58 protein-coding genes (1 of these 58 cut by a window edge) are annotated in these 56,251 nt (G+C 65.2%); 51 read left to right on the top strand and 7 right to left on the bottom strand.

Annotated elements, in window-relative coordinates:
- The 7 genes from HZZ13_RS31900 to HZZ13_RS37450 all read left to right on the top strand — a co-directional run.
- On the top strand, positions 1–1,359 hold the 3' portion of the coding sequence (locus HZZ13_RS31900) for a glucan biosynthesis protein G (RefSeq protein WP_197963445.1). Its footprint begins 114 nt before the window's first position; the window shows 1,359 of its 1,473 coding nt (coding positions 115–1,473); the start codon falls outside the window, past its left edge; the stop codon is at positions 1,357–1,359.
- A complete protein-coding gene (mdoH, locus tag HZZ13_RS31895) occupies positions 1,347–3,467 on the top strand; it encodes a glucans biosynthesis glucosyltransferase MdoH (RefSeq protein WP_197963416.1) in 2,121 nt (706 codons plus the stop codon). Before HZZ13_RS31900 ends, mdoH begins: the two co-directional genes overlap by 13 nt.
- Positions 3,468–3,653: 186 nt before the next feature.
- Entirely contained in the window at positions 3,654–4,709 is a 1,056-nt protein-coding gene (locus tag HZZ13_RS31890; RefSeq protein ID WP_197963415.1) for a sugar phosphate isomerase/epimerase family protein, read from the top strand.
- A 14-nt stretch (positions 4,710–4,723) separates the two neighbouring features.
- Positions 4,724–5,899 (top strand): Gfo/Idh/MocA family protein, encoded by a 1,176-nt coding sequence (locus tag HZZ13_RS31885; RefSeq protein ID WP_197963414.1) that lies wholly within the window; start codon positions 4,724–4,726, stop codon positions 5,897–5,899.
- Between the two features lie 224 nt (positions 5,900–6,123).
- A complete protein-coding gene (locus tag HZZ13_RS31880; RefSeq protein WP_197963413.1) occupies positions 6,124–6,285 on the top strand; it encodes a DUF2934 domain-containing protein in 162 nt (53 codons plus the stop codon).
- Positions 6,282–6,467, top strand: a complete 186-nt coding sequence (locus HZZ13_RS31875) for a hypothetical protein (RefSeq protein WP_197963412.1) — start codon at positions 6,282–6,284, stop codon at positions 6,465–6,467. Before HZZ13_RS31880 ends, HZZ13_RS31875 begins: the two co-directional genes overlap by 4 nt.
- Before the next feature lie 145 nt (positions 6,468–6,612).
- Positions 6,613–6,891, top strand: coding sequence for a DUF2934 domain-containing protein (locus HZZ13_RS37450; protein ID WP_197948330.1), 279 nt, complete (start codon positions 6,613–6,615; stop codon positions 6,889–6,891).
- A gap of 324 nt (positions 6,892–7,215) precedes the next feature.
- On the opposite strand, the gene HZZ13_RS31865 is transcribed toward HZZ13_RS37450, so the two are convergent.
- Positions 7,216–9,003 (bottom strand): peptide ABC transporter substrate-binding protein, encoded by a 1,788-nt coding sequence (locus HZZ13_RS31865; protein WP_197963411.1) that lies wholly within the window; start codon positions 9,001–9,003, stop codon positions 7,216–7,218.
- A gap of 652 nt (positions 9,004–9,655) precedes the next feature.
- Here HZZ13_RS31865 and HZZ13_RS31860 point away from each other — a divergent pair.
- From HZZ13_RS31860 to HZZ13_RS31830, 7 genes are all read left to right on the top strand, one after another.
- Positions 9,656–10,693 (top strand): putative FMN-dependent luciferase-like monooxygenase, encoded by a 1,038-nt coding sequence (locus tag HZZ13_RS31860; protein WP_197963410.1) that lies wholly within the window; start codon positions 9,656–9,658, stop codon positions 10,691–10,693.
- A gap of 37 nt (positions 10,694–10,730) precedes the next feature.
- Complete coding sequence (locus tag HZZ13_RS31855; protein WP_197963444.1) at positions 10,731–11,345, top strand: CMD domain protein; 615 nt, start codon at positions 10,731–10,733, stop codon at positions 11,343–11,345.
- Positions 11,342–11,917: an alkylhydroperoxidase domain protein gene (locus tag HZZ13_RS31850; RefSeq protein WP_197963409.1), complete on the top strand. Its 576-nt coding sequence runs from the start codon at positions 11,342–11,344 to the stop codon at positions 11,915–11,917. Before HZZ13_RS31855 ends, HZZ13_RS31850 begins: the two co-directional genes overlap by 4 nt.
- Before the next feature lie 72 nt (positions 11,918–11,989).
- A complete protein-coding gene (locus tag HZZ13_RS31845; RefSeq protein ID WP_197963408.1) occupies positions 11,990–13,147 on the top strand; it encodes an ABC transporter substrate-binding protein in 1,158 nt (385 codons plus the stop codon).
- 56 nt (positions 13,148–13,203) lie between these two features.
- Positions 13,204–15,027: an ABC transporter permease gene (locus HZZ13_RS31840; RefSeq protein WP_197963407.1), complete on the top strand. Its 1,824-nt coding sequence runs from the start codon at positions 13,204–13,206 to the stop codon at positions 15,025–15,027.
- Positions 15,027–15,875 (top strand): ABC transporter ATP-binding protein, encoded by an 849-nt coding sequence (locus HZZ13_RS31835; protein WP_197963406.1) that lies wholly within the window; start codon positions 15,027–15,029, stop codon positions 15,873–15,875. Before HZZ13_RS31840 ends, HZZ13_RS31835 begins: the two co-directional genes overlap by 1 nt.
- The gene (locus tag HZZ13_RS31830; protein ID WP_197963405.1) at positions 15,872–16,609 is read left to right on the top strand and encodes an ABC transporter ATP-binding protein; all 738 of its coding nucleotides are present in this window, start codon (positions 15,872–15,874) and stop codon (positions 16,607–16,609) included. The genes HZZ13_RS31835 and HZZ13_RS31830 overlap by 4 nt, the downstream gene beginning before the upstream one ends.
- A gap of 157 nt (positions 16,610–16,766) precedes the next feature.
- On the opposite strand, the gene HZZ13_RS31825 is transcribed toward HZZ13_RS31830, so the two are convergent.
- The 6 genes from HZZ13_RS31825 to HZZ13_RS31800 all read right to left on the bottom strand — a co-directional run bounded on the left by HZZ13_RS31825 (position 16,767) and on the right by HZZ13_RS31800 (position 25,029).
- Complete coding sequence (locus tag HZZ13_RS31825; RefSeq protein ID WP_197963404.1) at positions 16,767–18,281, bottom strand: helicase HerA domain-containing protein; 1,515 nt, start codon at positions 18,279–18,281, stop codon at positions 16,767–16,769.
- 164 nt (positions 18,282–18,445) lie between these two features.
- Positions 18,446–19,510 carry a 2-dehydropantoate 2-reductase N-terminal domain-containing protein gene (locus HZZ13_RS31820; RefSeq protein WP_197963403.1) on the bottom strand — a complete coding sequence of 355 codons (1,065 nt, stop codon included), beginning with the start codon at positions 19,508–19,510 and terminating at the stop codon, positions 18,446–18,448.
- 1,143 nt (positions 19,511–20,653) lie between these two features.
- A complete protein-coding gene (locus HZZ13_RS31815; RefSeq protein ID WP_197963402.1) occupies positions 20,654–21,289 on the bottom strand; it encodes a MarR family winged helix-turn-helix transcriptional regulator in 636 nt (211 codons plus the stop codon).
- 791 nt (positions 21,290–22,080) lie between these two features.
- A complete protein-coding gene (fliI, locus tag HZZ13_RS31810) occupies positions 22,081–23,406 on the bottom strand; it encodes a flagellar protein export ATPase FliI (protein ID WP_197963401.1) in 1,326 nt (441 codons plus the stop codon).
- Positions 23,407–23,508: 102 nt separating this feature from the next.
- A complete protein-coding gene (gene flgF, locus HZZ13_RS31805; RefSeq protein WP_197963400.1) occupies positions 23,509–24,237 on the bottom strand; it encodes a flagellar basal-body rod protein FlgF in 729 nt (242 codons plus the stop codon).
- Positions 24,238–24,240: 3 nt separating this feature from the next.
- Positions 24,241–25,029 (bottom strand): DUF1217 domain-containing protein, encoded by a 789-nt coding sequence (locus HZZ13_RS31800; protein ID WP_197963399.1) that lies wholly within the window; start codon positions 25,027–25,029, stop codon positions 24,241–24,243.
- Positions 25,030–25,172: 143 nt separating this feature from the next.
- On the opposite strand from HZZ13_RS31800, the gene motA reads away from it, so the two are divergent.
- The 37 genes from motA (at position 25,173) to HZZ13_RS31615 (ending at position 55,858) form a co-directional block, all read left to right on the top strand.
- Positions 25,173–26,069 carry a flagellar motor stator protein MotA gene (gene motA, locus HZZ13_RS31795; protein WP_197963398.1) on the top strand — a complete coding sequence of 299 codons (897 nt, stop codon included), beginning with the start codon at positions 25,173–25,175 and terminating at the stop codon, positions 26,067–26,069.
- Entirely contained in the window at positions 26,066–27,007 is a 942-nt protein-coding gene (locus tag HZZ13_RS31790) for a flagellar motor switch protein FliM (protein WP_197948346.1), read from the top strand. Before motA ends, HZZ13_RS31790 begins: the two co-directional genes overlap by 4 nt.
- Positions 26,988–27,293, top strand: a complete 306-nt coding sequence (locus HZZ13_RS31785) for a hypothetical protein (protein WP_197963397.1) — start codon at positions 26,988–26,990, stop codon at positions 27,291–27,293. The genes HZZ13_RS31790 and HZZ13_RS31785 overlap by 20 nt, the downstream gene beginning before the upstream one ends.
- Before the next feature lie 76 nt (positions 27,294–27,369).
- On the top strand, positions 27,370–27,744 hold the full coding sequence (gene fliN, locus HZZ13_RS31780; RefSeq protein WP_027572802.1) for a flagellar motor switch protein FliN: 375 nt from the start codon (positions 27,370–27,372) through the stop codon (positions 27,742–27,744).
- 2 nt (positions 27,745–27,746) lie between these two features.
- Complete coding sequence (locus HZZ13_RS31775) at positions 27,747–28,787, top strand: flagellar motor switch protein FliG (RefSeq protein WP_197963396.1); 1,041 nt, start codon at positions 27,747–27,749, stop codon at positions 28,785–28,787.
- A gap of 13 nt (positions 28,788–28,800) precedes the next feature.
- Positions 28,801–29,886, top strand: coding sequence for a flagellar biosynthesis protein FlhB (flhB, locus tag HZZ13_RS31770; protein WP_197963395.1), 1,086 nt, complete (start codon positions 28,801–28,803; stop codon positions 29,884–29,886).
- Positions 29,887–29,950: 64 nt separating this feature from the next.
- On the top strand, positions 29,951–30,352 hold the full coding sequence (gene flgB, locus HZZ13_RS31765; RefSeq protein ID WP_157281919.1) for a flagellar basal body rod protein FlgB: 402 nt from the start codon (positions 29,951–29,953) through the stop codon (positions 30,350–30,352).
- A gap of 11 nt (positions 30,353–30,363) precedes the next feature.
- A complete protein-coding gene (flgC, locus tag HZZ13_RS31760; RefSeq protein ID WP_197963394.1) occupies positions 30,364–30,780 on the top strand; it encodes a flagellar basal body rod protein FlgC in 417 nt (138 codons plus the stop codon).
- 2 nt (positions 30,781–30,782) lie between these two features.
- Positions 30,783–31,112, top strand: a complete 330-nt coding sequence (gene fliE, locus HZZ13_RS31755; protein ID WP_197963393.1) for a flagellar hook-basal body complex protein FliE — start codon at positions 30,783–30,785, stop codon at positions 31,110–31,112.
- A gap of 18 nt (positions 31,113–31,130) precedes the next feature.
- Positions 31,131–31,919, top strand: a complete 789-nt coding sequence (gene flgG, locus HZZ13_RS31750; RefSeq protein WP_197963392.1) for a flagellar basal-body rod protein FlgG — start codon at positions 31,131–31,133, stop codon at positions 31,917–31,919.
- A gap of 13 nt (positions 31,920–31,932) precedes the next feature.
- Complete coding sequence (gene flgA / locus HZZ13_RS31745; RefSeq protein ID WP_197963391.1) at positions 31,933–32,409, top strand: flagellar basal body P-ring formation chaperone FlgA; 477 nt, start codon at positions 31,933–31,935, stop codon at positions 32,407–32,409.
- Positions 32,406–33,536: a flagellar basal body P-ring protein FlgI gene (flgI, locus tag HZZ13_RS31740; RefSeq protein ID WP_197963390.1), complete on the top strand. Its 1,131-nt coding sequence runs from the start codon at positions 32,406–32,408 to the stop codon at positions 33,534–33,536. Before flgA ends, flgI begins: the two co-directional genes overlap by 4 nt.
- A gap of 67 nt (positions 33,537–33,603) precedes the next feature.
- Complete coding sequence (locus HZZ13_RS31735) at positions 33,604–34,362, top strand: MotE family protein (RefSeq protein WP_197963389.1); 759 nt, start codon at positions 33,604–33,606, stop codon at positions 34,360–34,362.
- On the top strand, positions 34,363–35,070 hold the full coding sequence (gene flgH, locus HZZ13_RS31730) for a flagellar basal body L-ring protein FlgH (protein ID WP_197963388.1): 708 nt from the start codon (positions 34,363–34,365) through the stop codon (positions 35,068–35,070).
- Between the two features lie 42 nt (positions 35,071–35,112).
- Positions 35,113–35,556 (top strand): flagellar basal body-associated FliL family protein, encoded by a 444-nt coding sequence (locus tag HZZ13_RS31725; protein ID WP_197963387.1) that lies wholly within the window; start codon positions 35,113–35,115, stop codon positions 35,554–35,556.
- Positions 35,553–36,293, top strand: a complete 741-nt coding sequence (gene fliP / locus HZZ13_RS31720) for a flagellar type III secretion system pore protein FliP (protein WP_197963386.1) — start codon at positions 35,553–35,555, stop codon at positions 36,291–36,293. Before HZZ13_RS31725 ends, fliP begins: the two co-directional genes overlap by 4 nt.
- A 264-nt stretch (positions 36,294–36,557) precedes the next feature.
- Positions 36,558–37,466, top strand: a complete 909-nt coding sequence (locus HZZ13_RS31715; protein WP_197963385.1) for a flagellin N-terminal helical domain-containing protein — start codon at positions 36,558–36,560, stop codon at positions 37,464–37,466.
- 275 nt (positions 37,467–37,741) lie between these two features.
- Positions 37,742–38,656, top strand: a complete 915-nt coding sequence (locus HZZ13_RS31710) for a flagellin N-terminal helical domain-containing protein (RefSeq protein ID WP_197963384.1) — start codon at positions 37,742–37,744, stop codon at positions 38,654–38,656.
- Positions 38,657–38,955: 299 nt separating this feature from the next.
- Positions 38,956–40,581, top strand: a complete 1,626-nt coding sequence (gene fliF / locus HZZ13_RS31705; protein WP_197963383.1) for a flagellar basal-body MS-ring/collar protein FliF — start codon at positions 38,956–38,958, stop codon at positions 40,579–40,581.
- The gene (locus tag HZZ13_RS31700; RefSeq protein ID WP_197963382.1) at positions 40,578–41,270 is read left to right on the top strand and encodes a hypothetical protein; all 693 of its coding nucleotides are present in this window, start codon (positions 40,578–40,580) and stop codon (positions 41,268–41,270) included. The genes fliF and HZZ13_RS31700 overlap by 4 nt, the downstream gene beginning before the upstream one ends.
- 6 nt (positions 41,271–41,276) lie before the next feature.
- Positions 41,277–42,590 carry a MotB family protein gene (locus tag HZZ13_RS31695; RefSeq protein ID WP_197963381.1) on the top strand — a complete coding sequence of 438 codons (1,314 nt, stop codon included), beginning with the start codon at positions 41,277–41,279 and terminating at the stop codon, positions 42,588–42,590.
- Complete coding sequence (locus tag HZZ13_RS31690) at positions 42,587–43,765, top strand: chemotaxis protein (RefSeq protein ID WP_197963380.1); 1,179 nt, start codon at positions 42,587–42,589, stop codon at positions 43,763–43,765. Before HZZ13_RS31695 ends, HZZ13_RS31690 begins: the two co-directional genes overlap by 4 nt.
- Positions 43,762–45,105 (top strand): flagellar hook-length control protein FliK, encoded by a 1,344-nt coding sequence (fliK, locus tag HZZ13_RS31685; protein ID WP_197963379.1) that lies wholly within the window; start codon positions 43,762–43,764, stop codon positions 45,103–45,105. The genes HZZ13_RS31690 and fliK overlap by 4 nt, the downstream gene beginning before the upstream one ends.
- Complete coding sequence (locus HZZ13_RS31680) at positions 45,056–45,637, top strand: transglycosylase SLT domain-containing protein (RefSeq protein ID WP_197963378.1); 582 nt, start codon at positions 45,056–45,058, stop codon at positions 45,635–45,637. The genes fliK and HZZ13_RS31680 overlap by 50 nt, the downstream gene beginning before the upstream one ends.
- An 89-nt stretch (positions 45,638–45,726) precedes the next feature.
- Positions 45,727–46,956 (top strand): flagellar hook protein FlgE, encoded by a 1,230-nt coding sequence (locus tag HZZ13_RS31675; RefSeq protein ID WP_197963377.1) that lies wholly within the window; start codon positions 45,727–45,729, stop codon positions 46,954–46,956.
- A 34-nt stretch (positions 46,957–46,990) separates the two neighbouring features.
- Positions 46,991–48,466 carry a flagellar hook-associated protein FlgK gene (flgK, locus tag HZZ13_RS31670; protein ID WP_197963376.1) on the top strand — a complete coding sequence of 492 codons (1,476 nt, stop codon included), beginning with the start codon at positions 46,991–46,993 and terminating at the stop codon, positions 48,464–48,466.
- Between the two features lie 3 nt (positions 48,467–48,469).
- Positions 48,470–49,516 (top strand): flagellar hook-associated family protein, encoded by a 1,047-nt coding sequence (locus HZZ13_RS31665; RefSeq protein WP_197963375.1) that lies wholly within the window; start codon positions 48,470–48,472, stop codon positions 49,514–49,516.
- A 68-nt stretch (positions 49,517–49,584) separates the two neighbouring features.
- Positions 49,585–49,929, top strand: coding sequence for a flagellar biosynthesis regulator FlaF (gene flaF, locus HZZ13_RS31660; RefSeq protein WP_197963374.1), 345 nt, complete (start codon positions 49,585–49,587; stop codon positions 49,927–49,929).
- Positions 49,929–50,339 (top strand): flagellar biosynthesis repressor FlbT, encoded by a 411-nt coding sequence (gene flbT / locus HZZ13_RS31655; RefSeq protein WP_157281885.1) that lies wholly within the window; start codon positions 49,929–49,931, stop codon positions 50,337–50,339. The genes flaF and flbT overlap by 1 nt, the downstream gene beginning before the upstream one ends.
- Before the next feature lie 15 nt (positions 50,340–50,354).
- Positions 50,355–50,777 carry a flagellar hook assembly protein FlgD gene (gene flgD / locus HZZ13_RS31650; RefSeq protein WP_197963373.1) on the top strand — a complete coding sequence of 141 codons (423 nt, stop codon included), beginning with the start codon at positions 50,355–50,357 and terminating at the stop codon, positions 50,775–50,777.
- On the top strand, positions 50,774–51,040 hold the full coding sequence (gene fliQ / locus HZZ13_RS31645) for a flagellar biosynthesis protein FliQ (RefSeq protein ID WP_025034323.1): 267 nt from the start codon (positions 50,774–50,776) through the stop codon (positions 51,038–51,040). The genes flgD and fliQ overlap by 4 nt, the downstream gene beginning before the upstream one ends.
- Before the next feature lie 74 nt (positions 51,041–51,114).
- Positions 51,115–53,196 (top strand): flagellar biosynthesis protein FlhA, encoded by a 2,082-nt coding sequence (flhA, locus tag HZZ13_RS31640; RefSeq protein ID WP_197963372.1) that lies wholly within the window; start codon positions 51,115–51,117, stop codon positions 53,194–53,196.
- A complete protein-coding gene (fliR, locus tag HZZ13_RS31635) occupies positions 53,193–53,945 on the top strand; it encodes a flagellar biosynthesis protein FliR (RefSeq protein WP_197963371.1) in 753 nt (250 codons plus the stop codon). Before flhA ends, fliR begins: the two co-directional genes overlap by 4 nt.
- 7 nt (positions 53,946–53,952) lie before the next feature.
- A complete protein-coding gene (locus HZZ13_RS31630; protein ID WP_197963370.1) occupies positions 53,953–54,372 on the top strand; it encodes a hypothetical protein in 420 nt (139 codons plus the stop codon).
- Positions 54,369–54,851 carry a rod-binding protein gene (locus HZZ13_RS31625; protein ID WP_197963369.1) on the top strand — a complete coding sequence of 161 codons (483 nt, stop codon included), beginning with the start codon at positions 54,369–54,371 and terminating at the stop codon, positions 54,849–54,851. Before HZZ13_RS31630 ends, HZZ13_RS31625 begins: the two co-directional genes overlap by 4 nt.
- A gap of 39 nt (positions 54,852–54,890) precedes the next feature.
- Complete coding sequence (locus HZZ13_RS31620) at positions 54,891–55,403, top strand: flagellar biosynthesis protein FlgN (RefSeq protein ID WP_197963368.1); 513 nt, start codon at positions 54,891–54,893, stop codon at positions 55,401–55,403.
- Positions 55,400–55,858, top strand: a complete 459-nt coding sequence (locus HZZ13_RS31615; protein WP_197963367.1) for a hypothetical protein — start codon at positions 55,400–55,402, stop codon at positions 55,856–55,858. Before HZZ13_RS31620 ends, HZZ13_RS31615 begins: the two co-directional genes overlap by 4 nt.
- Positions 55,859–56,251 lie beyond the last annotated feature (393 nt).

The raw sequence follows: 56,251 nt of genomic DNA, 5'->3' as shown, positions 1-56,251 counted from the left end.
GAGGCGCCGGACGAGAAGCTGCCGAGCGGATTGAAGGACCTCGACTACGATCAGTACCGTTCGATCCGCTTCCTGCCCGAGCGGGCGCTCTGGCGCGGCAAGAATCTGCCGTTCGAGGCGCAGTTCTTCCACCGCGGCTTCTACTACAAGAACAGGGTGAACGTCTTCGAGGTCGCGGACGGCAAGGCATCCGAGCTCAAGTACCGCAAGGCGGACTTCTCCTTCGGCGAGAAGGTCCCGGCGTTCGAGGACAGCGATGTCGGGTTCGCAGGCTTCCGCATCCATGCGCCGATGAACCGTCCCGACTATTACGACGAGGTCTGCGTCTTCCTGGGCGCGAGCTATTTCCGCGCCGTGGCCAAGGGACAGACATACGGGCTTTCCGCGCGGGGGCTGTCGATCGATACGGGCGAAGCCAAGGGCGAGGAATTTCCGCGCTTCAAGACGTTCTGGCTCGAGCGGCCGGCATCCGGTGCGACCTCGTTGGTGATTCATGCCCTGCTCGACAGCAAGAGCTGCGCAGCGAGCTATCGATTCACGGTGCGCCCCGGGGAGACGACGGTGTTCGACGTCGAAATGTCGGTCTACCCACGCGTCGAGATGCCGCGGGCCGGCCTCGCGCCCATGACCAGCATGTTCTTCTACGGCCCGAACGACCGCAACGACATCGACGATTTCCGCCCCTCAGTCCACGATTCCGATGGCCTTGCCATCTTCAATGGGAAGGGCGAGAGCCTGTGGCGGCCGCTCAGCAATCCTCGCGATCTCCAGATCAGCACCTTCCAGGATCTCAATCCGCGCGGGTTCGGGCTGATGCAGCGGGAAAGAAACTTCTTCGCCTATCAGGACATCGAATCCGGCTTCGAAAAGCGCCCAAGTCTCTGGATGGAGCCGATCGGGGATTGGGGCGAGGGCGGCGTCGTGCTGTTCGAGATCCCGACCAAGGAGGAGATCCACGACAACATCGCCGCATTCTGGCGACCGAAAAACCCGCTGCAGGCCAAGGGCGAGCACAACTACACCTATCGGCTGCATTGGGGGCCGGATAGCCCGAAGCCGCATTCGCTCGCCCGATTCACGCGAAGCGGGATCGGGGCGAGGGGCGAGTACGCGCGCCTGTTCGTGCTCGATCTGTTCGGCGACAATCTCAAGGGCGTCGATCCTGCCGGTGTCAAAGGCGTGGTGACGGCGGAGAAGTCCGAGGTGAAGAACATCGTCACGCAGCCTAATCCCTACACCGGTGGCTGGCGGCTCAGCTTCCAGTGCCAGGTGAAAGGCGAGCCGATCGAGCTGCGGGCGTTCCTGGCCGAAGGCGACAAGCCCTTGTCGGAAACCTGGGTGTACCGATGGGCGCCCTGAGCACGGCACCGCGGCCGATTGCCGGCGAGATCGCGACCCAGCGCCTGCTGCCGGGCGAGTCCCCTCTTCCAATGGCTCCCGGCGACCTCGGCAAGAACCGGGTACCCGACCGCAGTCCTGCGCCGGTTGCCTCCGCGATGGCCTGGCGGCGCGGCCTCATCCTGCTCTCGACGGCGGCGCTCACGGCCGGCGGCGGATATGAGATGTATCGCGTGCTGGAGGTCGGGGGCGTCACCGTCCTCGAAGCGATGGTGCTGGCGCTCTTTCTGGTCCTGCTCGCCTGGGTCGCCTTCTCGTTCGCCTCCGCGCTGGCCGGCTTCTTTGTGCTGCTCGCCCATCGTCCGGACGCCTTCGCGGCAGACGCGGAGCTGCCTGCGATCACAGGCCGCACCGCCATGCTGCTTCCCACCTACAACGAAGATCCGCACCGATTGACGGCGCGACTTCGGGCGGTCATCGAATCCCTGGAGACGACCTCGCAAGGAAAGCTGTTCGACTGGTACGTTCTGAGCGACAGCACCGATCCCGACATCTGGGTTGCCGAGGAAAAAGCGCTCCTCGCGCTGCGACAGGCGGTGGGGACGCCACGGTTGTACTATCGCCACCGAGCCGAGAATACGGCGCGCAAAGCCGGGAACATCTCCGAGTGGATCACGCGGTTCGGCGGCGCCTACGACTTCATGATCGTGCTCGACGCCGATAGCCTCATGAGCGGGCAGACCATCGTCCGCCTGGTCCATGCCATGGAGAGCAATCCGAGCGCCGGCCTCGTCCAGACGCTGCCCATGGTCGTCAACGCGCGCAGCCTGTTCAGCCGGGTCCAGCAATTCGCGGGCCGCCTGTACGGGCCGATGATCGCCGCCGGCGTCGCCTGGTGGCACGGCTCCGAAGGCAATTACTGGGGTCACAATGCGATCATCCGGGTGAGGGCGTTTGCTGAAGAGGCGGCGCTGCCGCAGCTTCGGGGACGGAAGCCGTTCTGCGGGCACATCCTCAGCCACGATTTCGTCGAGGCTGCGTTGATGCGGCGCGCCGGGTGGGGCATCTACATGCTGCCGACGCTCGGCGGAAGCTACGAAGAGGTGCCGCCTTCGCTGCTCGATTTCGCAGCGCGCGACCGGCGCTGGTGTCAGGGCAATCTTCAGCATCTCGCCGTGGTGCCTGCACGGGGTCTCCATTGGGTGTCGCGCCTGCATTTCATGGTGGGGATAGGGGCATATCTGACGGCACCCCTCTGGCTGCTGTTCCTCCTGCTGGGGATGCTGATCTCGTTGCAGGCCCGCTTCGTGCGCCCGGAGTATTTTCCGAAGGGGTTCTCGTTGTTTCCGACCTGGCCGGCCCAGGATCCCGTGCTCGCGATCTGGGTGTTCGTCGCCACGATGGGGTTGCTGCTGTTGCCGAAGCTGCTCAGCCTCGTGCTCGTCTGGATGCGAGGCCCGGTGAGACGCCAGTTCGGCGGCGCGTTGCGTGCTTCGGCCGGCGTTCTCGCAGAGATCGTCGTATCCGCGCTGATGGCGCCGGTGATGATGATCTTTCAGACGATCGCGGTGGTCGAGATTCTGGCCGGCCGCGATGCCGGGTGGCAGACGCAAAGGCGCGACGAGGGCACGGTGGAGCGGCGCGAGCTCTATTGGAAATACGGCATTCCGACCTTGTGCGGCGTTGCGATGGCCGCAAGCGCCTACGCCGTTTCGCTGCCCCTTCTGCTCTGGATGTCGCCGGTCATCCTTGGGCTGCTGTTCGCCGTTCCCATCGGCGCGCTGACCGCCATGCCCGTCTTCGGAAGATTGTTTGTCACTCCGGAAGAACGAGAGCCGCCTCCCGTCCTGCGCCGAGCGAACGAACTCAGCGCGTCCGTGGACGCAGGGGACAGCCCCGCCTTGCTGGAGCTGCGCCAAGACCCCGCGCTCCTCGCCTTCCACCTCGCGCAGCTGCCGCCTCCTCGTCCCATCAGACCCGACACCGTCGACGCCAATCTGGCGGTCGGCCGTGCCAAGGTCGATGCGAGCGAGACTTTCGCGGAGGCCGCGGAGCATCTATCGTCGCGCGAGATCTTCTCGATCTTGAACGACGGTTCGGCGCTCTCGACCGTGTTGCAGAAGCGATGAGGTTTCGGCCTGGATCTGACCTGTGGCCGTTTGAAGCTTTTTCTCGTTGCGTAGACCGGTATTGCTCTCCCTTAATGGCCGGCATCCTCGAACCCATCGTGCGGAGAAGCGATCCTGACGATGGTCCGGAGCATGGGTGTCGGCAACGCATTCGCCCAAAACGTCCAAGGCAGAAGGAAGCACGCGATGAAGATGATCAAAGGGCCTGCGATATTCCTCGCTCAGTTCGCTGCTGACGTGGCGCCGTTCAATTCCCTCGATGCGATATGCGGATGGGCGGCATCGCTGGGCTACAAGGGGATTCAGATTCCGAGTTGGGATGGACGGCTCTTCGACTTGAACAAGGCCTCGGAGTCTCAAACCTATGCCGACGAGGCGAAGGGTATTGCGGCTCGCCACGGCCTTTCCATCACCGAGCTTTCGACTCATCTGCAAGGCCAGCTCGTCGCCGTTCACCCGGCCTATGATGCGGCGTTCGACGGCTTCGCCGCGCCGGAGGTGCGTGGCAACGCCAAGGCCCGCACGGAATGGGCCGTCGATCAGGTCAAGCGCGCCATCCTGGCGTCCAGGCGGCTCGGGCTTGGTGCCCAGGCGACGTTCTCCGGCGCGCTTGCCTGGCCCTATGTCTATCCCTGGCCGCAGCGTCCCGCCGGCCTGATCGAGACCGCCTTCGACGAGCTCGCCAGGCGTTGGCGGCCCATTCTCGACTATGCCGACGAGCATGGCGTCGATCTCGCCTATGAGATCCACCCGGGCGAGGACCTCCACGACGGTGTCTCCTACGAAATGTTCCTCGATCGCGTGAACCACCATCCGCGCGCGAACCTGCTCTACGACCCCTCGCACTTCGTGCTGCAACAGCTCGACTATCTCGATTACATCGACATCTACCATCAGCGCATCAAGGCGTTTCACGTCAAGGACGCCGAATTCAATCCGACCGGCCGCCAGGGTGTCTATGGCGGGTTCCAAAGCTGGGTCGACCGAGCCGGCCGCTTCCGCTCGCTCGGCGATGGCCAGGTCGATTTCGGCGCCATCTTCTCCAAGCTCACGCAATACGATTACGACAGCTGGGCGGTGCTCGAATGGGAGTGCGCCCTGAAACATCCCGAGCAAGGCGCGCGCGAGGGCGCCGAGTTCATCCGAAACCATATCATCCAGGTGACAGAGAAAGCCTTCGACGATTTCGCCGGCAGCGGCACCGACGCGGCTGCCAATCGCAGGATGCTCGGCATCTCCTGAACTGAGGGTGCAACATGGCGATCGAAGCAAGCAATGAAACCGGCGGCCATCGCCGTATCCGTCTCGGGATGGTCGGCGGCGGCCAGGGTGCCTTCATCGGTGCCGTCCACCGCATTGCCGCGCGCATCGACGACCAGTTCGAACTGGTGGCCGGCGCGCTCGCGTCGGATCCGGTTCGTGCCAAAGCCTCCGCTAAGGAGCTCGGCATCGCTGGCGACCGTGCCTATGGCTCTTTCGAGGAGATGGCGCGGGCTGAAGCTGCGAGAGCGGATGGCATCGAGGCGGTCGCGATCGTGACGCCCAATCATATGCACAGCCCGGTCGCGAAAGCCTTCCTCGAAGCCGGCATCCACGTCATCTGCGACAAGCCGCTGACCACGACCGTTGCCGAGGCCGAGGAACTGGCGGCGCTGGTCAGGAAAACGGGCAGGATCTTCGTCGTCACTTACAATTACACCGGCTATCCCATGGTCCGGCAGGCGCGCGCCATGATCGCGAACGGCGATCTCGGCGAGATCCGTCTCGTCAAGGTCGAGTATCTGCAGGACTGGCTGACCGAGCCATTGGAAACCACCGGCCAGAAGCAGGCGGCATGGCGCACGGACCCGTCCCGGTCCGGCGCGGGCGGATGCATCGGCGACATCGGCACCCACGCCTATAATCTTGCCTGCTTCGTCAGCGGGCTCGAGCTCGACGAACTGCTCGCCCAATTGTCGACCTTCGTCGAGGGGCGGCGGCTCGACGATGATGTTCAAATCCTCCTCAAGTGGAAGGGCGGCGCCAAGGGCATGCTGTGGGCGAGCCAGGTTGCTGTTGGGAATGAGAACGGGCTCACGCTGCGCGTCTACGGCAGCAAAGGCGGCCTCGAATGGGCGCAGGAGAATCCGAACCATCTCTGGTTCACGCCCTACGGCCAGCCCAGACAGCTCCTGACCCGCGGCGGGGCCGGCGCATCGGGCGAGGCGGGTCGGGTCACCCGCATCCCATCGGGGCACCCCGAGGGCTACCTTGAAGGTTTCGCAACGATCTATGCCGAGGCGGCGCGCGCCATCCGCGCGGCAGCGGCCGGTGAAGAGCCGCATCCCGATGTCGTCTTCCCGACGGTCGAGGATGGCCTTGCAGGCGTGAAGTTGATCGATGCTGCCGTGAAGTCATCCGCCGGCAAAGGCGTCTGGGTTCGAATGACGTGACTGCCCACGTGTATCCGGCATCGGCAGCAATGCTGGATGGAAAGGTGTGGATGCCCGGGACAAGCGCGGCCATCCGGTACGGGCAGACGCGCAGGAACTCTTGGACGTGGTCGAAACTTGACTCCGCGGGCCAGCGTCGCCGCCGATGGCTGGCCTGCACGGCCCCGCCTCCAAGCCCCCCATACCCCCCAGGGTGGGGCCGTGCTTCCAAGCAGGAGGTGCAATTGTCCGAGCCGACCGAGCAAGAGATCAGAGAACGCGCGCACCGATTGTGGGAGCAGGCGGGCAAGCCCGAAGGCCGCGAGCAGGAATTTTGGCACGCGGCTGAGCAGGAGCTACGCAACGAGGACAAGTCGAACACGCTGCGGACGCCGGATACGCTGTGACCGACAAGACCTGCCCATTCTGCCAGGGTCTCGGCTGGGTCTGCGAAAACCATCCGCTCCGGGTCTGGAGCGAGAAGCTCGGCGGCTGCCGCTGCGGCGAGGGCATGCCCTGCGCCTGCAACACGACTGAGGACCCTGAAATCAGGGTGGTGATCGTCGAAGCCGACACGACGTGGCACTAGCGGCGCCGGCTGCTTCGGATCAGGTAATGCTGCGAAGGAGGGTCACTTCCGAAAGCGCTGCACTTGACGGGAACGGATCATCCGGGAAGGGAATTGAGTGTCCGCACGGCTCCGACAACGTTCTTTTCCCACGGCAGTTTCGGCGGTGGACGAGCAGAAGAAGCTAGAGCACCAGATCGAACTCGCAACGCGAGCGGCCTCGCTCGTCAAGGACGAAACCACCGGACAACGCTTCAGGAGCTTCGCCGAGGAGCTGAAACGAAAGCTGCTCCGCATGATGCGCCGTGGCAAGGTCCGCACACGCGCCTATGAGCTCTGGGAGCAGGCGGGCCGGCCGAGCAATCGGGAGCTGGACTTCTGGCTCGAAGCCGAACGCCAGATCGAGGATGAACGCGAGGAGCGAAAGGGCTCGGGCGCTTCATAGCCAGTGCGTAGGATGGGTAGAGCCCTTGCGAAACCCATCATGCACCCGCGTTCGAAACATATTGATGGGTTTCGCTTCGCTCTACCTATCCTACCGAACCAGCAAAACAAAAAGGCCGCCGGGTTCTTCACCCTGACGGCTTCGCAAAGTCCGTAGCTGTTGATCGTCTCCCCAGCCTCGTGCGTACCGCCGTTACATTGTTTGCGGCCATGCCCGACCCTTGTAGGCGACGGTGCGCGATTCTGCTGTGATCTGGAGCACACAGTGGAAGGGATTCGACGTCACGTCGCGCTGCGCTGCAACGATCAGCGCGCTCACGAGCGCCTAGGTGCGATACCACGCCGCCAGGTTCCACGTGATGGTGTCCCAGCCGGAGATGTCGATCATCAAATTGTTGGCGCCGGCGTTGACCACGTGGCGCGAGAGCAGGGGCAGGAACACGTTGGCCTCGCAGAAGATCTCGTCGACCTTCATCAGCAGCGCGGCGCGCTTGACCGGATCGAGCTCGTTCTGCGCGGCCTTGTAGGCCTTGTCGGCTTCGGGATCGGAATAGCGCGAATTGTTGCGGCCGAGCCACTTGTTGTCCTTGGTGGCGATCTCCCAGGACACGCACTGGTTCAAGAGGCGCTCCGGATCGGGCTGCGGCTGCGTCGTGTTGTACATCTCCATGTCGGCATAGAATTTCGAATAGGTGTCGGGATTGCCGACGTCGGAGGAGAAGAACACGGAGGCAGTGACCGCCTTGATCTCGATGTCGATGCCGGCCTTCTGGCAGGCCTGCTTGATGATGGCCTGCGTCTTCTGGCGCGGGGCGTTGGTCGAGGTCTGGAACACGTATTTGAGCTTCTTGCCGTCCTTCTCGCGGATGCCGTCCGCGCCCCTGGTCCAGCCGGCCTCATCGAGGATCTTGTTGGCCTTGTCGATGTCGAACTCGTATTTCAGCTTCGGCGATTTGAACTGCTTGGGCGCGTTGACGAAGCTCGCGGTCGCGATGGCGGCGCGTCCGTAGATAAACTTCTGGATCGAATCGCGGTCGATCAAGAGATTGATGGCGCGGCGAACGGCGGGATCGGACAGCGTCGGATGCTTGGTCTTGACGCTCGAGCGCTCGCCGTCGACCTCGGTCCAGGGGTCCGTCGTGTTGAGGATGATGAACTCGACATTGCCGGACGGCGTGATGTCGAGCTTGCCCTTGCCGCCCGCCTCCATGCGCTTGAGGACCTCCTCCTCCACCTGCATGTTCCAGGCGAAGTCGTATTCGCCGGTCTGCAGCACGGCGCGCGCCGCGGACACCGCGTCGCCGCCGCCCTTGACCTCGACCGTATCGAAATGCGGCTGGTTCTTGATGTGATAGTCCGGATTGCGTTCGGCGCGGATCATGTCGCCCGGCTTGAACTCGACGAATTTGTACGGGCCGGTGCCGACCGGCTTCAGATTACCTGGCGCTTCGCGCGACTTGGCGCCGACATAGTCGCCGAAATGATGCTTGGGCAGGATCATCCCGACCGAGCCGACGAACGGATCGGCCCAGAACGGCGTCGGCGCCCGGAAGATCGCCTTGACCGTATAGTCGTCGATCTTCTCGACCTTGAGGTCCTTGTAGGAGCCCGTGGTGTAGGCCGCGGTGGCGAGATCCGCGGCGTATTGCCAGGTGAAGACGACATCGTCGGCGGTGAAAGGCTTGCCGTCATGCCAGGTCACGCCCCGCTTCAGCTTCCAGATCACGCTCATGCCGTCGGCCGCAAGGCCGCCGTTCGCCTTTGTCGGAGCCTCGGCGGCGAGGCAGGGGATGAGGTTGCCCTCCTTGTCCCAGCCGGCGAGCGGCTCGAAGAAGATGCGCGAGGCGATCTGGTCCTTGGTGCCGAGCGCGAAATGCGGATTGAGCAGGGTGGGTGCCTGCCAGAGCAGCATCTTGAGCGTGCCGCCGCCGCCGGCCTTGGCCGGCTTGTAGGGCAGCGTGGCGTCAGCCATCGCCACGTCATGCCAGACCAGGATCTGGCTCGCGATCGGCGCCGCGATTCCGACCGCGGCCATTGTCCTGATGAACGAGCGCCGCGACAGCGTGCCTTGCTTCACCTCCGCGACCAGATTGCGGATTTCGTTCTCGTTCATCGGATCCTCCATCTCGAAGCCAATCGCCGCCGGCATCATGTGCCATGATGCACGAGGCGGCAATGCTGGCGTGGCCGCGAGGCCATGCGACGAAATGACGATGGGGAGGGCCCTGGCAGGTCATGGTCCGGATCGCCGTCCGGGAAGCCCTTGGGGAAGTTCTAAGGCCGCGCGGCATGGTTAGCGCGGTTGCGGCAGGCGCATCAAGCTTCGTGGTGTTGCCGCGGCCGGAGACGGGCGTCGCAACGCCGTCAATTCGTTTCGTGTTGGCCGCCGTACGGAGAACGCGCGACCGTTGCCCGCACTCAATTTGGATTTCCATTTCATTGATTTGACCTCGCGGAGGAGCGAATAACGGTTGCAACAATTCGTTCCTTTCCTGGAGACCAAGATGCCGTTTCGCCTGCTCCTGATCCTGTCCGCGGCGCTTGCTCGTGGTCGGCGGCAGGCCCCGCAGGGAGCATCAAGATCGGCGTAACGCCCTTCAAGTGTGCGGTGCTGCCGAGCTGATAGGCAGTTTGCCCAGCCAAAGCTCGGCACAGGCGATCGGCAGGCTGCGGCCGCGTATGTGCCCTGCGCAATGCCCGCTTGTCTGGAGCAGCGGTAACCGACATCATCCTGTGTTTGCCCATCCTCGCCCGACAAGGATCGTATGAAACGCTTTGCCAACCTGAAACGCCTGGGCTTCTTCACGCGGCTGCTCGACGAGGCGCCGCCGGCGGACCGTTATCGCTTCGCCGCCGAGCAAATCGTCCGCGCCGAAAAGGCCGGGCTCGATTCCGCGTGGATCGCGCAGCATCATTTCCATGAGCGCGAGGGCGGCCTGCCGTCGCCCTTCACCTTCCTGGGTTACGTCGCCGCCCAGACCTCGCGCATCCGCCTCGGCACCGGCATCGTCACGCTGCCGCTGGAGAACGCAGTGCGGGTAGCGGAGGACGCCGCGGTGCTCGATCTCCTGTGCAACGGCCGCTTCGAGCTCGGCGTCGGCACCGGCGGCAACCCGTCGGCCTTCGCCGCCTTTGGCCTCGACAGCGCCCAGCGCAACGAGATCTTCGCCCGCAATCTGGAGATCGTCCGCAAGGCACTGACCGGCAAGCCGCTTGATGGCGGCGACACGCTCTATCCGCAGCGGCCGCAGCTGGACAAGCGCATCTGGCAGGCGACGTTCTCCGTCGCCGGTGGCGCCCGGGCCGGCAAGGCGGGCGACGGCCTCCTGCTTTCGCGTACGCAGCCGCGATCCAAGGATGCCCCGAACGCGACGCTCGCCGAGATCCAGAACCCGATCATCGACGCCTATCTCGCCGCGCTGCCGCCGGGCTGCGAGCCGCGCATCATGGCTTCGCGCAGCGTCTTCGTTGCCGACGACCATCGCGAGGCGCTGCGGCTCGCCGACATCGGGCTGCGCCGCGCGCTGCCGCAATTCATGAAGGGCGGCCATCTTCCCCCCGGCGAGACGCTGGAGGAGATGATCACCGCGTTCGACACCCATGTCGGCGATGCCGACCACGTCATCGCTTCGCTCCGTACCGACGCCACGCTGGAGCGAGTGACCGATCTCGTCTTCCAGGTGCATTCGGTCGATGCGCCGCATCCTTACGTCCTGCGCTCGATCGAGCTCGTGGCCGACAAGGTCGCACCAGTGCTGGGCTGGACCCGGACGGCCGCCAAAGACGTTGCCCTCGCAGGCTAGCCGGAATGAATAGAGTCGCTTTGCACAAGGCTGAATGATGGGTACGCAAGACATCATCGACACGCTCGCCGGCATCGAGCCCGGCTCTACCCTCGACGCCATCCGCGCGCGCCGCCTGCAGGCGCGCGAGAATGCGCAGAAGAGCTATCTCGCCCTGTTCGAGCCGATCGATGCGGGCGATTTTCCGCTGGCCGAACGCGCCGCGGTCGCGGCCTTCGTGACCGGGCTGCATGGTGAGTCCCCCGTCGCCGCCTTCTATCGCGACAAGCTCGCCGCGACTACGGATGGCGCGGCACTGGTCGAAGCGATCAAGGCCGAGATTGAGCACGGCAAGACCTCGGGCCCATACGGCGCCTATCCGGCCGGTCCGTTGTCGATCGAGAGCAAGGCCGGCTTGGTCTATCGCGTCAGCGCGGAGCGCAAGCCTGTCCTCGGCGAGCGGCTTGTCGCGGCGCTTGAGCATGCGCATCTCCTGGTCTTCCACCCCCGCGATGCCGCATCCGCCGACATGAAGGCGCTGTTGGCCTCCGGCTGGTCGACCACCGGCATCGTCACGTTCTCGCAGCTCGTTGCGTTCCTGTCGTTCCAGGTCCGCGTCGTCAGCGGCTTGCGCACGCTCGCCGCCGCAAGTACGTCGGAGGCCCGATCATGAGCACCGTCAATCCGCCCGTCGTCTTCACCCAGGACGAGCTCGGCTGGGTCTCGTGGATCGACCCGCTGCCCGAGGCCGAGCTGACCGAGCGGCACTACGCGGGCCTCGTCGACCGCGCCCGTGCCAAGTCGGAATATTTTCGTCTCTTGGTGCGCGATCCCGAAGTGCTGGAAGCCCGCACCAAGACCGACAAGGACATCTTCTACAACGTCGCCGACGGCCTGCCGCGCGCCGAGCGCGAGCTCGCAGCGGCTGCCACCTCGCGCTACAACGGCTGCATCTATTGCGCTTCCGTGCATGCGCGCTTCGCCAGCACCTATTCCAAGCGCCGCGACGACGTGCAGCGCCTGCTCGATGAGGGCGTCGGGGCCGATCTCGGCGAGCGCTGGAATGCGGTGGTCAAGGCCTCGGTGGCGATGGCCGCCACGCCGATCGCATTCGGGCCAGACAATATCGCCGAGCTGCGCCGCGCCGGTCTCGACGACGCCGAGATCGTCGACGTCATCAACGGCGCCGCGTTCTTCAACTGGGCGAACCGGCTGATGCTGTCGCTCGGCGAGCCCTCGAAATAGGCAATCTCACCGGCACGAGAATTGCTGCTTGTATCAACTGACTCGTATCAACTGGAATGGATGGAGCCGTGCATGAGCAACATCGATCGTCGCACCCTGGTCAAAGGCTCGCTCGCCGCCATGATGGCGGGCACGGCCTTCTCGCGCGCGGCGCTTGCGCAATCCGCCGAGCCGATCCTGCTCGGCATCAGCGGCCCCCTCACGGGACCGAACGCGCAATATGGCGCGCAGTGGAAGCAGGGCTTTGACCTCGCGCTCGACGAGATCCACGCCGCCGGCGGCATCAACGGCCGCAAGCTCGCCTACCAGTTCGAGGACAGCCAGAGCGATCCGCGCCAGTCGGTGGCGATTGCCCAGAAATTCGTCTCCGATCCCCGCATCGTCATGGAGCTCGGCGATTTCTCCAGTCCCGCCTCGATGGCGGCTTCGCCGATCTATCAGCGCGGCGGCCTCGTGCAGTTCGGCTTCACCAATTCGCACCCCGACTTCACCAAGGGCGGCGACTTCATGTGGAGCACGTCCGTGAGCCAGGCCGACGAGCAGCCGCTGCTGGCGTCCTACGCCGTCAGGCGGCTCGGCCTGAAGAAGCTCGCGGTGCTGCACCTCAACACTGATTGGGGTCGCACCAGCCGCGACCATTTCGTCAAGGCGGCCAAGGAATACGGCGCGGAGATCGCGGTCACCGAGGGCTACATCGCGGAAGAGCGCGACTTCCGCTCCACCCTTGTGCGCGTGCGCGACGCCAGCCCGGACGGGCTGATCCTGATCTCCTATTATTCCGACGGCGCGCTGATCGCGCGCCAGGCCCGTCAGGTCGGGCTGAAGCAGACGATCTGCGCGGCAAGCTCGGTCTACTCGCCCAAATTCCTGGAGCTCGGCGGCGAGGCGGTCGAGGACGTCCATCTCGGCACGCGCTATTTCCCGCAGGATCCGCGGCCCGAGGTGCGGAAGTTCATCGAGGGCTTCAAGGCCAAGTACAACGGGCAGGAGCCCGACGCCTTCAACGCCTATTCCTATGACGCGATGAACATGGCCGCGGCCGTGGTGAAGATCGGCGGCACCGACCGCCGCGCCATTCGCGATGCCTTCGCCAAGGTCAAGGACGTCTCCAGCGTCATCTTCGGAAAGGCGACGTTCGACGTCGAGAGCCGCCGCGTCAAGGGCGCCATGAACGCCGAGCTCGTCGTGCGCAAGGGCCAGTTCACCCTCTGGGACGGCAAGCCGACCTGACCCGATGGCCGGAGCGCACCGCTCCGGCCGCCTTCATCCCTCATTAGGAACGCTGCGTGTCTTCCTGGTTCGACTACACGATTAACGGGCTGATCATCGGCAATGTCTATGCGCTGGTCGCGGTCGGGCTAGCGCTGATCTTCGGCGTCAGCCGGCTGATCAACTTCGCGCAAGGCTCGATTTATCTGGTCGGCGCCTATATCGGCTGGGTCGCGGTGATGCAGCTGCATACGCCGCTGCCGCTCACCATCATCGTGGTGGCGGCGGCCGCCGCACTGGTCGGCCTGGTCATCGAGCGGTTCGGCCTGCGGCCGCTGCAGAACTCGGTGCGGATCGCCCCGCTGCTCGCGACCATCGGCATCAGCTTCGTGCTCGATCAATTGGTGATGCTGACCTTCTCGCCCAATCCGCGCGCGTTGCCGAGCCAGCTGCCGGACGTACGCTTCCAGCTCGGCGGCGGCACGATCGGGCCGCTCGATCTGCTCATCGCCGGCGTCGGCATCACCAGCGCGCTGCTGCTGTTCGTGTTCCTGCGCTACAGCAAGCTCGGCTGGGCCGTGCGCGCGGCGTCGCAGGACCGCGACGCCGCGATGCAGATGGGCGTCGACGTCAACCGCGTCAACCAGGCGGTGTTCGGCATCGCGGCGGCGCTCGGCGGCGTCTCCGGCATGCTGGTCGGCATGTACTACAATCAGATCGACACGGCGATGAGCCTGCAGGCGACGCTGAAGGGCGTCGTCGCCGAAGTTGTCGGCGGCGCCGGCAACGTGCCTGGCGCGGTGATCGGCAGCCTGCTGCTGGGCCTCGTCGAGAGCTACGGCGTTGCCGTGTTCGGCACCAGCTATCGCAACCTGTTCGCCTTCCTCCTGCTGGTCGTCGTCCTGGTGCTGCGGCCGAACGGCCTGTTCGCCAGCACCCGGCAGGCGCCGCCCGAGCCGCTCACCGGCACCTTCATCGCGCCGAGCCGGCCCTTGCGCATTCCGCGCTGGGCGCTGGCCGTCGCCGCGGCAATCTTCGCGGTGCTGCCGCTCTTCCCGGTGTCCTTCTACGTGCTCCAGACCCTGATCAATGCCTGGCTGCTCGGCATGCTCGCGCTCAGCCTGACGCTGGTTGCGGGCACGATGGGGCAGGTCTCGCTCGGACACGCCGCGCTGCTGGCGATCGGCGCCTATACGTCGGCGTTGCTGTCGCTGACCCTCAACGTCCCGGTCGGCCTCGCCATCGTCGGCGGCGGCCTGATGAGCGCTGCGCTCGGCACGCTCCTGATCTCGCCGTCCTTCCGCCTGCGCGGGCACTATGTGTCGATCGCGACGCTTGCGATCGGCGAGATCGTGTCGCTGGTGATCCTGAATTGGGAGAGCGTGACGCGCGGCCCGATTGGCATCTCCGGCATCCCGCCGCTGACGCTGTTCGGCTATGACCTGATCAGCCCGTCCTCGGTGTACTGGTTCAGCCTTGCGGTGATGGTCGTGCTGGCGCTGCTGCAGGGGCGGCTGCTCACCTCGCATCTCGGCCGCAGCTTTCGCGCCATCCGTGACGACGACATCGCCGCGCGCGCCTATGGCCTCAGCCTGAACCGCTACAAGTCGCTGGCCTTCATCTTCGGCGGCTTCGCCGCCGGCGTCAGCGGCGGCATCGCCGCGCATCTCTATTCCTACATCAACCACGAGACCTTCAACACGCAGCAATCGATCCTCGCGCTGACCGTCGTCATCCTCGGCGGCCTCGGCAATGTCGTCGGCGCCATCGTCGGGTCGGTCGCGCTGGTCGGCCTGCCCGAGGTGTTCCGGATCGCGGCGGAGTATCGCATCCTGATCTACGGCATCGTTCTCTTGTTGCTGGTGCGGTTCAGGCCGCAGGGCCTGTTGGGGACGATCTGATGGAGAAGCAGCTTCACTCCATGCTGTCCCTGCGCGGCCTGACGCGCCGCTTCGGCGGCCTCACCGCGGTCGACGCCATCGACCTCGACCTCGCCAAGGGCGAGCTGATCAGCATCATCGGTCCGAACGGCGCCGGCAAGACGACGCTGTTCAATCTCGTCACCGGGCTTGACCGGCCCGATGCCGGCACCGTCAGCTTCGAAGGGCAGGACATCACCGGCCTATCGCCGGAGCGGCTCGCGGCCGAAGGCATCGCGCGCACCTTCCAGCTCGGCCGCGTGTTCGGCAATCTCAGCGTCAAGGACAATGTCCTGATCGGCGCGCACACGCGGCTGCGCGCCGTGAAGCCGGCGGTGCCGGTGATCGGCCCGCTGCTGGAGTTGGGTCTGGCCCTGCTGCGTCCCTCGAGCGTCAGGGCCGAGGAAGAGCGGCTGCGCGAGGAGGTGAAGGCCATCCTCGCCCGTTTCGGCGAACGGCTGCTGCCGCGCATCGACCAGCCCGCCTATAGCCTCTCCTATGCCAACCGCCGCCGGGTCGAGATCGCCCGCGCACTCGCGCTGAAGCCGCGGCTGCTGCTGCTCGACGAGCCCACCGCCGGCATGAACCCGACCGAGACCGCGGAGATGCAGTCGCTCGTCGCCGAATTGAAAGCCGAAGGTCTGACCATCCTCCTGATCGAGCACAAGCTCGAGATGGTGATGCGCCTGTCCGACCGCGTCATCGTCATGGACGAGGGCAAGAAGATCGCGGAAGGGCCGGGCGAGCAGGTGCGAACCGATCCCAACGTGATCGAGGCCTATCTCGGCCACGGCTTGTCGGGAACGACCGAGCAGGAGAGCGCGGCATGACGAGCGCACCCGAAGCACTGCTGGCTCTGTCGAACGTCAACACCTTCTACGGCCAGGCCCAGGTGCATTTCGACCTGTCGATCACCGTCGCGCGCGGCCACATCGTCTGCCTGCTCGGCGGCAACGCGAGCGGCAAGTCGACGACGATGAAGATCATCCTGGGCCTGGTGAAGCCGCGCTCGGGCGAGGTGACCTTCGACAGCGCCTCGCTGATCGGGCTTTCCACGCCGCAGATCGTCCGCCGCGGCATCGCCTCGGTGCCGGAGGCGCGGCGGCTGTTCGCCGACATGAGCGTGCGCGAGAACATCCTGATGGGCGCCTTCGTGCGCAACGACCGCGACGCCGTTGCGCAGGATCTCGACCGGATGCTGACGCTGTTCCCAAAGCTCGGCCAGCGGCTGGCGCAGCGCGCCGGCTCGCTCTCCGGCGGCGAGCAGCAGATGGTGGCGATGGCGCGCGCGCTGATGAGCCGCCCCCGCATGATCGTGATGGACGAGCCGACCATGGGCCTGTCGCCGCTTTACGTCGACCGCGTGCTGGAGCTGATCCGCACCATCAACCAGGACGGCGTCTCGGTCTTCATGGTCGAGCAGAATGCCAGCCTCGCGCTCGAGATCGCGCACGAGGCCTATGTGCTGCAGACCGGCAAGATCGTGCTGTCGGGGCCCGCGCGCGCGCTGAAGGACGACCCCCGCATCCGCGACGCCTATCTCGGCGGCTCCGAGGCGGCCTGACGCAGTAGTTGACCTCTCCGCGTCATGGCCGGGCATAGCCGTCCGAAGGACGGCGTCGCTTGCGCTCGCCTATGACCCGGCCATCCACGTCTTGCCTCCTGGCACGAAGAACGTGGATGCCCGGGACAGGCCCGGGCATGACGACTCTCCATCCGTGTCAACCCGACGCCGCGCTCGCGACCTGCTCCACCGGCTGATCATCGGCGTTGGGATCGCCCGGCGCGGTCGCCCAGGCGAGCTCCACCAGCGTCACGATCCTGCGGCCGCCGCCGTCGAGCTGGACGACGATCAGGCCCTGCTCCTCCATGTAGCCGAGCAGGCGCTGCGCGCGGCGCAGCGAGTGCGAGCCGTAGGCGCGGGCGATCGCGGCATCGCCGGGGCAGGGCCAGCCTTCCTTGGCCGCGCGCGCGATCATCATGAACACGCCCTGCATGTCGTCGGGCAGAATCGAGGCGCGCAGCGCCACGTCCTGCCAAGCGTCGTCGTCGGTGAGGTCGGTGCCGAGCCCGGCGCGCGCATGCGTCAGCATGCGCCGGAATTCGTTGAGATCGGGCACCGCCGCTCCCAAGCCCTCGATGCGGCAGCGGACCACGAACTCCTGGTAGAGCACGCCGATGGCGCGGAAGCCGGCATCGGGCTCGGCCATCACGGCGCGCAGTGTGCGATCCACGCGCTCGCGCCGCTCGGCGAGCTCTTCGGCACTGACGGGCGTCTCGACCGCCTCTAGCCGAACCTCCGGCACCGCGGCGGCCTTCGCCGCGCGAAGCTGCTCGAGCAGATCCGGCGCCGGCCGTCGCTGCGGCCGGCTGGCGTCGGGCGGCGGTGCGGCGAGGATGACCGCGCGGGCATCTTCGAGCGTGGCCTCGGGCAGCGGCATCAGCCGCGGCGTCGAATTGCGCGGGCTGGTCTCGGTCGGGCCGATGTTGAGCCGCAGCGGACGGCGCGACAGCGCAGGTCCCAGCGCCATGAACTGGCCGCGCTCGAGATCGCGGAACGCTTCGGCCTGCCGCCGTTCCATGCCGAGCAGGTCGGCCGCGCGCGCCATGTCGATGTCGAGGAAGGTGCGACCCATCAGGAAGTTGGAGGCTTCCGCCGCGACGTTCTTGGCGAGCTTGGCGAGGCGCTGGGTCGCGATGATGCCGGCAAGCCCGCGCTTGCGGCCGCGGCACATCAGATTGGTCATGGCGCCGAGCGAGAGTTTGCGCGCTTCGTCCGAGACCTCGCCCGCCACCGCCGGCGCGAACAGCTGCGCCTCGTCGACGACGACGAGCATCGGGTACCAATGGTCGCGCTCGACGTCGAACATCCCGCCGAGGAAGGCAGCTGCGCGCCGCATCTGGTTCTCGGCATCGAGGCCTTCGAGATTGAGCACGGTGGAGACACGATGCAGCCGCGCGCGCTCGCCCGCGACCTGAAGGCCCCGCTCGGTGTGATCCTCGGCTTCGATCACCAGATGGCCGAACCGCTCGGCCAGCGTGACGAAGTCGCCCTCGGGGTCGATGATGGCCTGCTGCACCCAGGGCGCGCTCTGCTCCAGCAGCCGCCGCAACAGATGCGACTTGCCGGAGCCCGAATTGCCCTGCACCAGGAGACGGGTCGCCAGCAATTCCTCGAGGTCCATGGCGGCCGCGGCGCCTGCCGTGGTCTGCCCCATCTCGATCGCAACCGTCATGTCCCCGACTCAAAGTCCCGTCATTCGCGGACAGCGGCTTATCAATCCAGCGGTGGCGCGTCGAGCGCTCCAGCGCGAATCAGGCGGTGTTGCCCACGCCAAAACCGGAAAGCATCCGCCCTGGCTGCAATTCTTCCGCCTGAGCGCCGGCGTTGGAAGCCGCGCTACTGCGCGCCGGAGCCGCCCTGCACGATCTTCTCGTTCAGCTTCTGGTCCACGGTGTCGACGGTGCGGTCGATCTCGGCATTGGGTACGCCGAGCTGATGCGAGATCAGCTTCACCAGGAGGTCAACGCGCTCGATGAAGGGCGCGCCGCTCGCGACCGCGCGCGCGGCCGAGGACGGCTTGAGCAGGCTCTCGGCAGCCTTGGCGTATTTCGCGAACGGCACCTGGTCCTGCGGATCGGCGCCGAGGCGGCGGGCGATCGCGTCGACATGGTCGTAGATCGTCTGCGAGCGCTTAAGATCGCCATGCACGGCGTCGCGGATCGACTGTGGCTCGTTCGGCGTGATGCAGCGGTAATTGCCGGTCAGCAGCATCGACCATTTCGCCAGCGGCACGAACAGGGAATCGAACACTTTCAGCTTCACCGGTACGTCGTGGCCGTCGAGTGTCACCGCGTCGATGTCGGCCTCCAGCTCGCGCAGCAGCTTGTTGTGTTTCTCGTCGGCGAAGACCGACGCCTTGAAATTGGTGGGCAGGCCGACATGCAGCACGTTGGCGGCTTCTTCCGGCGGACGGAAGGCCTGCGGGTCGGGCGAGCACAGCGTCACCAGCCCCGGCTCGAACCGCTCCCACACCTGCGCATTGGTGTAAGCCTCCTCGAGGTCCATGCCGGCGAGTGCCGGAATCCGCTTCAGATAGGGCAGGGGCGGCATGTTCATGATCGACAGGCACGGCAGCTTCGCCGTGGCGATCTTGACCATGAGGACGCGCACCGTGTGGTTGGTGTATTGCGGCTCCTGCATCGCGAGGCCGACCAGATCGTAGCGGGAGAGGTCGACATCAGCCGGCGTCACCGCATCGAGCTTGCCGGGGAGGTTGCGGGAGAAGATGGCCCGGTGCACGGCCTCGTCGCGCAACTTGATGCGCACCTCGGTACCGTCGCGGTTGATCAGCTCCGCGGTCTTGGCGCGGCAGACCAGGGTCACGTTGTGCCCGGCCATTAGCAGCTTCGTGCCCAGCAGGGAGCCGTAAGAAGCCCCGAGAATCAATATGTTGCGCGCCATGCTCCGTCCCTTGGCAATTTGTGTGATTTTGGGCCCCGGCCTTCATCCGCGGGGGCGAGTTGGGGGCATGTAAAGCGAAGAGCGGGAGGATGGCAACTGGGATAATGCATACAAGGCCGCGCTGGTCCTGGGCCGCAAGGTACGGACGTCGTTCGTTCAAGGACCTGCCCGGCGGGCCTGTTTCGCCTCCTGTCAACTCGTTCAGGCAAAAATATTCTTCTTTACCGAAATTCGGAAATATCGTATGTGTCGCCCATCCCGGCTCGATCTTGAGGGGCGATCTTGATGTCGTCACGTGTCGCGAGCTGGGCTTGCGGTGGACGCGGCAGCGTCGGCATGAAAGGTGCGGGCAGGGCGGGTAGTCCCTGCGAGCTCGCAACCGCGTGCGGACGAGCGGCGCTGTAAGGCTCGTCTCGTCAGCATTTCTCCCGTGACGTCGACAGCGCGGGAGAACCCTGCGGCGAACATGCGGGCCGCGCGTACGGCAAAACCGTGTGGTCCTGGCCGTCGTTGCTACGGCCAAGCCCTTCGAAGATGCGCGCGAGCCCAACCGGGCGGACGGCATCGTCAATTCGCAGGGGTGAGGGAGGCCAGAGGGAAAGTTCGGCTCCCGGGAGAGCACGGCATAAGCCGTCCGACCATCGCGCAGGGAAGGCCGTGTGTACGGCACCACCTGTATGCTGCTGTGCGGTTTTCTGCGTGTGCTTTTTGCGCAGCAGACCGCGGGTGCCTGCCGGCACCCGGCCTTCCCTGCGCCCTCTTGCTCATGAGGGCGGCGAGACAAAACAAAGCTCGGGCGAAATCAGCCGCGAGAACGGGAAGGCGTGTCTGCAAGCCGAGATGAGAGAAGGAGCAATGTGGTTGCGTCATCGTCCGTCATTGCGAGCGAACCGAAGCAATCCAGCGCCTTTCCGCGGAAGGATTCTGGATTGCTTCGCTTCGCTCGCAATGACGAGGAGGAGAGTGCGCGCGCCAGGCTTTGCTCTCGTGCCCCGGACGCAGCGCAGCGTCTCTTCGACGGTGCGCTGCAGAGCCGGGGCCCATCTATCCGCAACGCGCCTTGTCGCTCCTGGGTCCCGGCTCTGCGCCGCAACGCTGCGCGTTGCGGCTTGTCCGGGACACGAGAGGGACAAGGCGCCCGCCTTACCCCTGGCTCGCCACGCGCTCGCGGTCGAGATTCTGCTCGATCTTGGGGCGGTCACGCGTGCGCTCGAAGCTGGTGCAGAGCAGCTCGGTCTCCTCGAGCGAGATCGGAGCACGATAGAGCCGGCACATGAATTCGGCCGTTCCACGTCCCTTGCCGGTGCCCGGGCCGCGCTCTGCGAGAAACATGCAGTCCCGGCAGATGCTCGCTTCGAGCCGCTGATGGGCTGCGTCGAGGTGATTGAGGATCTCGCGGAGAGAGTCGCGCAGCCTGATGCACTCTTCGGTCCCGAGCGCCGCGACCGCGTTCACCACGTGATTGATCGGGTCGTGCTGGCTCAGGCATTTCTCGCCTTGGGGCGTGACGTGCAGGACGACGGAACGCTTGTCCTCGTGCGACGGCTTGCGCACCAGGAACGACTTGCTCTCCAGAGTCTTCACGATCTGCGATGCAGTCGCTCGCGTGGCGCCGATGAAGCCGGCCAGTGCGGACGGGGTACGCGAAAACCTGTTGGCGCGCCCGAGAAAGCGCAGCGCCATCCATTCCCGATCGCGCAATCCATGCTGATTGCCCTCGAAATACCAAGCCCGCGCCGCCTGAACCAGCAGCTCGACGGCTTCCCGCGCCAATGGCATGAATCTACCCCGTCCCCGGAACTTCGTCTGCGGCGTCCCGAAGCCGCTTCTGAGTGTCAGACGAGCATGCCCGGCCGAACTCTCGCGCAAAGGTGCGGATCGCAACGCGCTCGACCTGGGCCGGTGAGCGTCGCATCGTCCGGAGCGAGAAGCCGTTTCGCGGATGGCATGCCGACAGCGTCGTCGTCGCGCGGGAGCTCGGGTCGGCGTCGCCGGCGAACGGTGGATCGGAGTAGCTCAACCGAAGCCCCAAAGGTTCAAGTCACAAGCAGACGTTTCTTATACTCGACCAAAACGATGGATGAGCTTCTCAACAAAATCAAGTAGAGACCCTCTCGCAGACTGGATGTCGTTGCAGACGAATGCGACGTTCAAGACTTTCTCGCTGTTCGGGACACATGATAGTGAACGCAATACACGGGCATGGCGAGCACTATGCACTGGACAGTGTGAGAGTTTGGTTGCACGGCACGTCATTGTCCGGCGTTGATGCAAATTGATCGAAGCTTGTGCACCTGGACGGCGTTTGGCGGCACGTCATCCACAACTTGTACGTCCTGCGGAAGAATGGTCGAGGGAACTCGCTGGAAATGCACGTGGCGGTTGTTCCCGCCGTGCGTGCCAGACCCCACTGTCCGGATCATCCGTGCACACCCGAACGGCGAATTCCCTCACGAGGAAGATCGGTGACCGGTGAGGCCGCGCATGCACTGGAAGCGTAGCGACATGCGCAATCACTTGTCGAAAACCACGGGCAGGGCGGGCGTCAGATGCCTCACCCTCTCGACCCGTCATTCGCCCTTGAGCATGTCGCGGAGCTCGCGGAAAGGATCGGCGCTCGGCGGGGCCGACGCGCCTTGTCGCATCGCGTTGTAGATTCGCGGAACCATCTCGACCGCCTGGTCGAGGCTCGAATCACGTCCCGGCTGATAGCCGCCCATCAGGCGAAGGTCGCGCGTGTCCTCGTATTTCGCGATCATGGCGCGCAGCTTGCTCACCAATTCGCGCTCCTCGGGGTCCCAGACGTTGTGGGCGAGGCGGGAGACCGAGGCCAGAACGTCGACGGCCGGATAGCGCGCCTGGTCTGCGATGTGCCTCGAGAGCACGATATGCCCATCGAGCGTGCTGCGGATGGTGTCGGCGATCGGCTCGTTGTGATCGTCGCCGTCGACCAGCACGGAGAAGATCCCGGTGATGGTGCCGGATCCCTCCTCACCCGGGCCGGCACGCTCGAGCAGGCGCGGCAGATCGGTGAAGACCGTCGGCGCGTAGCCGCGTGCCACCGCGGGCTCGCCGGCGGCGAGCGCGACCTCGCGGGCGGCGTGGGCAAAACGGGTGATCGAATCGACCATCAGCAGGACCGATTCGCCGCGGTCGCGGAAATATTCGGCGACCGCCATCGCCGTCTTCGGCGCCAGCCGCCGCATCATCGGGCTTTCGTCGCCCGTCGACACGATTGTGACAGCGCGATGACGGTCGGTGCCCAGCACGTCCTCGATGAACTCGCGCACCTCGCGGCCGCGCTCGCCGACCAGGGCAAGCACGACGGTGTCGAAGCCCTGGCTGCGGGCGAGCATCGCGAGCAGCGTCGATTTGCCGACGCCCGATCCGGCAAAGATGCCGACGCGCTGGCCGGCGCAGATCGGCGCGAACAGGTCGATGACGCGCACGCCGGTGCGCAGCGGCTTGTGCACGCGCGCACGCTTCATGGCCGACGGCGCCTCCGCCTCCGCCGAGACCGCCTGCGACCCTTGCGTGAGCGGCCCCTGTCCGTCGAGCGGCGCGCCGAGCGCGTTGATGACGCGGCCCTTCCAGCTCGGATCGGGCGCAAAGGTCAGAGGCGGCATGCGATAGGCCGCCGAGCCGAGCCCGCCGCCGAACTGCCGGTCGAACGGCTTGGCGATGATGCCGTCGCTGTCGATGCGCACCACTTCGCCGATCTGGCGCTTGCCGGCCGAATCGACGCCGATGAGCTCGCCGAGCCTGACGAAGCGGGACAGGCCGGAGACGCGGAAATGCGTCGGCGCGATCTCGGAGATCGCGCCGCTGACGCTTGCCAGGGGAGTGCTCTGCTGCAGCTCCAGCAGCGCCCACTCGAGTTGCCGAAGAGCGTTCAAGGAAACCGTCCAACCTCAATCCTGAAGCATGATCCGGAAAAGTGTGCAGCGGTTTTCCGAGAAGATCATGCTTGAACAACAACCTAAAGCGCGAGGCGCCGTCTACTTGCCGGGTTCGCCGAGCGTCCGGATCGCGTTCTGCAGCGAGTTCTCAGTGCCTTCGATCATCGAATTGGTGCCGTCGAAAGCGCGCGAGGCCGAGATCAGCCGCGTCAGTTCGAGCATCGGATTGGCGCCGGAGCCTTCGACATAGCCCTGCTTGAAGCCGTCCCGGGAGAAGTCCGCGATGGCGGTCGCAGGCCGGTCGGGCGTCACGCCGGAATTGCCGTAGCGCTCGAGATTGGCGTCGGCCGGAATGCTGAACAGGCCGATGGTGCCGATCTCGTTGTTGTCCTGGATGATCGCGCCGTTGCGCGCGATCGAGATCGGTCCGCCGTTCGGGTCGAGCGTGATCTGCGCGCCGCCGGAATCGACGATCGGAAATCCGCTCACGGTCTGAAGATCGCCGTTGGGCGCGATCTGGAGCCTTCCGTCGCGCGTGTAGACCGTGCCGTTCGGACCGGCGAAGGCGATCCAGCCCTGGCCGACCACGGCGACGTCGAGCGGGTTGCCGCTTTCGGTGATGTTGCCCATCTCGCGCGAGATGATGTTGTCGCCGGGCGAGGAGAATGCCACGGGCGTCGGGCCCGCCTTGGACAGCACGGTCTCGAACTTCACCACGTCGGTGCGGAATGCCGCCGTATTGACGTTGGCGACGTTGTTGGCGATCGTTTGGAGGCGCTTCTCGAGCGCGACCTGCGCCGACAATCCCACATAGAGAGCCGATTGCATGACTTACCTGTTGAACTTGATGTTCTGAAGCGTCGTAAGCACGTTGGTGTCCATGCTGACCGACGTCGCGGCGCCGGCGATCAGGACCAGCGCGGGATTGGTCGAGCTGTCGTTCCGGGCCTGGGTCGCGTCCCACATCGCGGCAAAGCGCTGCACGAACTTGGTCACCTTGGCCGGGTCCTGGAAGTCGGTGAGCTTGATCTTGTCCGCGATCATCTTGGCCTGGGCGTCGATGTTGGCCGCGCTGATCGTCGACGGCAGGCCGAGCGCGGTCTGCACCACCTGCGTCAGCGCCTTGTCGGCCAGGATCTGGTAGGCGGTCGTGATCGTGGACGCCTTGCGGGTGAAATACAGCGCCAAACGCAGGCCCTCGTTCTGATCGCCGGCCTTCTCCTCCATCGTCTGCGTGACGTACTGGGTTGCGGTGCCGGTCGTGGCCGCGGCGGTCTGGGTCGCCTTGTCGCCGAGTGCGGCGAAGTTGAAGGCGGTTGCGAATTGCCGGTAGCGGGCGTCGGTCAGCTTGTTGGCGAAGGCGTCCTTGCTCTTAACACCCTCGGTCAGCACCTTGCGCATGAACGCCTTGGCGTAGGTCATGTCGCTGAGGCCATAGGCCTTCATCGCATAGGAGTAGAGACGATAGTCCTTCAGGAAGTCGTCGATGGTCTTCACGTTGCCGATATGGCCGAGGAAATAATCGGTCTCGCGGCTGACATCCGGCTGCTTCGCGACCTGCGTCAGCGACTTGCCCATGTCCTTGGTCAGCCTGGTGTAGTCCGCGATCGTGGATAGCATGACACGCGCCTCTCTGGCCGCAGGTCGCGACCCCGCTTCAAGCTGCCGCCAATTGCTTGCGCGGGGCTGGCGACCTCGAAGCCAGCTTCGCGCAAGCGTCGCCGACTAGGTATTCCCGGTGGGATCGGCGATGGAGCGGCGCGTTGGGCAGTTTCGTGGGGATTTTCATCACGGTAGCGGCGCTGCTCGGCGGCTTTGCCGCCATGGGCGGGCACCTCGCCGTGCTCATGCAGCCGTGGGAATTCGTCATCATCATAGGCACAGCGGTCGGCACCTTCATCCTGGCCAATCCGTGGAAGACGGTCGTCGACAGCGGGGTCGCCTGCATGCAGGCCATCACCAACGCGGTGCCCGGACAGCGCTATTACCTCGACCTGCTCGGCGCGCTGCACGCTTTGATGCGTGAGCTGCGCGGCAAGGGCCGCAACGAGGTGGAAGCGCATATCGACGATCCCTCGAACTCCGAAATCTTCAAGGCATTCCCCAGCGTGCTCGGCGACCCCTCGCTGCTCCAGTTCATCTGCGATTACGTCCGCCTCATCATCATGGGCAATGCGCGCACGCACGAGATCGAGGCGCTGATGGACGAGGAGATCCACACCATCGTCAAGGGCAAGCTGGCGCCTTATCATGCGCTGGTGACGGTCTCGGAGGCGATGCCGGCCCTCGGCATCGTCGCTGCGGTGCTCGGCGTGATCAAGGCGATGGGTGCGCTCGACCAGTCGCCCAAGCTGTTGGGCGGATTCATCGGCGCTGCCCTCGTCGGCACCTTCGCCGGCATCTTCCTGTCCTACGGCATCATTTCGCCGTTCGCGATCAAGATCAAGATGATGCGCGAGAAGAGGTGCAGGCCCTATATCATCGTCAAGCAGACGCTGCTGGCGTTCATGAACGGCGCCATGCCGCAGATCGCCGTCGAGCACGGCCGCAAGATGATCTCGAGCAGCGAACGTCCCTCGATCGACGTGGTCGAGAACGAGACGATCGCAGGTCCCAAGCCCGTCGTTGCCGACGCCGAACCCAAGGCAGTGCGCGCATGATGATGGGAGACGCCGAAGTCGACCAGCGCAAGCAGCTGCCGAACTACCTGCTGGACGCTGCCGGCATATCGATCGAGCGTATGCCGATGCTCAATGTGATCTTCGATCGCATGGCGGCATCGTGCACCGACAGCCTGCAGCCGATGGCGGGAACGCCCTGCTATTTCTCGGTCAACGGCATCACCAACGACCGTGTCGGCGATATCATAAAGGACTACGAGGCCAACGCGGTCGCGGCGGTGCTCTATGCCGAGCAGTGGGACTCCCGCGTCATCATCATGCTCGACCGCGACTTCGTGTTCACGATGGTCGAGGCGATGTTCGGATCCGATGGCGCCGAGCCGCCGCTCGATGTAGAGCGCGCTTTCTCGAACATCGAGCTCCGCCTGGTCCAGGCGCTGTTCGAACGGTTCGCCAAGGCGTTGCAATCCGCCTTCGCCGGCACGTCGAACGTGACCTTTCGCGTCGAGCGGGTCGAGACGGCGATGGCCTCGCTCGCGATCGGGCGGAGCGGCAACATGTCGATCTGCGCGAACATCATGCTGCAGGCGCTCTACCGCGGCGGCCAGATGTTCCTCATCATTCCGCACTCCGCGCTCAATCCGCTGCGCCAGAAGCTCGCTCACGTGGTCGTTAGCGACGGTCGCGCCGCCGACCCACGCTGGCGCGAGCAGATGGAAAGCGAGGTGCAGCGGACCGAGGTGACGCTCAGCGCCGTGCTCGACGAGAAGATGGTGACGCTCGGCGATGTGGTGAAGTTCGAGGTCGGGCAGGTGCTCGAGCTCGAGGCCACGCCGCGCACGCTGGCCCGTCTCGAAAGCAACAATCAGGTGTTGTTCTGGTGTCAGATCGGCCAGCTTGACGGCTATTACGCCATGCAGGTGGCAGATCCCGTCGATCAGAAGCGGGAGTTCGTCGATGATATCCTATCTCGTTGATATCGTGCTGCTGGTTGCGCTCGCCTTCACCAGCATGCGGGTGACCAGGATGCACCGCGAGCTGGCGCGGCTGCGCAGCTATCAGGGCGAGTTCTCCACCATCGTGCACGAGACCGCGGGTGCCTTCGACACCGTGATCACCGCGGCGCACGATTCCACCGCAAATCTCGGACGCCTCGCCAACGTGCTGAGCGCGAAGATCGACCAGGCCCACGAGGCGATCGCGGCGCTCGATGCGCGCAGCGGGCTCGCGTCCGCGGCGACCGCCGAGCTGAACAAGCACTGAAAGCCGGCACCGGCAGAACAATACGGTCTGAGCGCCACGGCGCTGCGGCCGCGGAAATACCAAGAGGCGATACCAAATGGCGCAATCCTTCGACTATGAATCTGCACCTGCATCGGCCGAGGCCGAGACGTCCCCGCTGGAACGCCTGGCCGAGATCGCCCAGCGCACGGCCGAGGAGACCGGCAAGTTCGCCAACGTCGACGCGATCTTGCGCATTCCCGTCACCATGCAGGTGGTGCTGGGATCGGCGACCATTCCGGTGGCGAACCTGATGAAGCTCGGACGCGGCGCGGTGGTTCCGCTTGATCACCGGGTCGGTGAGCCCGTCGACGTCGTCGTCAACGGCCGCATCGTCGCACGCGGCGAGGTGGTGGTCGTCGAAGAGGATAATTCCCGCTTCGGTGTCTCGCTCACGGAGATCGTGGGGCCGCTGGGGCAGGGTGATACCTAACCATGGCGGCACCGGTCGGCATCGCTCCCGCCAAGCAGCGAGGCGTTACCACGCTGGGCGGCACGGAAAAGGTCGCCGCGCTCCTGCTGGCGATGGGCCGGCAGGCGGCGGCAAGCGTGCTGCAGCAGTTCGAGCCGCAGGAGATTCGCATCGTCACCAAGGCGGCGGCGGAGCTGCGGCCGATCACCGCGCAGGAGCTCGAAGGGATCGTCGAGGAGTTCGCTCAGCAATTCTCGATGGGCGCGAACATCCTCGGCACGCTCGGCGGTCTGGAGGCCGTGCTCGGCGACGTGCTGCCGGCCGACCAGGTCTCGCAGATCATGTCGGATCTGCTCGGTAATTCGAGCCGGTCGGTGTGGGATCGCGTCTCGTCGGTGTCGGAAAACTCGCTGGCGAGCTACTTGTCCAAGGAGCATCCGCAGACCGCGGCGCTGATCCTGTCAAAGGTCAAGCCGGCCTGCGCCGCCAAGGTCATGAGCCAGCTGCCTTCGAGCCTGCGCAACGAACTGATGCGGCGCGTTCTGAGCCTCAAGCCGATCGTCGACGACGCCATGCGCATCATCGAGAAGACTCTGCACGAGGACCTGACGCTGAATTTCGCCCGCAACCTCGGCGCCGACACCTACGCGCGCGTCGCCGATATCATCAACAAGATGGAACGTGGCCACATCGAGGACATGTTGAAGAGCCTGTCGGAGAAGCGGCCGAAATCGGCGGAGGTGCTGAAGGAGCTGCTGTTCACCTTCGACGACGTGGTCAACCTGACGCCGAAGGCGCGCACCATGATCTTCGACCAGGTGCCGACCGATCGCATCGTCGTGGCGCTGAAGGGCACCGACAAGAACTTCCGCGAGCTGATCCTGTCCTCGGTCGCCTCGCGTGTCCGCCGCGTCGTCGAGCACGAGCTCGCCATCGGCGAGCCGTCCAACCAGCGCGACGTGCTGGAGGCGCGACGCGTGATCACCGACCTGGCGCTCGAGCTGGCGGAGAAGGGCGAAATCGAGCTCAACCCCGAGCAGGAGGATGAGCTGGTCTTCCGCTGACCGCTGAACGGGCATGGCAGAAACATCCGATCAGGAGAGCAAGACAGAAGAGCCGACCGAGAAGAAAGTCCGCGATGCGCTCGAACAGGGCAAGATTCCGGTCTCTCGGGAGGCCTCCATTTTCGCCTCCATGGCCGCGCTGATGGTGATCCAGGCGTTCCTGATCGGCCAGGGCGTGCAGCAATTGACGCCGACGCTGAAGAGCCTGCTCGACGATCCCGAGGGCTTTCCACTCTCGACCGGTGCGGACGCGCAGAACCTGCTCACCGTTGTCGGCCTGCAGGCGTTGCGCTTCCTGGTGCCGCTAGTGGTCGTCCTGGTGGTGTTCGGGCTCGCCGCCTCGCTGTTGCAAAACGCGCCGCGCCTGGTGCTCGAGCGCATCAAGCCGGACCTGTCGCGAATCTCTCCGGTCAGCGGCTGGAGCCGGCTGTTCGGAACCCAGGGCCTGATCGAATTCGCCAAGTCGCTGTTCAAGCTCGCCGCGGTGACCGCCGTCGTCGCCTTCGTGCTGCGCGCGTCGGAAGCGAAGGCGTTCGAGGCCATGTACACCGATCCGGTCGCGCTGCCGGAGATGATCCTCAACATCGCGATGCGCATCGTCTCGGCGATCTGCATCGCCACCATCGTCCTGGTGGCGATCGATCTCGCCTGGGCGCGCTTCCATTGGCGGCGCGAGCTGCGCATGACCAAGCAGGAGATCAAGGACGAGCACAAGCAGGCGGAAGGCGATCCCCTGATCAAGGCGCGCTTGCGCTCGCTGGCGCGCGACCGTTCGCGTCAGCGCATGATCGCCTCGGCCTCGCGCGCGACGCTGGTGATTGCCAACCCGACGCACTTCGCGATCGCGCTGCGCTACAAGCGCGAGGAAAACGCCGCGCCGCTGGTCGTGGCCAAGGGCATGGACGTGATCGCGCTGAAGATCCGCGAGGTTGCCGAGCAGAACCGAATCCCCGTCATCGAAAACAAGGCGCTGGCGCGCGCGCTCTACGAGGCGGTCCAGGTCGATCAGGTGATTCCGGCGGAATTCTTCCGGCCCGTCGCCGAGATCATCTACTTCCTGCAATCCAAGCAGGCGCCGCGGCCCGAGAACGTCCGATAGATTTCCGAGGATGGTGCTTCGCGCAACAGCTTGACGAAAGCTTAACGTCCTAGGCTCGTCCCGAATGGATCAGAATGGGGCCGTCGTGGGACCGCTTTATCTCTTCGAACTCGCATCGTCGCAGGCGCGCTATCTCGAGCTGCGTCAGTCGACCATCGCCACCAACGTCGCCAACGCCAACACGCCGGGCTTCCGCGCGCGCGACGTCGAGCCGTTCAACAAGGTGCTCGACGGCATGCCCGTGAGGCTCGCAACGACGTCGCCCTCGCACATGCAATTGGCCGCAGCCGAGACCGACACGCGGGCGACCGCGAAGAAGGACAGCTGGGAGGTGGTTCACTCCGGCAACTCCGTCAGCCTTGAGCAGGAAATGATCAAGGGCAACGACGTCAATCGCGACTATTCGATGAACGCGGCGATCGTGCGGTCGTTTCACCGCATGGTCCTGTCGAGTGCAAAGGCCTGAGGTGAAATGACATGCTGGACTCATTGAGCGCCTCTCTGACGGTCGCAAGCTCCGGGCTCGAAGCGCAGTCGACGCGCATGCGCATCGTCTCGGAGAACCTCGCGAACGCAACCTCGACGGGACGCAGCGCCGGCGCCGATCCGTATCAACGCAAGACCATCACCTTCGATGCCGCGATGGACCGCGCCTCGGGTGCGCAGCTCGCGAAGGTCAAGGAGATCGGCGTCGACACCACGCCCTACCGGGTGGAGTACGATCCGGGGCATCCCGCCGCCGACAAGGCCGGCTACGTCAAGCTGCCGAACGTGAACATGATGATCGAGATGGCCGACATGCGGGAAGTCAACCGCTCCTATGAGGCCAATCTCCAGGTCGTGAAGCAGGTGAGGTCGATGCTCGGCATGACCATCGATCTCTTGAGGAGCTGACCATGCTTGAGGCGATTTCATCCACCGCGATTTCCGCAGGACAGGCCGCGAGCCGCGCGACCGAGACGCAGGCAATCTCGCCTGCGGCGACCACGGCGGTCCAGGTCGGCGACGATGCCGGCTTCGAATCAGTGATGAAGCAGGTGACGTCCGACGCGATCGGGACGCTGAAGGCGGGCGAGGCCGCATCGATTTCGGCAATGCAGGGCAAGGAATCGACGCGCCGTGTCGTCGAGGCGCTGATGTCGGCCGAGCAGGCCCTGCAGACGGCGGTCGCGGTTCGCGACAAGGTCGTGCAGGCCTACCAGGAAGTCGTTCGGATGTCGATTTGATCTGAAGGAGTGGGTTAAGTGAAATCGCTCGCCATTGCGGCCACGGGCATGAACGCCCAGCAGACCAACATCGAAGTCATCGCGAACAACATCGCCAACATCAACTCGACCTCCTACAAGCGGGCGCGCGCGGAGTTCACCGATCTGTTCTACCAGATGGACCGCATGCAGGGCGTCGCGAACACCAATGGCTCCTCGCCGATTCCGGAAGGCGCCAATCTCGGTCTCGGCGTCAAGTCCGCGGCGATCCGCAAGCTGCACATCCAGGGCGCGCTGACGCAGACCGGCAATCCCTATGATCTCGCGATCAACGGACGTGGCTGGTTTCAGGTGCTCGGACCCAACAACGAGGTGCAATACACCCGCGCTGGCTCCTTCAACACCAATGCCAACGGCCAGCTCGTCACGATCGACGGCTACCTGCTGGACCCCGCGATTACGATCCCGCAGGGGACCGTCGAGGTCACGGTCAACGCCACCGGCCAGGTGTTCGCCAAGCTGGATACGGAGATAAACCCGCGCCAGATCGGCCAGCTCAACCTTGCCAATTTCGCCAACGAAGCGGGGCTCGAGCCGCTGGGCGGCAATCTCTACAAGGAGACCACGGCGTCCGGCACGCCGGTCGTCGGCCTACCCGGCGATGCCGGCTACGGCAAGATCAACCAGAAATATCTCGAAGCCTCGAACGTCGATCCGGTCAAGGAAATCACCGAATTGATCTCGGCGCAGCGTGCCTACGAAATGAATGCCAAGGTCATCCAGGCCTCGGATGAAATGGCCCAGACGGTCTCGAAGGGCATGCGCTAGTTCCGGTGTCTCGATGTTGAACAGGGTGGGCCTGATGGTGCGCGGGTTGGGCGCCGTGCTGCTGGTTCTCGTCGCGGCGCGGACCGCCGCGGCCGAGGAAAAGCGGCTTCCCGTGCCGGCCGTCGCGATCCGCGCCGGCGAGCTGATCCGCGAGGAGATGATCACCGAGCGCGCCTTCGCGCCCAGCCTGCTCGGCGTCGCCATGTTCATCGAGGGGCGTCAGGTCCTGGTCGGCCGCATGGCGCGGCGTGCACTGTTGCCGGGCCAGCCCATTCCAACCAATGCGGTGGAGGACCCCTGGACCGTCGCGCGCGGTGCCATGGTCAAGGTCGTGGTCGAGGACAGCGGCCTGTCCATCGTCACCTACGGCTCGGCGATGCAGTCGGGTGCAGCCGGCGCGCTGATCCCGGTGCGCAATACGGACACCGGCGTGATCATCAGGGGCGTGGTTCAGCCGGACGGCACCGTCAAGGTCATGGACGGATCATGACGAGGCTCCTGCTTGCGCTCATCCTGCTGGTGTCGGCCGCCAGCGCCCAGGCCGCCGTTCGCATCAAGGACATCGCGGACATCAAGGGTCTGCGCGAGAACCAGATTGTCGGCTACGGCCTCGTCATCGGCCTCAACGGCACCGGCGACACGCTGCGCAACGCGCCGTTCACCGAACAGTCTCTGCAGTCGATGCTCGAGAACATGGGCATCAACGTCAGGAACGAGACCACGAGCACCAACAACCCCCCGCGTCCGACCACGCTGCGCACGCGCAACGTCGCAGCCGTGATGGTGACGGCGGACCTGCCGCCTTCGATCGGGCCCGGCGAGCGCATGGACGTCACCGTGTCGTCGCTCGGCGATGCGACGTCGCTGCTCGGCGGCACGCTGGTGATGACGTCGCTGCGCGCAGCCGACGGCGCTGTCTATGCAGTGGCGCAGGGCGCAATCACGGTTGCCGGTTACAGCGTCGGAGGCCAGGCGCAGAGCGTCAGCCAGGGCACGCCGACGGCCGGACGCATCCCGAACGGTGCGCTGGTCGAACGCGCGGTGCAGGGGAATCTCCACGAGATGGAGTTCCTGGTGCTCCAGCTGAAGAACCCCGATTTCGTCACCGCAACGCGCATCCTCGACGCCGTCAACCGCTACGCCGGCGGTCGCTACCGCGCGCAGATCGCCTTCGAGCGCGACTATCGCACCATCGTGCTGTCGAAGCCGCGTCATGTCGGCCCTGTTCGCTTCCTCGCCGAGATCGGCGAATTGGTGGTCGAGCCGGACACGCCGGCGCGGGTCGTGATCAACGAGCGCACCGGCACGGTCGTGATCGGGCGCGACGTGCGGATATCGACGGTTGCCGTGACCCACGGCAATCTGACGGTTCGCGTCACGGAGATGCCGGTGGTGTCGCAGCCGGCGCCGTTCTCGCGAGGACAGACGGTGGTCGTCCCGCAGACCGTGGTCGAAGCCAACGAGGCCGGATCGCAGGTGGCGATCCTGAGCGGGGTGGATCTCCAGCGCCTGGTGCGCGGGCTGAACCAGATCGGCCTGAAGCCGTCGGGGATCATCGCGATCCTCCAGGCGATCAAGACGGCAGGCGCGCTCCAGGCCGATGTCATCGTGCAATGATGCGCAAGCGTCGTGCAAGCTTGGTCGCCCAATGCTCAGGTCTGAAGCGAGAATCGCACGCGGCCCGATGCTGAAGCTGGATCATAGAGCCAAACTCCTCCTGCTGGCCGCAGCAACAATGCTCGCGAGCGCTCCGGCTGCGTTCGCCCTGGATGAGGCCAGGCCGTCGAAGCCGCTCAACCTGCTCTCCTTCGCCCGCGCCCGCGCGGGTGGACCGCAGAAGCCGCAGCCGCCCGCCACCGCGACACCTGGCGACAATGCTTCGGTCCGGGCCACGGCATGGGCGGCTGAAGATTCGGGCCCCGCCGTCACCGGTGCGGTGCCGGAGGCGCCGACGCCTGCGCCCGCGCCGGTCCGTCCGGCCAAGCCTGGCAGCGTCACGGCGCCGCCGAAGCCTGCGCCGCCACAGGCGGCGCCGGCTCCCGACAACGAAATCGCCCTGTTCTGCAGCAACGTCGCCGATCCCGCGGTCGACGCCAGGCTGGCCTGGCAGCTCAAGGAGCTCGAGAAGGCCGAGAGCCTGCTGCGCGAGCGCATCGCCGAAGTCGAGGCCAAACGCGCCGAATACGAGAAGTGGATGGCGCTGCGCGACGACTTTCTGAAGAAGGCCGAAGCCAGCGTCGTCGAGATCTATTCGCGCATGAAGCCCGAAGCTGCGGCGACGCAGATCGCCGGCATGGCCGACGAGACCGCCGCCGCCGTACTCGCCAAGCTCAGCCCGCGCAGCTCGAGCGCGATCTTCAACGAGATGGACACGGCGCGCGCGGCGCACCTCGCCGACCTGCTCGGCGGCATGCGTCGCGTGGACGACGGAAAGAGCAAATAGATGAACAAGCCGATCCTCATCCTCTCGCTGCTCGCGGCGTCCGTGCTTCTGGCCGGATGCTACCATGACCCGGCCGAGGTCCTGATCGGCCCGCAGATGTCGCCTGTCGGCAGCGGCCTGCGGATGCAGGCCGATCCGATCCCGGTGACGCCGCGCATGCGCACGCCCGTCAGCTACCGCTCCACCTGGGACGACGGCACCGATCTCTACCGCGATCCGCGCGCCCGCCGCACCGGCGACGTCGTGACGGTGATCATCTCGATGCAGGACAAGGCCAAGCTCGACAACAAGACCGGCCGCTCGCGCGATTCGCAAGTGAAATTCGGGCTCGACTGGCTGATGGACGTCGCCGGATGGAGCGATACGGGCCAGGCCAACGCCAATCTCAGCACCAACACCCAGATCAAGGGTAACGGCCAGATCGACCGCACTGAGGACATCAGGCTGTCGATCGCGGCCATCGTCACCGACGTGCTGCCGAACGGCAACATGATGATCAGCGGTTCGCAGGAATTCCGCGTCAACACGGAGATGCGCGTGCTCAAGGTCGGCGGCATCGTGCGTCCGCGCGATATCTCGCGGGCCAACACCATCTCCTACGACAAGATCGCCGAGGCACGCGTGTCCTATGGCGGCCGCGGAAATCTGTCGGACGTGCAGCAGCCTGGGTGGGGACACCGGATCTATGATGCCGTGGCACCGTTCTGAAACCGGCGCCGGCCGGGGCACGTTGTGGTGGCAGGGGACGCCATGCGCCTGATCGCCGCCATCGTCGTGCTGACCCTGATCGCGATCGGCGCGGGCGCCGTTGCCGGCCTGCATCTGATCGCGACCGCCGAGCGCGTTGCCGACGCGAAGAAGAGCCCCACGCCGCCGCCGATCGCCTCGAGCTACGCTGGCAGCGCGCGGCTCAGGAAATTGTCACCGATCGTGACCAATCTCGCCGCGCCGGCCAACAATTGGGCGCGCATCGAAGCCTCGATGGTGACCGACAGCATGAGCGACGAGGATGCCGGCATTCTGGCCGCCCATATCAGCGAGGACATCGTGACCTATCTGCGGTCGGCGACCGTTGCCCAGTTCGAGGGATCGCGCGGGCTGCAGCATCTGCGCGACGATCTGACCGAGCGCGCCAATATCCGCTCATCGGGCAAGGTCCGCGAATTGATCATCGAGACGCTGGTGATCCAGTGAGGGTGAAAGTCCTGCTGCTCGCGTTGGTTCTGGTCGTGCTGCCCGAGGCGGCGCTGGCCCAGATTCCGGACCTGAATTCCCTGCTGCCGCCCGGGAACGGCTCGACCAGCGGCCGGATCATCCAGCTGATGGCGCTGATCACGGTGCTATCGGTGGCGCCGGGGCTGCTGATCATGGTGACGAGCTTCACGCGATTTGCGGTGGCGTTGTCGTTCCTGCGCGCCGGTCTCGGCCTCCAGACCACGCCTGCCAACCTGGTGCTGATCAGTCTCGCGCTGTTCATGACCTTCTACGTCATGGCGCCGACCTTCGACCGGGCCTGGGAGACCGGGGTCCAGCCGCTGATGAAGAACGAGATCTCGGAGGAGCAAGCCTATCTGAAGATCACCGATCCGTTCCGCGAGTTCATGCTGGCCCATGTCCGCGACAAGGATCTGCAGACCTTCGAAGCGCTCGCCGCAGAGAGCTTCCGCAAGAAGTTCGACGACAAGCGGATCGATTTGCGCGTCATCATTCCGGCGTTCATGATCTCCGAGCTCAGGCGCTCGTTCGAGATCGGATTCCTCATCATCCTGCCGTTCCTGGTGATCGACATGATCGTGGCGACGCTGACCATGTCGATGGGCATGATGATGATGCCGCCGACGATCCTCGCGCTGCCGTTCAAGATGCTGTTCTTCGTGCTGATCGACGGCTGGAATCTGCTGGCCTCCGGGCTGGTCCGCTCGTTCTCGTGAGCGCTGCGAGCGCCGGGCGCCCCGTTATGGTTAAGCGAAACGTGCTGGATATGGTTAGCGGCGCGTAATTTTAACCATATGATTTTGCTGCGGAATTCAAGCTCGTCTTAATCCGGAAGCAAGGTTCGGCGTGCTAGCAACAGGGTACGGCGGGTTGGACCCATACAGAGCGGTCCAAAGGCATGATGCCGCCCTTCCGTACCGGTGAAAGCCCGGTATGTCCCCTCGTGAAAATGTAAACGCGTACATAAAGGGACATTCGCAATGTCAAGCCTGCTCACGAACTCGTCCGCCATGACCGCGCTCCAGACCCTGCGGTCTGTCAGCTCGCAACTCGCCACCACGCAGACCCGGATCTCCACCGGCCAGCGCGTCGCCACTGCCTCCGACAACGCCGCCTATTGGTCGATTGCGACGTCGATGCGCTCCGACAACGCCGCGCTGTCGGCGGTCTCCGACTCACTCGGTCTGTCGGCGGCGACCGTCGACACGCAGTACACGGCTCTGACGTCGGTCATCGGCGACAAGGACTCCGGCCTGACCAAGCTCCAGGCGCTGCTGGTCCAAGCCAAGACCGCCGGTATCGACCGTACCAAGATCCAGGCGGACGTCACCCAGATCCAGCAGGATATGAAGCTCAAGGCCAATTCGGCGACCTTCAACGGCATCAACTGGCTGAGCACGACGACGGGTACCACCCCGACGACCTTCAACCTCGTCTCGTCCTACTCGCGTGTCGGCGGCACGCCCACCATCGGTTCGATCACGGTGACGACCGCCAACTACACGCTGTACTCCACCACGCAGACCGGCATTCTCGACACCGTGAGCGGCACTGCGTCGGTCGACACCATCAACATCTCCGCGCTGACCGACTCGGCCGCCGACCAGACCACGCTCGATGGCTACATCGCGCAGGTCACCGCTGCGATCAACTCGGTGAGCTCGGCCGCTGCCAATCTCGGTGCCGTCAAGAACCGCATCTCGACCAATACGGAATTCGTGAAGTCGCTGATGGACTCGGTTGACCGCGGTGTCGGCCAGCTCGTCGATGCCGACATGAACCAGGAGTCCACCCGTCTGGCGGCCCTCCAGGTCCAGCAGCAGCTCGGCGTCCAGGCACTCTCGATCGCGAACAACAACAGCCAGAGCATCCTGTCGCTGTTCCGCTAAGCCTCAAGAAGGTGGGGAGGGCCGCGCTTCTCGCGAAGCGCGGGCCTTTTCATTTGGCGTGACGACGCGCACGGCCGAATTTCGGCTGCCCTGTTGCGGCCGGGGCACAGAGCCACAAGCCTCGCACAAACTTCGCTCGTTAACCTCGCCGCTACGACAGATTGGGCCTTGAACTCGCGTTTGGGGCACGCCCAAAGGCATGACGCCGCCCTGTCGTACCGGTGCAAGCCCGGTATGTCCCCTAAGCTCGATCCAATCTTCAAAGGGACATCAAAATGGGTTCTAGTCTTCTCACCAACTCCTCCGCCATGACCGCGCTCCAGACCCTGCGGTCTGTCAGCGCGCAACTCGCCACCACGCAGAACCGGATCTCCACCGGCCAGCGCGTGTCCACCGCTTCGGACAACGCCGCCTATTGGTCGATTGCGACCTCGATGCGCTCCGACAACGCCGCGCTGTCCGCGGTTTCCGACTCGCTCGGCCTGTCGGCCGCGACCGTCGACACCGAATATACCGCTCTGACCTCGGTGATCGGCGACAAGGAATCCGGTCTGACCAAGCTTCAGGCGCTGCTGGTCGAAGCCAAGACTGCCGGTATCGACCGCACCAAGATCCAGGCCGACATCACCCAGATCCAGCAGGATATGAAGCTCAAGGCCAATTCGGCCACCTTCAACGGCATCAACTGGCTGAGCACGACGACGGGTACCACCCCGACGACCTTCAACCTCGTGTCGTCCTACTCGCGTGTCGGCGGCACGCCCACCATCGGTTCGATCACGGTGACGACCGCCAACTACACGCTGTACTCCACCACGCAGACCGGCATTCTCGACACCGTGAGCGGCACTGCGTCGGTCGACACCATCAACATCTCCGCGCTGACCGACTCGGCCGCCGACCAGACCACGCTCGATGGCTACATCGCGCAGGTCACCGCTGCGATCAACTCGGTGAGCTCGGCCGCCGCCGATCTCGGTGCCGTCAAGAACCGCATCTCGACCAATACGGAATTCGTCAAGACCTTGATGGACTCCGTGGATCGCGGTGTCGGTCAGCTCGTCGACGCCGACATGAACGCGGAATCGACCCGTCTGCAGGCGCTGCAGACCCAGCAGCAGCTCGGCGTTCAGGCGCTCTCGATCGCCAACCAGAACAGCCAGAGCATCCTGTCGCTGTTCCGCGGCTAAGCGGCGCTTTCGAAAACGACCGTGCTCCCTCGGGGAGCACGGTCCCCGCCGTGATGGTGGGCGCGCCGACGCGCGATGTGCCCGCAATCGACCTTCGTCATACTTCTTGCGACACACGCCGCGGCCCGTCGGGCTGCCGTGCGCCCGAGCGCTCGCTCGCGGCTGCCAAACCGATTGCGTCGCCCCGTCTTGTAAAATTGCAACGCCTCGTCAGCGAACCCGAACATGCGCGCCTCGCGCAACCTTCAGACAAGGTTGGCAGCTGAGTGTCGTCACCATTCGCATTGGTACGAGGTCATATGCTCAGTCGTGCGCAGGTACAGCAACTGCTCAACAATCTGCTGGAGCTTGGGCCGCGACGCCTGATGGCCTTGGGACTGATCGGCTTTGCGGTTCTCGTCACCGTCGTCGGCGGCGCCTATTATCTCAGCCGGCCCGAGTTCGAGACGCTCTACACCGGCCTCTCCCGCGAAGACGTGACGCGCATTGGCGCGGCGCTGCGCGAGCAGAACATCACCTTCGACGTCAATTCCGCCGGCGATGCGGTCTCGGTGCGTCCGAGCCAGACCATGCAGGCGCGGATGCTGCTCGCCGAGAAGGGGCTGCCGACCAGCGCCAATTCCGGTTACGAGCTGTTCGACAAGATCGGTTCGCTCGGGCTGACCTCGTTCATGCAGGAGGTCACCAAGCTGCGCGCGCTGGAGGGCGAGATCGCCCGCACCGTCCAGCTGATGAAGGGCGTGAAGGCGGCGCGTGTGCATATCGTGCTGCCGGTGCGCGGCTCGTTCCGCGCGACGCAGCAGCCGCCTTCGGCGTCGGTCGTGCTCCGCACCGACGGCGCGATCGAGGCGCGCACGGCGCAGTCGATCCGGCATCTCGTCGCCGCCGCCATTCCCGGCATGAGCCGCGACAAGGTGACGGTGCTTGACGCCGACGGCTCGATGCTGCTCGCCGAAGAGGACGAGGCCAGCGCCGCGCCGAGCAAGATGGCGAGCCTGCAGAAGACGGTCAGCGGCATGGTGCAGGAGAACATCCGCAAGGCGCTGACGCCGTATCTCGGTCTCGACAATTTCGAGGTGAGCGTCGCTCCGCAGCTGTCCACCGACAAGCGGCAGATCAACGAGACGGTCTACGATCCGGAGAACCGCGCCGAGCGCTCGGTGCGGGCCGTGCGCGAGAAGGAATCCTCGCAAAACGCCGACCGTTCGTCGCCGACCACGGTGCAGCAGAATCTCCCCGACCAGCAGGTGAATGCGGGCGGCGGCAAGAACTCCAGCGAGGACAAGACCCGCCGCGAGGACGTCACCAATTTCGAGGTCTCGTCCAAGACCACGACGACGGTCAGCGACGGCTATTCCGTCAAGAAGCTGTTCATCGCCGTCCTGGTGAATCGCGCCCGGCTGGTCGCCGATCTCGGCGACAAGAGCAACCAGGCCATCATCGATAGCAAGCTCGCCGAGATCAGCCAGCTCGCGGCCACGGCGGGCGGACTGGATAAGGCGCGCGGCGATCAGATCCAGGTGACGGCCGTCGACTTCATCGAGGGCTCGCGTGAGCTGGCGCCGGTGCCGCCGATCAGCTTCGTCGAGATGATCAACAAGCAGCTCGGCAGCGTCATCAACGCGATCACGATCCTGGCCGTGGCTTCGATGCTGGTCTGGTTCGGGCTGCGACCGGCGGTCAACGGCATTCTGACCCATCGCGCGCAGCAGGAGCAGGCGGAGGCGGCCGAGGCCGCCCAGCTCGAGGCCTCGGCGGCCCTTGCGCTGCCCGACAGCGAGGAGGCCGAGCTCAACCTCGTCGAAGATCTCGAAGGCAAGATGCAGCGAACGCCGCAGAAGCGGCTCGAGCAGATCGTCCGGCTCGATCAGATGCAGGCGGCGGCGATCCTTAAAGACTGGATACGACGCGAGGAGGCGGCATGAACGCGGCAATCGGAAAACTCCTGACGCAGTTCGATGCGAATGGCCGGATCAAGTCGCCGCCGCCTCCGCCTGCGAAAATCCAGGACGTGCTGACAAGGCCGAAGGAGGCGAGGCGCGATCCGCAGCCTCAACCGCAGCCGCAAGCCCAGACGCAGCATCAGGCGCCGTCTCCGGCGCCTGTGGCGGAAGCGCCGCCGGTCAATCTCCTGGACGATGCCTATCGGCGCGGCCATGCGGCGGGCGTCGCCGAAGGCGATGCCAAGCTGGCCGAGGAGCGCGTCCGTAGCGCGATCCGGCTCGGCGAGGAGCGGGCCAAATGGTCGGACCAGCAGGCGGTCGCGATCGTCAGCGGCTTCGAGGCGGCCTGCCGCGAGATCGAGAGCAACATCGCAAGCTCGGTGGCGCGGATCCTGCTGCCGTTCCTCACCGATGCGGTGCGCGACAAGGCGATCGGATCGCTGGTCGAGCAGATCGCGGCGCTGACCGGCAGCTCGTCGGCGCCGGCCTTCAAGGTCACCGGCCCGAGCGAGCTGCTGGATCTCGTGAAGACGCAGCTCGAGGCATCCAGGCGAACGGGCATCGTGTACGAGGCGGCCGAGACGCTCGAGGTCCGCGTCGTGGCCGACCAGACCGTGATCGAGACGCAGATCTCCGCTTGGAGTGAACGCCTCAAGGAAGCGCGCCGGTAGTCCGCCATGGAGGAGGTCAAGCATGAGCTCGTGATCGTCCGCCGGCGCAGCGCCTTCGCCGAGGAGGCGCATCACGGCGGTGTCTGGAAGATCGCCTATGCGGACTTCATGACCGCGATGATGGCGTTCTTCCTGGTCATGTGGCTGCTCAACGCGCTCAACCAGGATCAGAAGCAGGTCGTCGCGAGCTATTTCAACCCGATCCAGCTCGCGGAAAATGCCCCCGCGCCGAAGGGTCTGAAGAATCTGTCCAAGAAGGAACCGACGTCGTTCGAAGGTCAGGACGGCAAGCGCCAGCCGGCCGGCACGAACGAAGAACGGCGCGGCGACTCTCCGACGGCCGAGAAGCCGGCCTCCTTCGAGGAGAAGGTCCTGTTCCGCGATCCCTATGCGACGCTCTCCGAGATCGCCAACAGCTCGAACCAGTCCACGGGCCAGCGGCGCGCCGGCGCTCTGACGTCCGCTGAAGAGGACGGCCTCAAGGGGGGCGACGCCTATCGCGATCCCTTCGATCCCGGCTATTGGAAGCTGGCGCCGCAGGCGTCCAAGGATGCCGATCGCTTCATCGAGAGCGAGCCGAAACCGAATGCTTCTGCGCGAGACAGCGCAGCCGGAGCAAATCCGGGCGAACCGCAGGCGCGCCGCACCAAGACGGATGATGCCGGCGGAAGCGTGGCTCCGAATGCGGATAGCCCGTCCGCGAGCCTGTCGCCCCTGCTGCCGCCGGGCGCCGCAGCGACGCAGTCGGCGCGCGAGGGCAGCGCCCAAGCTGGCGTTCAGGCGAGCGCCGCCCAGCAGGCTCGGCTCAACGATGCGGCGAAGGAGCACGAACCGCGCGACATGGCGCAAGCGCAGCAGCCGACCCTCAAGCAGCTTCAATCCGCCATCGCGGAGGCGCTGTCGGACATCAAGGCAGGAGCGGGTCCGGCCACCGAGGTGCGCCAGGTCGAGGAAGGGCTCCTGATCAGCCTGACCGACGATGCGAGCTTCGGCATGTTCGCGGTCGGCTCGGCGGAGCCGCGGCCCGAGCTGATCCGCGTGATCGACAAGATCGGGCCGCTGCTGATGAAGCGCCAGGGCATGATCATCGTCCGCGGCCACACCGACAATCGGCCGTATCGGTCGGAAACTTACGACAATTGGCGGCTGTCGACCGCACGTGCGCAGATGGCCTATTACATGCTGGTCCGCTCCGGCGTCGATGCGCGGCGGATCGAGCATGTCGAAGGTTATGCCGATCGGCGGCCGAAGCTTCCGAACGATCCAGCGGCCGCCCAGAACCGCCGGATCGAGATCCTGATCCGGGAGAAGCGCCCTTGATCAGGCTGCTGCGCTGCGCCGCCTTGCTGCTGCTGCCGTTCACGGCGCCGAACGCGCTTGCCCAGCCTGCGCCCCAGGGCGGCGAACCCTATGAGCTCGTCCGCGCCTTGCAAGCGGTGCAGGACGGCATCGCCAACGGCGACACCGCCGCACATGGCAGTCATGTCTCCTTGATCCGGCAGATCGGCGAGAAGTTTCTCGCGGCCGATCCCGCCGTGTGGAGCAACCCGCAGAACGGCCAGGCCGTCGTCATCTACCTGCTCAGCGGCGGTGCGCCGCAAATCGTCCGCAAGCTGCCGCGCGACAAGATCAACGTCGACGAGCGGCTGTTCAACGGTGCGCTCGCCTATGTCGAGGGTCGTCAGGAGGAAGCGCGGGAGCTGCTCAAGGAGATCAAGCCGCGGACGATTCCCTCCGGACTGGGCGGACAGGTCGCGTTGGTTCAGGGCGCGCTGTTCGCGCGCGCCGAGGCATCGCTCGCGATCGAGCGTCTGGACGATGCGCGCCTGCTGCTGCCCGGCACGCTGGTCGAGGAGGCGGCGCTGCGGCGCGAAATCCTGCTGGTGGGGCAGGCGGAGGATTTCGAGAAGTTCGAGTTCCTGACGCTGGCCTATATCCGCCATTACCGCAATTCGATCTACGCCGGTGATTTCTGGCAGCGCTTCTCCGCGGGCCTGACGCAATCGAGCCTGGCACTCGACGAGCGCCGCTTCGCGCGCATCTCAGCCCTGCTGGAGCAGATCGATCGCGCCAGCCGCCTCAAGCTGTATCTCGTGATCGCGCGCGCCGCGATGGTGCGCGGACGGCTGGCCGTCACCCGACTTGCGGGCGAGCGGGCATTGACGCTCAGCGCGGATGCATCGGCGGAACGTGAGCGGGCCCATTTCTTCCGCGGCGCCTCGCGGGTGCTCGCCGATGAATATGACGGCGGCCTCGCCGAACTGAAGGCGCTCGACCGGTCGAAGCTGCCCGAGCGCGACGTCCCCCTTCTCAATGCCACCGTGCAGCTCGCGCTCGACATCCGCAAGCCGTTCGCGGGCGGATCCGCCGCGGCAGCGGACAAGCCTCCGGCAACGCCGGCGCGGCTCGATCTGGCATCATCGACTGCGACGCTCGAACGCGCGCAGAAGCAGCTCGGCGAGCTCGAACTCCTGACCAAGGACCGCCGTCCATGACCAAGCTCAGTGGAACCTCCGGACAGCTCTTCTCCGGTCTGGCCGAGACTCTCAACATGCGCGGGTCGCGCTCGGCAAAGGGTGCCGGGACCAAACCGCAGGCGAATTCGTCCTTCAACGACCTGCTCCACACCGTCTCGAACCTCGCCAAGCAAGCACTGAGCGAAGATGACAGCGAGACAGCCGCGAAGACCGGAACGCTGCGCACGCGCCTGATCCATCCGGCCGAGCAGGAGAAGCCGAAGGAGGCGACGCTGCGCGATCGCGTCGCGATCACTGCAGATCCAAAGTCTGTGGACGAGGTCTCCGACACCAAGTCCGACAAGTCGACGGAGAAACACCGTCCGGCCGATCTCGTGGCCGGGACAGGCGTCCAGGACCAATCCGGCATCGCTGTCATGGTCGGCCAGGAGATCGCTGCCGCGCCTGCCGTGAAGCCGCAGATGCAATTGCCGTCCGCAGACAAGGACGCGCCCGCGCGCGACGAGCGGTCCCCCACGGCAACGCACGAGGCGCCGGCCGCGGCAAAGGCAGCGACCGCCGATACCGGTCTATCCGGTCCTGCTCCGGCCGGCGCGCGCTCGCAGGCCGCGGCTTCGCAGGCGAAGGCCGTTTCGCAGCCGGCATCGACGCAAGGTACGGAGGCTTCGAGCGCAATGCCGGCATCACCCGGCTTCGAGGCGGTCACGGCCGAGGTCGAGCGCGCTGCCAGGGCTTCGGCGCGCACCGCACTGCCCGAGACGACCAAGGTCACCGTGGTCCAGCAGGAAACCCATCTGCCACCGGCGCAGTTCAACGCCCCGCAGCAGGTCGCCAATGCAGTCGTCGCCGAGCTGAAGGAGTCCTCGGCACCGGCGGCGTCCGCAGCCCCCGATCTCGCAGCATCCCAGACCAACGCGCCGGATCAGCCGCTCAAGATCCTGACCGTCAACCTCGAACCGCCCGCGCTCGGCAACGTCACCGTGCGCCTGCGCCTCGTCGGCACCGAAGTGTCTGTCCAGCTCGCGGCCGAGCGCAAGGACACGAGCCAGATGCTCGACCAGCAGCGCGACCAGATCCGCGATCTCATGCAGTCGGCGGGCTACGTCGCCGACGTCGCACCCGTCCAGCACGGCTCGCTGGACGGATTCCAGAGCGGCTCCGGCCAGTCGCAGCCCCAGCTCTCAGGCCAGCAACAGTCCTCGCCGCAGTCGCAAGGCGCGTTCGGCGGTGCCGGCACGTCGTCGGGCCAATCCGACGGCGGCGCGAAGCAGGCCCGCCAGGAGCGTCAGTTCAACCAGGAGACGCGTCATGAGCAGGACGTGGCGCCGCATCACCGTCGCGGCCCTGTTTATCTCTAGTGCGAGCGCCGCCGAGGCGGCCGCCGAAACTGCGCGCCCCTGCGAGCGTGAGATGGCGCGCGCTGCCCGGCAGCACGGGATTCCGCTCGGCATTCTCTATGCGGTCGGGCTCACCGAGACCGGCCGGCGCGGCGCGCTTCATCCCTATGCCCTCGGGGCCGACGGCCAGACCGTGTTCGCCAAGGACATCGACGATGCGATGGCGAATTTCGAGGCGATGCGAGGCAAAGGGATCAAGCTGATCGATCTCGGATGCATGCAGATCAACCAGCATTATCACGGCGACAAGTTCGCCTCGGTCCGGGCGATGTTCGATCCCGCTGGGAATGTCGACTACGCCGCCCGCTTCCTGAAGGAGTTGAAGCAGCGCGAAGGCAGCTGGACCATGGCCGTCGCCCGCTACAATGCAGGTCCCAACAACCAGCCGGCCCAGAAGCGCTACGTCTGCCACATCGTCGCGCACCTCGTCTCGAGCGGCTTCGGCGCATGGACCGAAAAGGCTCGCTCCTTCTGCCAGCCGAAAACGACCTGACAACATGAAGTTGTGCATCGCGCCAATCATCAGCCCCGCGCAAGCAAGACCCCGCATTGTAGCTGCAACCTGACCAAGGAGCCCAATTCATGAGCCTGTATGGTGTTATGCGCACCGGCGTTTCCGGGATGAACGCGCAGTCCAACAAGCTGTCGACGGTCTCGGACAACATCGCCAACGTCAACACGACGGGCTACAAGCGGGCTTCGACGGAATTCTCCTCGCTGATCCTGAAGAGCGGCTCCGGCAATTACGATTCCGGCGCGGTCGAGACCACCGTCCGTTATGCCATCAGCGATCCCGGCAACTATCACTTCACGACATCGACGACGGATCTTGCGGTCCAGGGCAACGGATTTTTCGTCGTGCAGGACGCGAACGGAAACAACTTCCTCACCCGCGCGGGCGCGTTCGTGCCCGATGAAACCGGCAACCTCGTCAACACAGCCGGCTTCCAGCTGATGGGCTACAACATCGCGAACGGCGCCGTGCCTAACGTCGCCGCCAACGGTTTCGGCGGTCTCCACGTCATCAACGTCAACCAGATGGCGCTCCAGGCTGCGCCATCGACCAGGGCGACCGTGGCCGCCAATCTCGATCCGAGCGCAACCGCGATCGCAGCGCCGGCAGGGCCCGCCAACTACACGTCGAAGACGTCGATGGTGACCTACGACAATATCGGCAATGCCGTCACGCTCGACGTCTACGCTGCCAAGACGGGCGCCAATACCTGGGATATCCAGGTCTACAACGGCGCCACTGCGCTGACGACGCCGGGTCCCGCAACCACGTTCACCTTCGACGTCACTGCGACCGGCAAGGGCAGATTGGCCGCGGCGAGCCCGACGGCGCTCTCGGTCGCGATCCCGGGTGGTTCCGCCGCCTTCAATATCGATATGTCGGCCATGACCCAGGTTGCTGCCGCCTTCGACTTCAAGGCGACGGTCGACGGCAACGCTCCGTCCGCGGTGGAGAAGGTGAACATCGACGACAAGGGCATCGTCACCGCCGTCCTCAAGAACGGCACCACGCTGCCGAGTTTCCAGATTGCGCTCGCCACGGTGCCGAGCCCGGACCATCTGACACCCGAAGTCGGCAACGTCTATTCGCCGAACCTGGAGTCCGGAAACGTGCAGGTTGGCCTCGCCGGCCAGGGCGGTCTCGGTACCGTCAAATCCGGCGCGCTGGAAGATTCCAACGTCGATCTCGCCGACGAACTGACCTCGATGATCGAGGCCCAGCGCGGCTTCACGGCGAACTCGAAATCGTTCCAGACCGGCGCGGATCTGCTGGACGTCGTCGTCAACCTGAAGCGCTGAATTCTTCGGCGCTCGTTTCGGGCAAGAGCACGTCATGTCGCTTACCGCCGCTCTCAACTCGGCTCGCTCCTCGCTCATGGCGTCGAGCATCCAGTCGTCGGTCATCTCGCGCAACATCGCCGGTGCCAGCGCCACCGGCTATTCGCGCAAGCTCACGGTGCTCGACAATCTGCCCGGCACCGGCGTCTATGTCGCGGCGATCCAGCGCGCCGCCAGCTCGGGCCTCTACAACAACGTCCTGATCGCGACCTCGTCGTCCGCCAAGCAAACCGCGATCTATGACGGCCTGCAGAAGATCGCCACCGCGACGGTGGACGATCCGGAGCTCGACCAGTCGCCGACGGCGCAGCTCAATGCGCTGAAGCAGGCGTTGCAGAAATATGCCAACGCCCCGGACAACGCCACGCTGGCGCAGGCGGCCGTCGCCTCCGCCAAGGACATGGCGACCGCGCTCAACCAGGCGACCCGGACCGTGCAGTCGGTCCGCGACAGCGCCGATGCCGACATGAAGACGTCGGTTCAGAACATCAACCAGCTGCTCTCCCAGTTCGAGACCGTGAACACCGCGATCGTGAAGGGAACGATCTCCGGCGACGACATCACCGACTACCTCGACCAGCGCGACAGCATTGTCTCGCAGCTGTCGCAGGAGGTCGGCGTCACCATGTCGATCCGTACCAATGGCGACGCGGCGCTCTACGCCGACAGCGGCGTCGTGCTGTTCGACAAGACGGCGCGGACGGTGAGCTTCGCGCCGACGAATGCCTACACCGCCGCGACCACGGGCAACGCCGTCTACATCGACGGCGTCCCGGTGACCGGGGCCAATTCGGTGATGCCGCTGAAGTCAGGCAAGCTCGCAGGCCTCGCTCAGCTACGCGACCAGGACACCGTCACCTATCAGAGTCAGCTCGACGAAATCGCGCGCGGTCTGATCAATACGTTCAGGGAAAGCGATCAGACCGCCGCGGCGCTGCCCGATGTTCCCGGTCTCTTCACCTATCCGGGCTCGCCGGCCATGCCGGCAAGCGCGACCGTCTCGGTGGGCCTCGCCGGCACGATCTCGGTTGCCGCATCGGTCGATCCGGCCCTCGGCGGCAACCCGAATCTGCTGCGCGACGGCGCGATCAGCGGTAGTCCCGCCTACCAATACAACACCGCCGGCAACGGCGGCTATTCGGTCCGGCTGCAGCAGCTCATCGGCGGCATGGATGCCTCGCAGCCGTTCGACGCAACGACCCAAGGCAAGCCGAGCGGCAGCCTGATCGACTTCGCCTCGTCGTCGGCGAGCTGGATCGAAAACCAGCGCAAGGTCGCCAACGACAATTCCGAGTACCAGAGCACGTTGCTCAACCGCAGCATCACGGCGTTGTCAAACGTCAACGGCGTCAACATGGACGACGAGATGGCCTTGATGCTCCAGGTCGAGCGCACCTATTCGGCCTCGTCGAAGATCATCTCGACCGTCGATGAAATGCTGCAGAGCCTACTGGCCGCCGTGGGGAACTAAGCCATGATGAGCGCAAACTACATTTCCACCCTGATGTTGTCTTCGTCGTTGAGGTATTCGATCACGAACAATCAGGCGGCGTTGAGCAAGGCCTCGACGGAGGCGACCACCGGGCGCTTCTACGACGTCGGCCTCGAGCTCGGTGCCACGACGGGAAGCGACCTCACGCTGCGGGCCGACTTCAGCTTCGCCGATCAGCTCGTCGATACCAACGGGCTCGTTTCGGGGCGCCTGGACGTGACGCAGAACCGGATCACCCAGCTCAGCAAGACCGCGACGGACTTCCTCAAGGACCTGATCGCGGCCCGCAGCACCGACGGCGGCGGGCGGGTCATCCTGCCGCCTGCAGCCTCCAATCTCCAGGACCTGATCGGCGCGCTGAACGTCTCCTATAACGGCTCCTATCTGTTCTCGGGCATCAACACGCAGAACGCGCCCATCACGCCTTACGCCGCGGGCTCGGCCAGCAAGAACCAGGTCGATGCGGATTTTCTCGCGGCCTTCGGCTTCTCGCAATCTTCGCCGGGCGTGGCCACGATCACGCCGGCCCAGATGCAGACCTTCCTCGATACCACCTTCGATGCCGAGTTTGCCAGCCCGGCCTGGAACACCAACTGGTCGTCGGCGACCGACCAGACCATGCAAAGCCGGATCTCCACAACCGAGATCGCCGATACGTCCGTGAGCGCCAACCAGACCGGTTTCCGCAAGCTCGCCGAGGCCTACACCATGATGGCCGATCTCGGGAACGTCAACCTGAGCCAGGAGACGTTCCAGGTCGTCGTGGACAAGGCGATCGGGCTGGTCGGCAACGCCATCAACGACCTCGCTGCGCTCGGCGGCAGCGTCGGCACGGTCCAGCAGCGGATCACCACGGCAACCGCCAAGCTCAAGACGCAGCAGGACATCCTGAACAATCAGATCGTCGGCATGGAGAAGGTCGACCCGACCGAAGCCTCGGTCCGGGTCAACACGCTGCAGACGCAGATCCAGACCGCGCTGGCGCTCACCTCGCAGCTCCAGAAGATCAGCCTCATCAACTATCTCTGAGCCGAAGCTGCCCTGTCAGGCTCGTAACCCTTGTCCAGTTGTTCGGTTTCCTGCGAAGAGTGGTGCTGATGACGTTTGAAGCCTATGAAGCGGTCGTTGACGAAAGCGGCTATGAGGCGCGCAGCCGGGAGCGGCAGGCACTCAGCCTCGGCATCGACCGGCTCGAGCGGATCCAGAGGGGACGCTTCAGCCTCGAGGATCAGGTCGAGAGCCTGCTCTATGTGCGGCGGCTGTGGACGATCTTCATCGAGGATCTCGCACACCCTGAGAACGGGCTTCCCGAGAAGCTGCGTGCCGACATCATTTCGATCGGGCTGTGGGTGGTCAAGGAAGCCGACCGCCTCCGCGAGCAACGGTCGAGCGACGTGGTGCAGCTCATCGAAATCAACCGCCTGATCCGAGACGCGCTTTAATGAAGATCTCCTTGCGTGCGGGCGAACGGATTTACATCAACGGCGCGGTGCTCCGCGTCGACCGCAAGGTCTCCGTCGAGCTCGTCAACGACGTCATGTTTCTGCTCGAGGGGCAGGTCATGCAGGCGTCCGACGCCACCACGGCGCTGCGACAGCTCTATTTCATCGTCCAGCTCATGCTGATGAACCCGACCGACGTCCGCGACGCTGCGGCGCTCTACGCCCAGCATCATGCGGCCCTGTGTGCGGTTTGCGAGAACCGCGAGATGCTCGATGGGCTCGGCGCGATCGACGAACTGGTCGGGGCGACCCGCTATTTCGAGGCGCTCAAGCGGATTCGGGCGCTGTTTCCGGTGGAGCAGGCCATCCTGGCCGGCGCCGCCGCCGTTTCCCCAGTCGAAGCTGCGTGACAGCGGAGAGACAAGATGAACGTCAACAGCGCGACCGACACGACCGGCAAGTCGTCCAGCCCGAACGGGACCAATGCGCCGACGTCGAGCAACAGCGTGGACTACAACACGTTTCTCCAGCTCCTCATTGCCGAGATGAAGAATCAGGATCCGACCAATCCGATGGATACCTCGCAATATATGAGCCAGTTCGCCCAGCTCTCGACGGTCGAGCAGGCGATGCAGACCAATGCGAAGCTGGACGCGCTGCTGTCCTCGCAGTCCTTGTCGCAGGCCAACGGGCTGATCGGGAAGACGGTCAGCTTCGCCGATTCGACCGGCGCGACCTTCAGCGGCAAGGTCGTCTCGGTTTCCATCAACAGCGACGGCTCCATCGCGACCCTTCAGGACGGCACGAAGGTCGCGGTCGGACCCGGGCTCACGATCAGCCAGTCATGAACGAGCGGGACGCCCTCGATATCGTCCAGGCGGCGATCTGGACCATCATCGTCGCCTCCGGGCCCGCGGTCGGCGCAGCCATGCTGGTCGGCACCGTCATCGCGCTGATCCAGGCGCTGACCCAGATCCAGGAGGTGACGCTGACCTTCGTTCCGAAAATCATCGTCATTCTCCTGGTCGTTGCCGTCTCCGGCTCCTTCATCGGCGCGCATCTGTCGACCTTCACCGAGATGGTCTATTCCAGGATCGAGCGCGGCTTCTGATCCGGACGGCGCGGCACCATCCCCGCGTAAGCTTTGCGCGGCAGATTACGGGCGGACCCCACTGCCGGTGACCCATGGCCGATACGTTAGCTGCTAGCCTGCCCAATCCGCGCCGCCTCGGAACGGATGCCTTCTTTGCAGGCGGCATCGTGACCATGCTCACGATCCTGTTCCTGCCGATTCCGCCGATCCTGATCGATCTCGGCCTCGCGTTCTCGATCGCATTGTCGGCCCTGATCCTGATGGTCGCCCTGTGGATTCAGCGCCCGCTCGACTTCTCGGCCTTCCCGACCGTGCTGCTGATCGCGACGATCCTGCGCCTGGCGCTGAACATCGCGACGACGCGCCTGATCCTGTCGCGGGGCGGGGAGGGTGAACATGCGGCCGGCCATGTCGTTGCAGGCTTCTCGAAGTTCGTCATGGGCGGCGACTTCGTCATCGGCCTCATCATCTTCGCGATCCTGGTGACGGTGAATTTCGTCGTGATCACCAAGGGTGCGACGCGTATCGCCGAAGTCGGCGCGCGCTTCACCCTGGACGCCATCCCGGGCAAGCAGATGGCGATCGACGCGGACCTGTCCGCTGGCTTGATCGATGACAAGGAGGCCCAGCGCCGCCGGCGCGAGCTCGAAGAGGAGAGCGCGTTTTTCGGCGCTATGGACGGCGCCTCGAAATTCGTCCGCGGCGACGCCATTGCCGGCCTCATCATTACCGCGATCAACATCTTCGGCGGCATCGTGATCGGCGTCACCCATCACGGGCTCACGCTGTCGCGCGCCGCCGACGTCTACACCAAGCTCTCCGTCGGCGATGGTCTGGTGTCGCAGATGCCGGCGCTGATCGTGTCGCTGTCGGCGGGCCTGCTGGTCTCCAAGGGCGGCACCAGGGGCTCGGCGGAGCAGGCGGTGCTGCGGCAGCTCGGCGGCTATCCGCGCGCGGTGTCGGCCGCCGCGCTGATGATGTTCGTGCTCGCGTTGATGCCGGGGCTGCCGATGGCGCCGTTCGTGCTGCTCGGGGGCGTCATGGCCTTCGTCGGCTATTCGCTGCCGAGGCGGCAAGCCGCGCTGAAACAGAAGGAGGATGCCCGCAGGGCCGACGAGCGCGCCCAGGCCGAGGCCAAGGAATCCGTCAAGGAGCAGCTCAAGACCGCCGAGATCGAGCTCGCGCTCGGCGGCCACCTTTCGGTCCATCTCCTGGGCTCGCGCACCGAGCTTGCCCACCGCGTGGCCAAGATCCGCAAGAAGTTCGCCAAGCAGTACGGCTTCGTCATTCCCGAGATCAAGCTCACCGACAATCTGTCGATCGATCCCAAGAGCTATCAGATCCGGATTCACGACACGCGCGTTGCCCATGGCGAGCTCAGGCTCGGCGAGGTGCTGGTGCTAGTCGACAAGGACGGCAAGCCCGACGTGCCGGGCGACGAAGTGATCGAGCCCGCGTTCGGCATGAAGGCGCTGTGGGTGACGGAAGCCTTCACCGACGAAGTCAAGCGGCAGGGCTGCAAGCCGGTCGACAATCTATCGGTGCTGCTCACGCATTTGAGCGAAGTGATCAGGGCGAACCTCGCCCAGCTCTTGTCCTACAAGGACATGCGTGCCCTGCTCGACCGGCTCGATCCCGAATACAAACGCCTGGTCGAGGATCTCTGCCCGTCGCAGATCTCCTATTCGGGCCTGCTGGCGATCCTGAAGATCCTGCTGGCCGAGCGAGTCTCCATTCGCAATCTTCACCTGATCCTCGAGGCGATCGCCGAGATCGCGCCCCATGTGCGGCGCTCCGAGCAAGTGGCGGAGCACGTGCGAACGCGGCTCGCCCAGCAGATCTGCGGCGATCTCTCCGACAATGGCGTGCTCAACGTGGTCCGTCTCGGCAACCGCTGGGACCTCGCTTTCCATCAGAGCCTGAAGCGCGATGCCAAGGGTGACGTCGTCGAGTTCGATGCCGACCCGCGCCTGATCGAGCAGTTCGCGACCGAAGCCAGCGCCGCGATCCGGAAATTCACCGAGAGCGGCACCAGCGTGGTGCTGGCAGTGACGCCGGAAGCGCGCCCCTATGTCCGGATGATCCTGGAGCGGGTGTTTCCGACATTGCCGATCCTGTCGCATGTCGAAGTCGCGCGCAGCGCCGAGATCAGGGCGCTCGGAGCCATATCGTGATCTCCGGGCTCGCCGACAGCGTGCTGGTGACGTTCATCGTGTTTTGCCGCATCGGCGCCTGCCTGATGCTGGTGCCCGGCTATTCCAGCGTCAACGTTCCGCCCCAGGTGCGCCTGTTCGTCGCGCTGGTCACGACGTTTGCACTGACGCCGATCCTGATCGCCGTCCTCAAGCCGCTCACGGACAACGCGGCGCCGCTGACGCTCGCGCTCCTGATCTGCTCCGAGCTCGTGGTCGGCAGCGTCATCGGGCTCGGCGGGCGCGTGTTCTTTCTCGCCCTCCAGACCATGGCGACCATGATGGCGGGCGCGATCGGCCTGAGCAACATCCCGGGCACCCCGGTCGCCGACACCGATCCGGCGCCGGCCCTGGTGCCCCTGATCATGGCGGCTGTCACCACGCTGTTCTTCATGACCGACCAGCACTGGCAGGTGCTGCGCGGGCTGATGAACTCCTATGACGTCTGGAAGCCCGGCAGCAGGCTGGGCGGCAGCGTCGCGCTCGACCTGCTCGTCGGCCGCCTTTCGGAAGCGTTCGTGCTGACGCTGCGGATCTCGAGCCCCTTCATCGTCTATTCGGTCATCGTCAACCTGGCGGTCGGCCTGATCAACAAGCTGACGCCGGCCATTCCGGTCTATTTCATCTCGGTGCCCTTCGTGCTGTTCGGCGGCTTCCTGCTGCTCTACCTCACCAGCGACGAGCTGTTGACGCAGTTCATGCTGGGCGTCTCGTCGTGGCTGGCGGAGTGACCGGGTCATGACGTCGCGCGCGGACAAGCTCGGCCGGATGGTCTCGCTGGTGAAGCTCCAGCTCCGGCTCTCGGAATGGCAGCTCGCGCAATTGCGGCAGCAGGAGCGCAGCCTGCAGGACGAGCAGGAATGGCTGGTCGGAGCCCTGAATGATGGAAAGCCGCCGGCGGGATCGTCGAACGAATCGATCGCGCGGCGTCTCAACAGGACGAGTGTCGGCGCCCGCGCGGTGCAGGCGCAGGCCGCGCAGCAGCTCGACCAGGTACGCCGCGAGACCCGCCGCGTCAAACAGCTCGAGGAGGTCGCCAAGACTGCGCTCGCAGACAAGCTCCGCGATGCCGAGAAGCGCGCGCTCGAGGAAATGACGGGAACGAGCCTTACCGTGCGCGCCTGGACGCCACAGCCAGCCAACCGGAACAAGACATGATCGTGACAGCGACGACCGACCTCGTCCTCGACGTCCTCGAAGCGGCCGACCCCGCGACGCAACGCGCCGCGACCGCGAAGCTCGACGCGCTGAAATCGTCGGACGCCGATTTCGCCGCCACGATGGAGGCGGAAGTTGGCAAGGCCAAAGCGGGGAGTGCCGACCAGGCCGCGGCGAAAGTCGCGGAAGCGCAGTCGGGTGCGGTGAACGGGGCGCCGGTGCAGGTGATCAAGGCGCCGGCATCGGGCGAGGTTTATCGGAAGTTCGAAGCCTTCATCCTCCAGACCTTCGTCGAGACGATGTTGCCGAAGGAGTCGGAGGAGGTCTTCGGCAAGGGCACGGCTGGCGGCGTCTGGAAGTCGATGCTTGCGGAGCAGCTCGGCAACCAGCTGGCAAAGGGCAACGGCGTCGGCATCGCCCGGCAGCTCGCCGCGGCACATCCGGCTGGACCGGGCGCTGCGGCGAAGGCCGGATCATGATCGGCGAACGGGTGACAGAAGTTGAGAGGTGAATTTCCAATGCAGGCACAAGAAGGCGCGGCGGCCGTGGCGATCGACCAGACGGTCGCGGACACCGAGACGATGACGACGGAAGCCGCAGCGAGCGATGCGCTGCTGCCCGTGCTGCTGCCGATCGGGGGTGGCGAGGCGAGGGCCGACGCCGCGGACGCGATGAGATCGGACGAGATGCGTGGCCTGCTGGCCGCAATCCGCCGGCTCGCGAGTATCGTCGAGGAGGAGACGACGGCACTCGCGACTGGCCAGAAGATCGATTTCGACGACTTCAGCGCGCGGAAGAGCCGGAGCATGCTCGAATTCGTCCGCCTGATGCGGGCGCGGATGCACCTTGGCGGCGAGGTCGAGATCACCGCGGAGATTCAGCGGCTGCGCGAGAAGCTCGAGCGGAATCGGTCCATTCTGGAAATGCACTACGACGCGGTCCGTGAGGTCGCGAGCATCATCGTCAAGGCGGTCAAGGACGCCGAGTCCGACGGCACCTATACCGGTCGCACAGCGCAGGACGGAAAATGATCAGACTGGTGCTGGCCGGCCTCTGGGTATGCATCCTCACGGCGGGCACGAGCTATGCTGTGGCCTATTGGAAGGAGAAGGGCAGCCTGCTGCCGGCGAGGGACGAATATCTCGAAGGGCTGCAATATCACAAGACGCGGGCGCTGAGCGTGCCGATGGTCGAGAACGGCAATGTGCAGGGCTACATCGTCGCGCGCTTCGTCTACACCATGGAGGCGCGGACCATGCACCAGCTGAACGTTCCGCCGGAGCCGTTCGTCGTCGACGAGGCCTTCCGCAGGATCTACGCCGACGATCGTCTCGACTTCAGGAAGCTCGCCCGCTACGACCTCGCCATCCTGACGACGGCGATCAAGCAGCGCGTCAACGAAAGGATGCAGGGTGACATCGTCCAGGACGTCCTGGTCGAGGACTTCAACTACGTGTCCAAGGAAGAATTCCAGCAGAAGCCGTAGCGCTTTTCTGCGGCCATCCTTCGAGACGCCGCTACGCGGCTCCTCAAGATGAGGACGGAATGCGCGGCGCCAGTTTCAGCGTGCACCGGCGCCGATTAGCCTCATCCTTGTATGGGGGGTGAGTTGTCAAGAGAGCATTGTTTGTTGGCGGCGGTCTTGGGCGCCGAGGCGAGGCACGGTCAAGGCTGGCCGCAGGCCACCGCCGGAGGCGGCGCGTTAGCGGCCTTGACCGCGACGAGCTCGGCGCCACAATGGAGCGTTCGCAACATGCGCATCGGCGCTGGCAGGCGGGACGTGATGCGAGGCCTGGGCCGTGAACGACAATGCGGCAGGACCGCATCACCTTGTATCCGGTCGGGCACGCGGCCCGGTACCCTGATCTTTCATGCACGG

Origin of the sequence: Bradyrhizobium agreste, from assembly GCF_016031625.1 — a bacterium.
Taxonomy (GTDB): Bacteria; Pseudomonadota; Alphaproteobacteria; order Rhizobiales; family Xanthobacteraceae; genus Bradyrhizobium; species Bradyrhizobium agreste.
Note: the sequence above shows the minus strand (reverse complement) of the source record. Positions and strands in the feature narration are given on the sequence as shown.

Bases quoted from the DNA above. Each gene is read 5' to 3' on its own strand.
- flgH (WP_197963388.1), top strand. From the start codon at position 34,363: ATGAACAAGCCGATCCTCATCCTCTCGCTGCTCGCGGCGTCCGTGCTT.
- HZZ13_RS31835 (WP_197963406.1), top strand. From the start codon at position 15,027: ATGGAGAAGCAGCTTCACTCCATGCTGTCCCTGCGCGGCCTGACGCGC.
- HZZ13_RS31620 (WP_197963368.1), top strand. From the start codon at position 54,891: ATGCAGGCACAAGAAGGCGCGGCGGCCGTGGCGATCGACCAGACGGTC.
- HZZ13_RS31855 (WP_197963444.1), top strand. From the start codon at position 10,731: ATGGGTACGCAAGACATCATCGACACGCTCGCCGGCATCGAGCCCGGC.
- flgI (WP_197963390.1), top strand. From the start codon at position 32,406: ATGACGAGGCTCCTGCTTGCGCTCATCCTGCTGGTGTCGGCCGCCAGC.
- HZZ13_RS31710 (WP_197963384.1), top strand. From the start codon at position 37,742: ATGGGTTCTAGTCTTCTCACCAACTCCTCCGCCATGACCGCGCTCCAG.
- HZZ13_RS31695 (WP_197963381.1), top strand. From the start codon at position 41,277: ATGGAGGAGGTCAAGCATGAGCTCGTGATCGTCCGCCGGCGCAGCGCC.
- HZZ13_RS31790 (WP_197948346.1), top strand. From the start codon at position 26,066: ATGATGATGGGAGACGCCGAAGTCGACCAGCGCAAGCAGCTGCCGAAC.
- HZZ13_RS31825 (WP_197963404.1), bottom strand. From the start codon at position 18,281: ATGACGGTTGCGATCGAGATGGGGCAGACCACGGCAGGCGCCGCGGCC.
- HZZ13_RS31630 (WP_197963370.1), top strand. From the start codon at position 53,953: ATGACGTCGCGCGCGGACAAGCTCGGCCGGATGGTCTCGCTGGTGAAG.
- flbT (WP_157281885.1), top strand. From the start codon at position 49,929: ATGAAGATCTCCTTGCGTGCGGGCGAACGGATTTACATCAACGGCGCG.
- flhA (WP_197963372.1), top strand. From the start codon at position 51,115: ATGGCCGATACGTTAGCTGCTAGCCTGCCCAATCCGCGCCGCCTCGGA.
- HZZ13_RS31885 (WP_197963414.1), top strand. From the start codon at position 4,724: ATGGCGATCGAAGCAAGCAATGAAACCGGCGGCCATCGCCGTATCCGT.
- fliN (WP_027572802.1), top strand. From the start codon at position 27,370: ATGGCGCAATCCTTCGACTATGAATCTGCACCTGCATCGGCCGAGGCC.
- HZZ13_RS31680 (WP_197963378.1), top strand. From the start codon at position 45,056: ATGAGCAGGACGTGGCGCCGCATCACCGTCGCGGCCCTGTTTATCTCT.
- HZZ13_RS31850 (WP_197963409.1), top strand. From the start codon at position 11,342: ATGAGCACCGTCAATCCGCCCGTCGTCTTCACCCAGGACGAGCTCGGC.
- HZZ13_RS31820 (WP_197963403.1), bottom strand. From the start codon at position 19,510: ATGGCGCGCAACATATTGATTCTCGGGGCTTCTTACGGCTCCCTGCTG.
- HZZ13_RS31775 (WP_197963396.1), top strand. From the start codon at position 27,747: ATGGCGGCACCGGTCGGCATCGCTCCCGCCAAGCAGCGAGGCGTTACC.
- flgC (WP_197963394.1), top strand. From the start codon at position 30,364: ATGCTGGACTCATTGAGCGCCTCTCTGACGGTCGCAAGCTCCGGGCTC.
- HZZ13_RS31715 (WP_197963385.1), top strand. From the start codon at position 36,558: ATGTCAAGCCTGCTCACGAACTCGTCCGCCATGACCGCGCTCCAGACC.
- flgB (WP_157281919.1), top strand. From the start codon at position 29,951: ATGGATCAGAATGGGGCCGTCGTGGGACCGCTTTATCTCTTCGAACTC.
- flhB (WP_197963395.1), top strand. From the start codon at position 28,801: ATGGCAGAAACATCCGATCAGGAGAGCAAGACAGAAGAGCCGACCGAG.
- HZZ13_RS31845 (WP_197963408.1), top strand. From the start codon at position 11,990: ATGAGCAACATCGATCGTCGCACCCTGGTCAAAGGCTCGCTCGCCGCC.
- HZZ13_RS31725 (WP_197963387.1), top strand. From the start codon at position 35,113: ATGCGCCTGATCGCCGCCATCGTCGTGCTGACCCTGATCGCGATCGGC.
- fliQ (WP_025034323.1), top strand. From the start codon at position 50,774: ATGAACGAGCGGGACGCCCTCGATATCGTCCAGGCGGCGATCTGGACC.
- flgK (WP_197963376.1), top strand. From the start codon at position 46,991: ATGTCGCTTACCGCCGCTCTCAACTCGGCTCGCTCCTCGCTCATGGCG.
- flgF (WP_197963400.1), bottom strand. From the start codon at position 24,237: ATGCAATCGGCTCTCTATGTGGGATTGTCGGCGCAGGTCGCGCTCGAG.
- flgD (WP_197963373.1), top strand. From the start codon at position 50,355: ATGAACGTCAACAGCGCGACCGACACGACCGGCAAGTCGTCCAGCCCG.
- flgA (WP_197963391.1), top strand. From the start codon at position 31,933: ATGTTGAACAGGGTGGGCCTGATGGTGCGCGGGTTGGGCGCCGTGCTG.
- HZZ13_RS31665 (WP_197963375.1), top strand. From the start codon at position 48,470: ATGATGAGCGCAAACTACATTTCCACCCTGATGTTGTCTTCGTCGTTG.
- fliK (WP_197963379.1), top strand. From the start codon at position 43,762: ATGACCAAGCTCAGTGGAACCTCCGGACAGCTCTTCTCCGGTCTGGCC.
- HZZ13_RS31865 (WP_197963411.1), bottom strand. From the start codon at position 9,003: ATGAACGAGAACGAAATCCGCAATCTGGTCGCGGAGGTGAAGCAAGGC.
- HZZ13_RS31800 (WP_197963399.1), bottom strand. From the start codon at position 25,029: ATGCTATCCACGATCGCGGACTACACCAGGCTGACCAAGGACATGGGC.
- HZZ13_RS31815 (WP_197963402.1), bottom strand. From the start codon at position 21,289: ATGCCATTGGCGCGGGAAGCCGTCGAGCTGCTGGTTCAGGCGGCGCGG.
- mdoH (WP_197963416.1), top strand. From the start codon at position 1,347: ATGGGCGCCCTGAGCACGGCACCGCGGCCGATTGCCGGCGAGATCGCG.
- fliF (WP_197963383.1), top strand. From the start codon at position 38,956: ATGCTCAGTCGTGCGCAGGTACAGCAACTGCTCAACAATCTGCTGGAG.
- HZZ13_RS31735 (WP_197963389.1), top strand. From the start codon at position 33,604: ATGCTGAAGCTGGATCATAGAGCCAAACTCCTCCTGCTGGCCGCAGCA.
- HZZ13_RS31700 (WP_197963382.1), top strand. From the start codon at position 40,578: ATGAACGCGGCAATCGGAAAACTCCTGACGCAGTTCGATGCGAATGGC.
- HZZ13_RS31675 (WP_197963377.1), top strand. From the start codon at position 45,727: ATGAGCCTGTATGGTGTTATGCGCACCGGCGTTTCCGGGATGAACGCG.
- HZZ13_RS31785 (WP_197963397.1), top strand. From the start codon at position 26,988: ATGATATCCTATCTCGTTGATATCGTGCTGCTGGTTGCGCTCGCCTTC.
- flaF (WP_197963374.1), top strand. From the start codon at position 49,585: ATGACGTTTGAAGCCTATGAAGCGGTCGTTGACGAAAGCGGCTATGAG.
- HZZ13_RS31890 (WP_197963415.1), top strand. From the start codon at position 3,654: ATGAAGATGATCAAAGGGCCTGCGATATTCCTCGCTCAGTTCGCTGCT.
- fliE (WP_197963393.1), top strand. From the start codon at position 30,783: ATGCTTGAGGCGATTTCATCCACCGCGATTTCCGCAGGACAGGCCGCG.
- HZZ13_RS31615 (WP_197963367.1), top strand. From the start codon at position 55,400: ATGATCAGACTGGTGCTGGCCGGCCTCTGGGTATGCATCCTCACGGCG.
- HZZ13_RS31860 (WP_197963410.1), top strand. From the start codon at position 9,656: ATGAAACGCTTTGCCAACCTGAAACGCCTGGGCTTCTTCACGCGGCTG.
- HZZ13_RS31830 (WP_197963405.1), top strand. From the start codon at position 15,872: ATGACGAGCGCACCCGAAGCACTGCTGGCTCTGTCGAACGTCAACACC.
- HZZ13_RS31625 (WP_197963369.1), top strand. From the start codon at position 54,369: ATGATCGTGACAGCGACGACCGACCTCGTCCTCGACGTCCTCGAAGCG.